The sequence below is a fragment of the Roseibium sp. MMSF_3247 genome, from assembly GCF_030733765.1.
GTDB lineage: Bacteria > Pseudomonadota > Alphaproteobacteria > Rhizobiales > Stappiaceae > Roseibium.
This window is the reverse complement of the sequence record NZ_JASHII010000003.1, coordinates 287,689-345,359: the sequence shown is the minus strand read 5'-3', so window position 1 is coordinate 345,359 and position 57,671 is coordinate 287,689. Positions and strand designations below refer to the sequence as shown.

At 55.8% G+C, this 57,671-nt stretch carries 50 protein-coding genes and 1 pseudogene (2 of these 51 only partly in view); 31 read left to right on the top strand and 20 right to left on the bottom strand.

Features of this window, described 5'->3' with window-relative positions; genetic code table 11:
- Positions 1-286: the final stretch of an iminosuccinate reductase BhcD gene (bhcD, locus tag RBB44_RS11940; protein WP_306147589.1), read on the top strand. 680 nt of this gene lie to the left of the window's left edge; 286 of the gene's 966 nt are visible here — the last part of the coding sequence; the start codon falls outside the window, past its left edge; it ends in the stop codon at positions 284-286.
- A 259-nt stretch (positions 287-545) separates the two neighbouring features.
- Here bhcD and RBB44_RS11935 read toward each other — a convergent pair whose 3' ends face one another.
- A complete protein-coding gene (locus RBB44_RS11935; protein ID WP_306147588.1) occupies positions 546-1,973 on the bottom strand; it encodes a uracil-xanthine permease family protein in 1,428 nt (475 codons plus the stop codon).
- Between RBB44_RS11935 and RBB44_RS11930 the strand changes: the two genes are divergently transcribed.
- Positions 1,972-2,295 carry a hypothetical protein gene (locus tag RBB44_RS11930; protein ID WP_306147587.1) on the top strand — a complete coding sequence of 108 codons (324 nt, stop codon included), beginning with the start codon at positions 1,972-1,974 and terminating at the stop codon, positions 2,293-2,295. The two genes, RBB44_RS11935 and RBB44_RS11930, sit on opposite strands and share 2 nt — an antisense overlap.
- Positions 2,296-2,474: 179 nt before the next feature.
- The gene (uraH, locus tag RBB44_RS11925) at positions 2,475-2,828 is read left to right on the top strand and encodes a hydroxyisourate hydrolase (RefSeq protein WP_306147586.1); all 354 of its coding nucleotides are present in this window, start codon (positions 2,475-2,477) and stop codon (positions 2,826-2,828) included.
- 59 nt (positions 2,829-2,887) lie between these two features.
- Here the strand turns inward: uraH and RBB44_RS11920 are convergent, their stop codons facing one another.
- Positions 2,888-3,805, bottom strand: a complete 918-nt coding sequence (locus RBB44_RS11920; RefSeq protein WP_306147585.1) for a LysR family transcriptional regulator — start codon at positions 3,803-3,805, stop codon at positions 2,888-2,890.
- Positions 3,806-4,006: 201 nt separating this feature from the next.
- On the opposite strand from RBB44_RS11920, the gene xdhA reads away from it, so the two are divergent.
- The 5 genes from xdhA to guaD all read left to right on the top strand — a co-directional run bounded on the left by xdhA (position 4,007) and on the right by guaD (position 11,752).
- Complete coding sequence (gene xdhA, locus RBB44_RS11915; RefSeq protein WP_306147584.1) at positions 4,007-5,470, top strand: xanthine dehydrogenase small subunit; 1,464 nt, start codon at positions 4,007-4,009, stop codon at positions 5,468-5,470.
- Between the two features lie 13 nt (positions 5,471-5,483).
- A complete protein-coding gene (gene xdhB, locus RBB44_RS11910) occupies positions 5,484-7,826 on the top strand; it encodes a xanthine dehydrogenase molybdopterin binding subunit (RefSeq protein WP_306147583.1) in 2,343 nt (780 codons plus the stop codon).
- A 4-nt stretch (positions 7,827-7,830) separates the two neighbouring features.
- Positions 7,831-8,685 (top strand): xanthine dehydrogenase accessory protein XdhC, encoded by an 855-nt coding sequence (xdhC, locus tag RBB44_RS11905; RefSeq protein ID WP_306147582.1) that lies wholly within the window; start codon positions 7,831-7,833, stop codon positions 8,683-8,685.
- A 65-nt stretch (positions 8,686-8,750) separates the two neighbouring features.
- Complete coding sequence (locus RBB44_RS11900) at positions 8,751-10,334, top strand: xanthine/uracil/vitamin C permease (RefSeq protein ID WP_306147581.1); 1,584 nt, start codon at positions 8,751-8,753, stop codon at positions 10,332-10,334.
- 68 nt (positions 10,335-10,402) lie between these two features.
- Entirely contained in the window at positions 10,403-11,752 is a 1,350-nt protein-coding gene (guaD, locus tag RBB44_RS11895) for a guanine deaminase (protein ID WP_306147580.1), read from the top strand.
- Between the two features lie 106 nt (positions 11,753-11,858).
- On the opposite strand, the gene RBB44_RS11890 is transcribed toward guaD, so the two are convergent.
- From RBB44_RS11890 to RBB44_RS11845, 10 genes are all read right to left on the bottom strand, one after another.
- On the bottom strand, positions 11,859-12,884 hold the full coding sequence (locus tag RBB44_RS11890) for a proline racemase family protein (protein ID WP_306147579.1): 1,026 nt from the start codon (positions 12,882-12,884) through the stop codon (positions 11,859-11,861).
- Between the two features lie 9 nt (positions 12,885-12,893).
- Positions 12,894-13,997, bottom strand: coding sequence for a cis-3-hydroxy-L-proline dehydratase (locus tag RBB44_RS11885; protein WP_306147578.1), 1,104 nt, complete (start codon positions 13,995-13,997; stop codon positions 12,894-12,896).
- Positions 13,998-14,019: 22 nt separating this feature from the next.
- Entirely contained in the window at positions 14,020-15,255 is a 1,236-nt protein-coding gene (locus tag RBB44_RS11880) for an FAD-binding oxidoreductase (protein ID WP_306147577.1), read from the bottom strand.
- Between the two features lie 66 nt (positions 15,256-15,321).
- Entirely contained in the window at positions 15,322-16,752 is a 1,431-nt protein-coding gene (locus RBB44_RS11875; RefSeq protein WP_306147576.1) for an aldehyde dehydrogenase family protein, read from the bottom strand.
- 14 nt (positions 16,753-16,766) lie between these two features.
- On the bottom strand, positions 16,767-17,699 hold the full coding sequence (locus RBB44_RS11870) for a proline racemase family protein (RefSeq protein WP_306147575.1): 933 nt from the start codon (positions 17,697-17,699) through the stop codon (positions 16,767-16,769).
- On the bottom strand, positions 17,690-18,649 hold the full coding sequence (locus RBB44_RS11865; protein ID WP_306147574.1) for a dihydrodipicolinate synthase family protein: 960 nt from the start codon (positions 18,647-18,649) through the stop codon (positions 17,690-17,692). The genes RBB44_RS11870 and RBB44_RS11865 overlap by 10 nt, the downstream gene beginning before the upstream one ends.
- An 83-nt stretch (positions 18,650-18,732) precedes the next feature.
- Positions 18,733-19,455 (bottom strand): amino acid ABC transporter ATP-binding protein, encoded by a 723-nt coding sequence (locus RBB44_RS11860; protein ID WP_209179638.1) that lies wholly within the window; start codon positions 19,453-19,455, stop codon positions 18,733-18,735.
- Complete coding sequence (locus RBB44_RS11855) at positions 19,452-20,114, bottom strand: amino acid ABC transporter permease (RefSeq protein WP_306147573.1); 663 nt, start codon at positions 20,112-20,114, stop codon at positions 19,452-19,454. The genes RBB44_RS11860 and RBB44_RS11855 overlap by 4 nt, the downstream gene beginning before the upstream one ends.
- A 10-nt stretch (positions 20,115-20,124) precedes the next feature.
- A complete protein-coding gene (locus RBB44_RS11850; RefSeq protein WP_306147572.1) occupies positions 20,125-20,787 on the bottom strand; it encodes an amino acid ABC transporter permease in 663 nt (220 codons plus the stop codon).
- A 152-nt stretch (positions 20,788-20,939) separates the two neighbouring features.
- On the bottom strand, positions 20,940-21,740 hold the full coding sequence (locus tag RBB44_RS11845; protein WP_209179635.1) for a transporter substrate-binding domain-containing protein: 801 nt from the start codon (positions 21,738-21,740) through the stop codon (positions 20,940-20,942).
- Positions 21,741-21,893: 153 nt separating this feature from the next.
- Here RBB44_RS11845 and RBB44_RS11840 point away from each other — a divergent pair, with 153 nt between their 5' ends.
- Both RBB44_RS11840 and RBB44_RS11835 read left to right on the top strand, forming a co-directional pair.
- Positions 21,894-22,553 carry a GntR family transcriptional regulator gene (locus tag RBB44_RS11840; RefSeq protein ID WP_055670674.1) on the top strand — a complete coding sequence of 220 codons (660 nt, stop codon included), beginning with the start codon at positions 21,894-21,896 and terminating at the stop codon, positions 22,551-22,553.
- Positions 22,554-22,668: 115 nt separating this feature from the next.
- Positions 22,669-23,319, top strand: coding sequence for a peroxiredoxin (locus tag RBB44_RS11835; protein WP_008189344.1), 651 nt, complete (start codon positions 22,669-22,671; stop codon positions 23,317-23,319).
- Between the two features lie 96 nt (positions 23,320-23,415).
- On the opposite strand, the gene RBB44_RS11830 is transcribed toward RBB44_RS11835, so the two are convergent.
- Positions 23,416-23,937 (bottom strand): CBS domain-containing protein, encoded by a 522-nt coding sequence (locus RBB44_RS11830; protein WP_306147571.1) that lies wholly within the window; start codon positions 23,935-23,937, stop codon positions 23,416-23,418.
- 84 nt (positions 23,938-24,021) lie between these two features.
- On the opposite strand from RBB44_RS11830, the gene RBB44_RS11825 reads away from it, so the two are divergent.
- The gene (locus RBB44_RS11825; RefSeq protein ID WP_306147570.1) at positions 24,022-24,198 is read left to right on the top strand and encodes a hypothetical protein; all 177 of its coding nucleotides are present in this window, start codon (positions 24,022-24,024) and stop codon (positions 24,196-24,198) included.
- Positions 24,199-24,225: 27 nt separating this feature from the next.
- On the opposite strand, the gene nqrM is transcribed toward RBB44_RS11825, so the two are convergent.
- Together nqrM and RBB44_RS11815 are read right to left on the bottom strand one after the other, a co-directional pair.
- Positions 24,226-24,456, bottom strand: a complete 231-nt coding sequence (gene nqrM / locus RBB44_RS11820; protein WP_008195323.1) for a (Na+)-NQR maturation NqrM — start codon at positions 24,454-24,456, stop codon at positions 24,226-24,228.
- 24 nt (positions 24,457-24,480) lie between these two features.
- Positions 24,481-25,521 carry an FAD:protein FMN transferase gene (locus RBB44_RS11815; RefSeq protein WP_306147871.1) on the bottom strand — a complete coding sequence of 347 codons (1,041 nt, stop codon included), beginning with the start codon at positions 25,519-25,521 and terminating at the stop codon, positions 24,481-24,483.
- Positions 25,522-25,684: 163 nt separating this feature from the next.
- Between RBB44_RS11815 and RBB44_RS11810 the strand changes: the two genes are divergently transcribed.
- The 12 genes from RBB44_RS11810 (at position 25,685) to RBB44_RS11755 (ending at position 41,911) form a co-directional block, all read left to right on the top strand.
- Positions 25,685-27,028, top strand: a complete 1,344-nt coding sequence (locus tag RBB44_RS11810; protein ID WP_306147569.1) for a Na(+)-translocating NADH-quinone reductase subunit A — start codon at positions 25,685-25,687, stop codon at positions 27,026-27,028.
- A 3-nt stretch (positions 27,029-27,031) separates the two neighbouring features.
- The gene (locus RBB44_RS11805) at positions 27,032-28,231 is read left to right on the top strand and encodes an NADH:ubiquinone reductase (Na(+)-transporting) subunit B (protein ID WP_306147568.1); all 1,200 of its coding nucleotides are present in this window, start codon (positions 27,032-27,034) and stop codon (positions 28,229-28,231) included.
- A complete protein-coding gene (locus tag RBB44_RS11800; protein WP_306147567.1) occupies positions 28,224-29,030 on the top strand; it encodes a Na(+)-translocating NADH-quinone reductase subunit C in 807 nt (268 codons plus the stop codon). Before RBB44_RS11805 ends, RBB44_RS11800 begins: the two co-directional genes overlap by 8 nt.
- Positions 29,030-29,683 carry an NADH:ubiquinone reductase (Na(+)-transporting) subunit D gene (locus RBB44_RS11795; RefSeq protein WP_055670668.1) on the top strand — a complete coding sequence of 218 codons (654 nt, stop codon included), beginning with the start codon at positions 29,030-29,032 and terminating at the stop codon, positions 29,681-29,683. Before RBB44_RS11800 ends, RBB44_RS11795 begins: the two co-directional genes overlap by 1 nt.
- Positions 29,683-30,291 (top strand): NADH:ubiquinone reductase (Na(+)-transporting) subunit E, encoded by a 609-nt coding sequence (gene nqrE, locus RBB44_RS11790; protein ID WP_008195880.1) that lies wholly within the window; start codon positions 29,683-29,685, stop codon positions 30,289-30,291. The genes RBB44_RS11795 and nqrE overlap by 1 nt, the downstream gene beginning before the upstream one ends.
- Positions 30,292-30,303: 12 nt before the next feature.
- A complete protein-coding gene (gene nqrF, locus RBB44_RS11785; protein ID WP_133951888.1) occupies positions 30,304-31,524 on the top strand; it encodes an NADH:ubiquinone reductase (Na(+)-transporting) subunit F in 1,221 nt (406 codons plus the stop codon).
- Between the two features lie 162 nt (positions 31,525-31,686).
- Positions 31,687-33,144, top strand: coding sequence for a PLP-dependent aminotransferase family protein (locus tag RBB44_RS11780; RefSeq protein WP_371932244.1), 1,458 nt, complete (start codon positions 31,687-31,689; stop codon positions 33,142-33,144).
- Between the two features lie 138 nt (positions 33,145-33,282).
- On the top strand, positions 33,283-35,052 hold the full coding sequence (gene xsc, locus RBB44_RS11775; protein ID WP_306147565.1) for a sulfoacetaldehyde acetyltransferase: 1,770 nt from the start codon (positions 33,283-33,285) through the stop codon (positions 35,050-35,052).
- A gap of 23 nt (positions 35,053-35,075) precedes the next feature.
- Complete coding sequence (locus tag RBB44_RS11770; RefSeq protein ID WP_306147564.1) at positions 35,076-36,224, top strand: acetate/propionate family kinase; 1,149 nt, start codon at positions 35,076-35,078, stop codon at positions 36,222-36,224.
- A 126-nt stretch (positions 36,225-36,350) separates the two neighbouring features.
- A complete protein-coding gene (locus tag RBB44_RS11765; RefSeq protein WP_133951896.1) occupies positions 36,351-36,899 on the top strand; it encodes a helix-turn-helix domain-containing protein in 549 nt (182 codons plus the stop codon).
- A gap of 69 nt (positions 36,900-36,968) precedes the next feature.
- Entirely contained in the window at positions 36,969-39,416 is a 2,448-nt protein-coding gene (locus RBB44_RS11760) for an FAD-dependent oxidoreductase (RefSeq protein WP_306147563.1), read from the top strand.
- Positions 39,417-39,469: 53 nt separating this feature from the next.
- Positions 39,470-41,911, top strand: coding sequence for an FAD-dependent oxidoreductase (locus RBB44_RS11755; RefSeq protein WP_306147562.1), 2,442 nt, complete (start codon positions 39,470-39,472; stop codon positions 41,909-41,911).
- A gap of 99 nt (positions 41,912-42,010) precedes the next feature.
- On the opposite strand, the gene RBB44_RS11750 is transcribed toward RBB44_RS11755, so the two are convergent.
- Positions 42,011-43,393 carry an aspartate aminotransferase family protein gene (locus tag RBB44_RS11750; RefSeq protein ID WP_306147561.1) on the bottom strand — a complete coding sequence of 461 codons (1,383 nt, stop codon included), beginning with the start codon at positions 43,391-43,393 and terminating at the stop codon, positions 42,011-42,013.
- Between the two features lie 350 nt (positions 43,394-43,743).
- Between RBB44_RS11750 and RBB44_RS11745 the strand changes: the two genes are divergently transcribed.
- From RBB44_RS11745 to RBB44_RS11735, 3 genes are all read left to right on the top strand, one after another.
- Positions 43,744-44,742, top strand: coding sequence for an ABC transporter substrate-binding protein (locus RBB44_RS11745; protein ID WP_209174582.1), 999 nt, complete (start codon positions 43,744-43,746; stop codon positions 44,740-44,742).
- A gap of 102 nt (positions 44,743-44,844) precedes the next feature.
- Positions 44,845-45,621, top strand: coding sequence for an ABC transporter ATP-binding protein (locus tag RBB44_RS11740; protein ID WP_209174917.1), 777 nt, complete (start codon positions 44,845-44,847; stop codon positions 45,619-45,621).
- A complete protein-coding gene (locus tag RBB44_RS11735) occupies positions 45,618-46,883 on the top strand; it encodes an ABC transporter permease (protein ID WP_306147560.1) in 1,266 nt (421 codons plus the stop codon). The genes RBB44_RS11740 and RBB44_RS11735 overlap by 4 nt, the downstream gene beginning before the upstream one ends.
- 21 nt (positions 46,884-46,904) lie before the next feature.
- Here RBB44_RS11735 and RBB44_RS11730 read toward each other — a convergent pair whose 3' ends face one another.
- From RBB44_RS11730 to RBB44_RS11715, 4 genes are all read right to left on the bottom strand, one after another.
- A complete protein-coding gene (locus tag RBB44_RS11730) occupies positions 46,905-48,020 on the bottom strand; it encodes a GNAT family N-acetyltransferase (protein ID WP_306147559.1) in 1,116 nt (371 codons plus the stop codon).
- Between the two features lie 11 nt (positions 48,021-48,031).
- A complete protein-coding gene (locus RBB44_RS11725) occupies positions 48,032-49,165 on the bottom strand; it encodes a glycoside hydrolase family 5 protein (RefSeq protein ID WP_306147558.1) in 1,134 nt (377 codons plus the stop codon).
- Between the two features lie 52 nt (positions 49,166-49,217).
- Positions 49,218-50,054, bottom strand: a complete 837-nt coding sequence (locus tag RBB44_RS11720) for a WecB/TagA/CpsF family glycosyltransferase (RefSeq protein ID WP_306147557.1) — start codon at positions 50,052-50,054, stop codon at positions 49,218-49,220.
- Positions 50,055-50,149: 95 nt separating this feature from the next.
- Entirely contained in the window at positions 50,150-52,297 is a 2,148-nt protein-coding gene (locus tag RBB44_RS11715) for a GumC family protein (RefSeq protein WP_306147556.1), read from the bottom strand.
- A 261-nt stretch (positions 52,298-52,558) separates the two neighbouring features.
- Between RBB44_RS11715 and RBB44_RS11710 the strand changes: the two genes are divergently transcribed.
- The 5 genes and pseudogenes from RBB44_RS11710 to RBB44_RS11695 all read left to right on the top strand — a co-directional run.
- Entirely contained in the window at positions 52,559-53,995 is a 1,437-nt protein-coding gene (locus RBB44_RS11710; protein ID WP_306147555.1) for a hypothetical protein, read from the top strand.
- Positions 53,996-53,997: 2 nt separating this feature from the next.
- A pseudogene (locus RBB44_RS25520) lies at positions 53,998-54,798 on the top strand (oligosaccharide flippase family protein); the annotation flags it as partial.
- A 195-nt stretch (positions 54,799-54,993) separates the two neighbouring features.
- Positions 54,994-55,344 carry a polysaccharide biosynthesis C-terminal domain-containing protein gene (locus RBB44_RS25515; RefSeq protein ID WP_371932251.1) on the top strand — a complete coding sequence of 117 codons (351 nt, stop codon included), beginning with the start codon at positions 54,994-54,996 and terminating at the stop codon, positions 55,342-55,344.
- 2 nt (positions 55,345-55,346) lie between these two features.
- The gene (locus tag RBB44_RS11700) at positions 55,347-56,483 is read left to right on the top strand and encodes a glycosyltransferase family 4 protein (protein WP_306147553.1); all 1,137 of its coding nucleotides are present in this window, start codon (positions 55,347-55,349) and stop codon (positions 56,481-56,483) included.
- Positions 56,480-57,671 carry the 5' portion of a hypothetical protein gene (locus RBB44_RS11695; RefSeq protein ID WP_306147552.1) on the top strand. Its footprint extends 311 nt past the window's final position, so 1,192 of the gene's 1,503 nt are visible here — the first part of the coding sequence; it begins with the start codon at positions 56,480-56,482; its stop codon lies beyond the right edge, outside the window. The genes RBB44_RS11700 and RBB44_RS11695 overlap by 4 nt, the downstream gene beginning before the upstream one ends.

Genomic DNA, 57,671 nt, shown 5'->3' with positions numbered 1-57,671 from the left:
GGAAGTCGAAGCTGAACTGGTGGCCACGGCCGCCGTTTTCACGGATGAAGTCGCCCAGTCCTCGACCATCGGCGAGTGCCAGCACGCTGTTGCAAACGGGCTGATATCGCAGAATGACATCAACGAAATCGGGGCAGTCATTAACGGTAAACATCCGGGACGGACGTCAGAGGATGAAATCACCCTGTTCGACGGTACCGGTGTTGGTCTGCAGGACTTGGCTGTTGCTTCAGCGGTTGTCGACCTAGCGATCGAAAAGGGTGTCGCGATCAACGTTGATTTCTAACGGGGTTCGGCCAATCAATTTTCCAAGAACCTTGCCTGGGGCCAGCGGAAACGCTGGCCCTCTTTTTTGTTGGTGCGGATGTCATTGGTGATGCTTTTCAGTCTGGCGCCGCCTCGGACTTGATCCGGGGCCAAAGTGAATGATCAAGACGAATAGGGCTGATCACAAGGGCAGCCGAATTTATTGAGATACTGAATGCCAAAAAGAAAAGGGCCGCAGAAGCGGCCCAATCGATTTCGTAGGTTCTTACGCACTCGGATTACTCCGCCGGTAGAGAACCTTTGCCATGGCCGGCCATGCCGCCGGAGACTTCTTCGGTCGCTTCTTCGGACAGTTCATCTGGAAGGATCAGATTAAGGACAATGGCGATCGCTGCTGCGGGCAGAAGCCCCGTTGTCAGCAAGATCCGAGCTGTATCCGGCATATGCTGCAGCGCGCCCGGTTCCAGCTTAAGGCCCAGTCCGATGGTCAGGGCAATCGCGAAGATCACCATGTTGCGGCGGTTCCAGTTTACATCCGAGAGCATTGAGACACCCGCTGCGACAACCATTCCGAACATGACGATGACGCCGCCGCCAAGAACCTCAATCGGGACGGTGCGGATCAAACCGCCGACCTTTGGAACCAGCCCGCAGATGATCAGGAAAATGGCGCCGCATGTCACCACATGCTTGCTCATGACACCGGTCATGGCGATCAGGCCGACGTTCTGGCTGAAGGATGTGTTCGGAAACCCGCCGAACAAGCCGGCGACGGTGCTGCCCAGACCATCGGCGTAGGTCGCACCGGAAATTTCCTTGTCTGTTGCGTCACGGCCTGCACCACCTTTTGTAATCCCGGTGACGTCGCCCACGGTTTCGATTGCCGAAACAAAGCCCATGAGACAGAAGCCGATGACCGCAGCTGCGGAGATTTCAAACCCGTACTTGAAAGGTTGCGGCAGGGCGAATGCGCTGGCATTTGACCAGGAAGACGCAATGGTGTCGAAAGTGAGCATCCCGGTCATAAGCGCATAAATGTAACCTGCAATCAGGCCCAGCAGCACTGCAGAAACCGACAACATACCTCTGGCATAGAACTTGAGCCCAAGGGTGACGAAGATGACCACCAGCGCCGCAGACCAGTTGAGCAAAGACCCGTATTCCGGAGTGCCGATGGCCGGTACACCGCCGGCGGCGTATTGGATCCCGACCTTGACCAGTGACAGACCGATCATCGTAACGACCAATCCTGTGACAAGCGGCGGCAGGGCAAAGCGGATTTTCCCGATAAACAGACCCAGTACCGCATGGAACATGCCGCCGATGATGACCCCGCCAAAGACGGCGGCGAGCCCGTCAACGCCTTTGCCGGCGACAAGCGGAATCATGATCGGCAGGAAGGCAAAGGATGTACCTTGTACAATTGGCAGACCCGCGCCGACCGGGCCGAGCGTGATGGTTTGAAGCAGTGTTGCCACACCGGCAAACAGCATCGACATCTGGATTAGGTAAAGAAGCTCGGGAAAATCAGGTGAATTCGAACCGAAGCCGAAACCGGCAGCTCCCGCCACGATGATCGCGGGGGTCACGTTTGAAACAAACATGGCCAGGACGTGCTGGATCCCGAGCGGGATTGCCTTTGCCAAAGGCGGGGTATAGTTGGGATCGCGCAGTTGCTCCGGCGATCCGATCGATGCGTTACTCATGGTTTCTCCTCTGAAGGTCGATCGGATGTCCCTGTCTCGTTTGATGGACCGGGATCATCCTTTTTGTGAATCTCAAACCAGTTCTGGCGTGATCCCCACGGATGTGACTGCCAGCCCTCCCGGCACGGCAGGTTTTGAAAAGGTGAGCAGCCTGTTTCGCGCGGAGCGTGAGAGAACCGTGCGCAGGTCTTTTCTGGTCGTTGTGGTGAAGGTCGATGGGGACAGCACACTGCAAGTCGTAGACATACTTGCGCCCGCAAGATCTGAGCCGGTTGCCGGATTATCGGCGACCGGTGCCTGTAGTTTCCGTCCGGAAGAATGATGCGGGGATCCAGGCATGTTCTCTGACCCGTCTAACAATTGCTGTCATTTTTCTTATAAAGCAAAATAATCTTCTGACTTTCTTGTAAAATCAGAAGGTGCTTTTGGATATCGGCTGGTGCAAAACAATGCCTGTGCTCAGCATGATTGGCGGCAACAATGATTATTCAGGAGAGCCTTATGGCCGGATATCTAACCACCCATGTTCTCGACACCGCCCAAGGCTGTCCCGGCAAGGGGATCAAGATCGACCTTTACCGGATCTCCGGTGACAGCCGTATTTTCGTTCGTAGCCTCGTGACGAATAGTGATGGCAGGACAGACAGCCACATACTTCCGGCCGATGAATTCGAAACCGGCACTTATGAACTCGAGTTTTATGTGGGCGCATATTTCGATGAAGCTGGAACATCCCTGCCGGACCCAAAGTTCTTGGACGTCGTCCCGTTGCGCTTCGGCCTGTCGGAGGAAGCGCATTATCACGTCCCGCTCCTCGTCTCGCCATTTAGCTATTCGACTTACCGCGGAAGCTGATTGACCGGATATTGTTTTCAGCTTTGAGGAAGCCAGGGGCAGGGGACCTGCCTCTGGTTTTATTCTGCTGCTGTGGCGCGATCGCTGAGATCGGCATGCTTGATGACAAAGTCGACAAAGTGCCGAATTTTGGGATCCTGTAAGCGGCGGTGCGGATAAAGGCAGCCAAAAATTGTCGGCGGGGGCGGCGTGTCGGTGAGGATCTCCACGAGATCTCCCTTCCGCAAGTGCTCAGCAACATCGAACCGGGGTTTGTTGACAATACCGTATCCGCTGAGGGCCCAATCCGTCAGGACGTCGCTGTGATCGGCGTCGAACTTCCCGGAGACTTGTAGTTTTCGCGGCCCTTCTTTGGTCTCCAAGACCCAAAAATATTCCGGAGAATGCGGATAACGCAGCAAAAGGCAGTTGTGTTCGCCGGTCAAAAGATCATCTGGTGATTGCGGTATTCCATGCTTTTCAAGATATCCCGGAGCAGCGCATAGAACCCGCGGACAATCGGCGATCTTCCGCAGTTTCAAGTTGGAATCTTCCGGCGTGCCAATGAAGAAAGCAACGTCCAAACCGTCCGACATGATGTCGACTTTGCGGTCGGATAAACGCATGTGAACTTCTGTTGCGGGGAACTGTTCAACGAACTTAGGCACAAGCGGCGAGATGATCCGGCGTCCTGCACCGAGCGGTGCGGTGATCCGTAAAACACCGCGCGGCATATCGGAGAAACTCGCAACCGCTGCCTCTGCGTCATTGATGGATTCTAGAGCTTTTACAGCATGTTCGTAGAAAACCTTGCCGACTTCTGTCGGCGTCAGGGACCGGGTCGTTCTGTTGAACAACCGGGCACCAAGATGCTTCTCCAACTCCTTGATCCGCTTGCTGGCAACAGCTGGCGTCATCCGTAAATCCCGGCCGCCCGCCGTTATGCTGCCGAGCTCAACCACCCGCGTGAAGACCCGCAGGCTTTCCAGATAGGCCATCAGCAGTCCTCCCTCGTTCAGCTGTGTCCGGTCGCGATCGTTCTTCCGAGCCGTACCATTGATCCAATGGTGTGGTTCTAGACCGATTATCGCACAGGCATTTTCAATGGATTGTTGAAAGAATTTCCGGTTTAGCCAGATTTTTTAGAGGCGAACGCGGCCGTACGGTCCATGGCGAAATGAGAGCTTGCCGAGGACGCAATGAACCACCGCAATGAAATCCGGTTTCTTCTGAACGGCCGTGACGTCGCTGTCAAAGATGTCGAAGCCGACGCGACCCTACTCGATTTTCTGCGGCTGGATCGCCGGCTGACGGGAACCAAGGAAGGTTGCGCGGAAGGCGATTGCGGCGCCTGCACGGTTCTGGTCGGCAGGCTGCAAGACGGGCAGTTGATCTACGAGACCGTCAATGCCTGCATTCGGTTCATGGCGTCGCTTGATGGCAGTCATGTGGTGACCATCGAGCATCTGCGCGGCGAAAACGGCCAATTGCATCCAATCCAGCAGGCCATGGTCGACTATCACGGCAGCCAGTGCGGCTTCTGCACCCCAGGGTTCATAATGTCCCTTTATGCGCTGTGGATGGGAAATCCGGAGCCCACGGAAGCAGAGGTTGAAACCGCGATCCAGGGGAACCTCTGTCGCTGTACGGGTTATCAGCCGATCATCGCCGCTGCAATGGCTGCCAATCGGTATGGCACACCGGCGAATGATTTTCTGACAAAAGAACGCCAAGTAATTGCGGACCGGCTCTTAGCCTTGCGGGATGGCCGCAGGGTGGTTTGCGGTCCAAAGGACAACCAATCGATTGTTCCTTCTAGTCTTGACGATTTCGCTGACGTTCTGGCCGAATTTCCGCAAGCGACCATTGTGGCTGGGTCAACCGATGTCGGGCTCTGGGTCACCAAGTTCATGCGCCCCATAGGTCCGGCTGTCTTCATTGCACACCTTGAAGAGCTTAAATCCATTGCACTGACCAAGGATGCTCTGCAGATCGGGACAGGTGTGACATACACCGAAGCGCAGGAGAGCTTCTGCAAGGAATTCCCGCATCTTGAAGCCTACTGGGACCGGATTGCCGGTCAGCAGGTCCGCAATATGGGAACGATTGGCGGCAACATTGCCAATGGGTCACCGATCGGGGATATGCCGCCAGTCCTGATTGCACTTGGGGCTGAGGTCAAGCTGCGCAAAGGTAGCTTTACACGCTGGTTGCCGTTGGAAGACTTCTTCATCGAATACGGCAAGCAGGATCGCGCACCAGGTGAGTTTGTCGAAAGCATCTCGATCCCGCGTGCATCTGAACTTCAGCGTCACGGCGCCTACAAGATCTCCAAGCGACGCGACGAGGATATTTCCTCTGTCGCGGCCGGGATCAGTGTGACGGTGGAAAGCGGTGTGATTACCGAATGCCGGCTGGCGTTTGGCGGCATGGCCGGTACTCCGAAACGCGCAGCTGCGGCGGAAGCCGCGCTGACCGGGCAGGCTTGGGGACGAGCCGCTTTCACAGCCGCAGGCAAGGCGCTTGAGGCCGATTTCCAGCCGCTGTCCGATTGGCGGGCGTCCGCCGAGTACCGGATCACCGTCGCGCGCAACCTGCTGCAACGCTTTTTCCTCGCCCATGACGATCAGTCCGCAGAAGCGGCCGATCTTCTGTCCGCTTGATGACGAGAGTTCCATGAAACACGATACAATCACCAAAGCGACCGAAGCTGTCAGCGGCACTGTTCACACCAACCGGCACCATGACAGCGCGGAAAAGCATGTCACGGGCCGCGCGGAATACTGTGATGATATCGGCGAGCCGCAGGGGACATTGCACGCCTATTTGGGTGTCTCTTCTGTTGCGCATGGCTTGATCAAATCCATGGACCTGTCTGCTGTGTTGGCGGCTCCCGGTGTAATCGGGGTCCTGACGGCAGACGACATTCCGGGCGTGAACGACATCAGCCCGACAGGCCTAAAAGACGAGCCGGTTTTCCCGACGGAAAAAACCGAATTCCACGGTCAGCCGCTGTTTGCTGTGGTTGCCGAAAGCCGGAACGCAGCGCGCAGAGCAGCAGAGTTGGCCAAGGTCGATTATGAAGTGCTGCCCCATGCTCTGGATCCGCTCGAAGCTCAAGAGGTGGGGCATCCGTTCGTAACTGCGCCGCTTAAATTGGTGCGCGGTGAGATCGAACAAGGTTTTTCTGACGCAGACCACCGGATCAAGGGTCAGATCAAGATCGGCGGCCAGGATCACATGTATATGGAGGGGCAGATCGCCTTCGCCATTCCGGGAGAAGATGACGATGTTGTCGTGCATTGCTCGACCCAGCACCCGAGCGAGGCCCAGCACATGGTCGCGCATGTTCTTGGCTTGCCCTCCAATGCGGTAACAGTGAACGTCCGGCGTATGGGCGGCGGGTTCGGTGGCAAGGAAAGCCAGATGAACCTCTTTGCCGCTGTTGCCGCGATCGCGGCCAAGAAATGGAATTGCCCGGTCAAGATCCGGCCCGACCGGGATCAGGATATGACGGCGACCGGCAAGCGCCACGACTTCGTTGTCGATTACGATGTCGCGTTCGATGACAGCGGCCGCATCCAGGCCGTCGATGGTGTTTTCGCCGCACGCTGCGGCTACTCGGCGGACCTCTCAGGCCCGGTCACCGATCGCGCGCTGTTTCATGCTGATAACGCCTATTTTTATCCGAACGTCCGCTTGCGCAGCCGGCCGATGAAAACCAACACGGTTTCGAACACGGCGTTTCGCGGCTTTGGAGGGCCGCAAGGCGTTGTCGCAGCAGAACGGATGATTGAGGAAATCGCCTACGCGCTTGGCAAGGATCCTTTGGAAGTCCGCAAGGCCAACTTTTATGGAGAAGCAGGGGATGGGCGGACACTCACGCCGTATCATCAGGAGGTTGAAGACAACATTCTGCCGCGGCTGATTTCCGAGCTTGAGGAAACGGCCAATTACCAGGCGCGCCGAGATGCGATCCTTGCGTTCAACAAGGCGTCGAAAGTTATTAAGAAGGGAATAGCCCTCACACCGGTGAAGTTCGGCATTTCCTTCACCGCCACCTGGTACAATCAGGCCGGCGCTCTGATCCACATCTACAATGACGGCTCCATCCACCTGAACCACGGTGGAACGGAAATGGGTCAAGGGCTCAACACCAAGGTCGCACAGGTCGTTGCAGATGCCCTGCAAGTCGATTTTGAGCGCATCAAGATCACAAAGACCACCACTGAAAAAGTTCCCAATACCTCTGCGACGGCTGCGTCTTCGGGAACCGATCTCAACGGGATGGCAGCCCTCGATGCGGCTGAGCAGCTCAAAGCGCGGTTGACGGCTTTTGCCGCTGAACATTGGTCCGTTGAGCCAGAAACGGTCATCTTCCGCAACAATATGGTGCAGGTTGGTCAGGACGTCGTATCCTTCAGCGACCTGGTTCGCAAAGCCTATATGGCCCGGGTGCATTTATCGGCTGCCGGGTTCTACAAGACACCGAAGATCCATTGGGACCGTGCCGCCGGCAAGGGACGCCCGTTCTATTACTATTCCTATGGCGCCTCGTGCTCGGAAGTCTCCATCGATACGCTGACCGGGGAATACCGGGTGGAGCGGTCCGACATCCTGCATGATGTCGGCCGGTCTCTAAACCCTGTCCTCGACAAGGGGCAAGTAGAAGGTGCGTTCATTCAGGGAATGGGCTGGCTGACGACCGAGGAGCTGTGGTGGGACAAAGCCGGGCGCCTGCGCACCCATGCGCCGTCCACCTACAAGATCCCGCTGGCATCCGATCGGCCGCGTGTTTTCAACGTCAATCTGGCCGACTGGTCCGAGAACCGGGAACTGACCATCAAACGGTCCAAGGCTGTTGGCGAGCCGCCGTTCATGCTCGGCGTGTCCGTGTTTGAAGCTCTATCGATGGCGGTCGCCAGTGTTGCCGATTACCGGGAATGCCCGCGCCTCGATGCGCCCGCGACCCCTGAACGGGTGCTGCTTGCCGTCGAACGGCTGAAAGCAGGAGGTTAATGTTGTGACCGCGCTTTCTGCCAATGCGGTCGCGTTTTTTGATGCAGAAACCGCGATCATTCGCGTGGAGGTGACTGAAGTCCGTGGATCATCTCCACGGGAAGCGGGAACGGAGATGTTTGTCGGGGCAAAATTGCTCCAGGGGACCATCGGCGGCGGGCGGCTAGAGCAGATTGTGATCGACCGTGGCAGAGAGATGTTGGAGACCCGGCAGCTCTGGGACATGTTGGATGTCCCGCTAGGGCCGGAAATCGGCCAATGCTGCGGCGGGCATGTTCGCCTTCGCTTGAGTTGGATGAGCCGGGCGGATCGCCAGGAAGCGCTCTACCGGATCCGCAAGGAGAAGGCCGAGCAGCCGCACGTTTACATCATGGGTGCGGGGCATGTTGGACGCGCGATCGCTGATCTTCTTCAGCATGCTCCGGTGACATGCGTTCTGGTCGACATGCGCCAGGAGGAGCTGCAGAAGTGTGAGGCCACGGTCGACAAACGGTTGCGTGCACTGCCTGAGGTGGATGTGTTCAACGCGCCGCCCAAAAGCGCCTTCATCGTGCTCACCCACGACCATGGCCTCGACTTTCTTTTGACATCGGCGGCGCTGGAATTGGGGCATGCCGCATATGTCGGAATGATCGGATCGGCCACCAAACGCGCGAAACTGCGCTCATGGTGCCGGACCCATTGCGACGGCCTGACGATCGACCAGCTGACCTGCCCGATTGGGGCAACGGCCAGCCGCGATAAACGGCCGGAAATCATCGCTGCATTTGTAGCTGCCGAAGCGCTGACCGCTTTAACGACGGTTCAGCATGTCTCGGACAGCGGGGAGGAGGCTGCGCCGCTCGAAGCTGCGCAGTGAACCAATGGGCTTGCCGCGCCTGAGGAGAGGCGAGGTGTGCCTTTTTGACTGAAAGGAGACCCGGTATGCGGGTTGGGAGTTACGATTACAAACTGTTCTCAAGGGGCGATTTCAGCGCCTTTTGGGCACTGTTCACCGACAACCTTGTCAATCTGATGGTGCTTGCGGGCATCTGTCAGTTCGTCTTTCAAATGCCGGCGGAGATTGTCTATGGCCGGATCATTCCAGGCGCCGCTGTGGCAGTTCTGGCCGGCGTGGCCGTCTATGTCTTGCTCGCAAGACGCGCGGCCGCACAACACGGTCGGGAAGTAACTGCACTTCCCTACGGCATCTCCACTCCGGTGATGTTCGTCTATCTCTTCGGGGTGATCGGGCCGATCTACTGGTCCACGAACGATCCGGTTCTGGCGTGGCAGGTCGGTATCGGCGCCGGCTTCCTTGGCGGCATCGTGGCAGCGCTGGGCGCCATCATCGGTCCGTGGCTTAAAAAGGTGACTCCGCGCGCAGGCATGCTCGGCACATTGTGCGGCATTGCGCTGGTGTTCATTGGTTCGGTCCCCCTTGCGACCATCTTTGAAAACCCGTTCATTGGCTTTGCGTCGATGATCATCATCGTCTGGGGACTGGTTGGCCGTTTCCGTTTGCCTTTCAACATCCCGGCAGGGTTGTTGGCTCTGATCATCGGAACGGTCGTTGCTCTCTTGATCGGTCAATCCTCGATCAGTTTTGAAGGTGTCGGCTTCTATCCGCCGCTGCCATACTTCGGCGACCTGATTGCAGGTATCCAGCATCTGTTTGCCAACCCGGAGTTGTTCCTGGTTCTGGTGCCGGTGCAGATCTACAATTTCATCGAAACGATGAACAACGTGGAAAGCGCGGAAGCGGCTGGGGACCATTATCCGGTTGCAGCCTGTCAGATCACCGACGGCGCTGGCACCATTGTGGGTGCGCTGTTCGGTTCGCCGTTCCCGACCACCGCCTATATTGGACACCCGGCCTACAAGCGGATGGGGGCTCATTCCGGTTACATCATCGGTGTCGGCATTGTCATTCCGCTGGCGGCCATGTTCGGGTTCCTCGCCTTCTTGAGCAATCTGATCCCAGTTGCCGCAGCTGCGCCGGTTCTGGTGTTCGTTGCCCTCAGCCTCATCACCAACACCGCGCATGCCGTCAAGGTTGAGCATATGGCGGCCGTCACAATCGCGATGATGCCGCATGTCTCCGCGTTTCTGGTGGTGAAATGGGGTTCCTTGATGGGCGCGCTGAACGCAACTGGAGCTCAGGACGTTCTGCCGCTGGGCTCGCCGGAGCTGACGGCTGCACTGATGCAACAAGGCGCGCATTACGCTGGTCATTTGGCCCTGAGCCAGGGTGCGATCCTGACTGGACTGATCTGGGGCGCAATCGTTGCAAGTGTCATTGATGGCAAATTCCGGATCGCTGCTGGCTTTGCCTTTGCGGCCTTTGTGATGGCGTCGCTGGGTGTGATCCATTCGGCAACCTTGCACCTGCCCGAGTTTGGCGCCGTCAGCCTCGGTTATCTGATCGCCGCTGCCTTCCTTGTCATCTATCCGATCTTCCACAAGGAAGAAGCGATTGTGCCGGAAGCAGAAGGACTGCCCCGCCCGCAAGCCGCACCGGGCGAGTAATCCAAGCTGAAATAAACGCCGGGGCAGGCACTCTGCCCCGGCATCCAAACCTTCAGAAAGATGTGACCATGCAATCTGATCGCCTGATGCTCCGGGGACGCCTTTTGACGTTTAATGCGGAGCCTTTCGGAGCCGAAGACACGTCCGCCTACGATTACATCGAAGACGGCGCATTGCTGGTTGAAAACGGAATGATCCGTGCGAGAGGCGATTTCAGCGATCTGATCGGCGATGCCACTGGGGCGGAGATCGTCGACCATCGCCCGCATCTGCTGATGGCCGGGTTCATCGACACCCATATCCATTTCCCGCAGGTTCAGGTAATCGCATCTTGGGGCGCACAGCTGCTTGACTGGCTGAACACATACACATTTCCGGAAGAGACGCGATTTTCCGATGATGACCACGCAGCGGCCATGGCCTGCCGGTTTTTCGACCTGCTGACGAACCACGGAACGACCACTGCCGTTGCCTATTGCTCCGTTCACAAGGGCTCTGCGGAAGCCTATTTCGAAGAGGCCGAACAGCGCAATATGCGGGTGATCGGTGGCAAGGTACTGATGGACCGGAACGCACCTGACGGGCTGCGTGACACACCGAAAAGCGGCTATGATGACACCAAGGAACTGATCGCCAAATGGCATGGCAAGGGGCGGGCGAGCTACGCGATTACGCCCCGGTTTGCGATCACATCCACGCCGGAGCAAATGGTCATGACGCGGGCCTTGGTGCATGAACATCCGGATTGTTTCGTGCAGACGCATCTGTCTGAGAATAAAAACGAGATTGCCTACACACTGGAGCTTTATCCGGAGGCGCGGGACTATCTCGATGTCTATCAAAGATATGACCTGCTGAGCGACAAGATGTTGCTCGGTCACTCGATCCATCTGGAGCCGCGCGAGGTTGCCGTGATGGCTGAAACCGGATCCCGCCCGGTGTTCTGTCCAACCTCAAATCTCTTCCTTGGCAGCGGATTGTTCGATGAAGCACGGATGCGGAAGAACGGGATCATAAGTGCCATTGCAACAGATATCGGCGCCGGAACCAGCTATTCGATGCTGCAGACGCTGAACGAGGGTTACAAGATCCTGCAGCTGCAAGACCAGAAGCTTCATCCACTTCGTGCCTTCCATTGGATGACCCGTGGCAACGCTGTGGCGCTTGGCATGGAAGACAAGATCGGAACCCTGGATGCGGGTACGGAAGCCGATGTGGTCGTGCTGAATTCCAAAGCTACAGATGCGATGGCTCTGCGTATGGAACGTGCATCAAACATCTCTGAAGAGCTGTTTATCTTGCAAATGCGCGGCGATGATCGCGCCGTTGAGGAGGTCTATGTTGCTGGCCAAGCTCAAAAATCCGGGCGCCGAGCAATGGCCATTCCGGCGCTTAAACGCGTTCTGGAGCTTGCCTGATCATTCAGGAGGAAAGCTGCTTCGGCGAACTCACTAGTGTTCGCCGGGGCTGCCTTGGTCTCCAAGGAAGGCGATGACCGCTCTCCGCGAATGATTTCTCTGGCGCTTAAGCCCCCCAGGTGTCGCTGAGGCGGTAACCGGTGGGCCAGGGATCATCCGGATCCAGCATGTGCTGGTGAATCCCGCTGATCCATCCGCGGCCGCTGATCTCGGGGAAAATGGCAGGCTTTTCGCCAACCGACGTTTCTCCACAAATTTTTCCCGTGAACGTCGAGCCGATGATGGATGTCGCTTCCAAAGTCTGGCCGGCTTTCATTTGACCGCGGGAATGGAGCAGGGCCATCCGCGCGGATACGGCTGTTCCGGTTGGGGAACGGTCGACTTTGCCCGGTTGTATGGCAACGGCGGACCGAGCCGCGAGGCCAGTCGGGGTTTCCGACAGGGTTCCTGCAAACGCGCAAAAGGAAATGTGGGACCAGTCCGGCATCTTGAGATGCTTGAACCCCAGTTGTTCATTGGCGGCATTGGTGATGCGGACGCCGAGATGGGCGATGTCTTTCGCCTCGCTCTCTGTAATTTCAAATCCGAGTGACGCTGCATCGACAACCACGAAACTGTCGCCGCCAAAGGCCGTATCGACCGTCAACGTGCCAAGTCCCTCGACTTCCAGTGGGACGGACAGCTTGTCGGCAAAGCTGGCAACGTTCCGGACATGGATACGCTCAGCTTTGCCATTTCGGCAGTCGGCCCGCACGCGCACCAGCCCGCCCGGTGCTTCCAGAGTGAGCTCGGTGACCGGCTCTTTCATTTCGATGATGCCGCTGTCCAAAAGGACCGTCGAGACGCAGATCGAATTGGAGCCGGACATGGGGGGCGTGTCTTCCGGCTCCATGATGATGAAAGCTGCATTCGCCTCTGGATGTTTTGGGGGCACCAGGAGATTGACATGCCGGAAGACACCGCCCCGCGGCTCGTTCAAGACGAAGTTTCGAAGGGTCTGATCCTGCGCGATGAAGCTGCGCTGATCCCAGATGGTTTCTCCTGGAGGTGGGGCGACACCTCCGACGATGACATCGCCGACTTCACCCTCGGCATGGCAGGAAATCACGTGCACGGTTTTCAAGCTACGCATATGGGTACCTCATGCATAGGAGGCGACTGGCTCGCCAAGGGCGTCGAAAATCGGTGTGATGCCAAGGCCTGGCCGGTTTGAAGCGGTCATTCGGCCGTTCTCGCGTTTTGGCGCACCCTCAGCGATATCGACTGTGCCATAGCTGTTGAAGTCTGTGGCGGAGAAGGTGAACTCGGACGGTGTCGACCGGGCCAGATGGGCGATCGTCGCCGTGGTGATGTCGCCGCCCCACGTGTCTTCAATGGTCATCGGGATGCCGTGCACAACACACAAATCCCGCATCAGCTTGGCCTTCGTCAGGCCGCCGACCTTCGAAATCTTCAAATTGATGCAATCCATGGCATCTTCGGCGAGGCCGCGGACCAGCATGTTCGGCCCGTCGATGACTTCATCCAGAATGAACGGCAGGGCCGTGCGGCGCCTGATAGACACGCTCTCTTCGTATGTCAGGCAGGGTTGCTCGATATAGACATCCAGCGCAGAGACCGCGCCAACAACACGTGCCGCCTCATGCCGGGTCCAGCCTGTGTTTGCGTCTGCGACCAAAATGTCGGAGGGTTTCAAGACCGCTCGTGTGGCTCGAATGCGCTCGATATCGTCATTGGCGTCGCCGCCGACTTTCAGCTGGAACTTGGTGTAGCCTTCTGCCGCATAGCCTTCGATTTTAGCGGCCATGGTTTCGGGTGCTTCCTGGCTGATCGCCCGGTAGAGCACAACATCGTCCTGCGCTGCGCCACCCAGCAGCGTATAGACCGGTTGGCCGGTTACCTTGCCCAGGAGATCCCAGCAGGCAATGTCGATTGGCGCTTTTGCGTAAGGATGACCGCGCAAGGCGGCGTCCATAACGCGGTTGACTTCGCCGATATTGAGCGGATCCAGGCCGATCAGATACGGTGCCAGCTCCTTGATACCTGAGCGCACGCCAAGGGCATAACTTGGCAGATAGGCCGATCCGAGCGGACAACATTCCGCATAGCCTTTGAGGCCATCATCGGTCAAAAGCTCAACAACGGTGCTGTCGAAGACATCAATGTAGTTGCCATTCGACCAGCTGTACCGGCCCTCCTTTAGGGGAAGGTCCACCTGGTAAACATTGATTGCGGTGATTTTCATGGTGCTCCTCCGATGAAGGGGTTCAAAAGCGGTTTGGCGAATACACCGCAGGGTCGATGGGGAACTCTGTGCCCGCGACGAATGCGCGGACCAATTCAGCAGTGCCAGCGGATTGGGTCAGTCCGAGGTGGCCGTGTCCAAAGGCGTAGATAACTCGTTTGTCTTTGGATGAGTGCCCGATCACCGGAAGGCTGTCCGGCAAAGAGGGGCGGAACCCCATCCATTGTTTTCCGGTTTTGCTATCAAGCCCGGGCAAAAAGGATCTGGCCTTCTCAAGAAGGATCTCGGCCCGCTTGTAGTTGGCGGGAAGATTCAAGCCGCCCAATTCAACAGCCCCACCAACCCGGATGCCGTCGTTGATGCGGGTGACGACAAAACCGTGGCCCGGGAAGGTCAGGTGCGTCTTCAAATCGAAGTCAGTTGCCGGAAGTGTTGTGTTGTAACCGCGCTCGGTTTCCAGCGGGATTGTGTGGCCGAGCGTCTTGGCCAAGTGGTGCGACCAGGCACCGGCAGCAACAATCACGTGCGATGCGCAGTGGGTTCCGTTTGCCGTACGGATCTCAACCCCGTTGCCCGTTGACCGGAGCTGCGTTGCGTTGGCTTTGATTATGTCTCCGTCGCGCGCCCGGAAGACGTTCGTCAAATGCGAAAGCCAGGCCGCTGGATCACAGGTGTTGATCCAATCCGGCGTGAAGCCGGCGAAAGAAAAGCGACTATCGATGCCGGGCTGAATGTCCGCGATCTCTTCCGCGGACTTTAGAAGCGTGAAATTGACCCCATGTTTCCGGCGCAACTCCCAATCGGGCAAACTGGCCTGAAACTCCTGTTCACTCTCGTAAAGCTGCAACTGGCCGTCTCTGCGGATCAGCTCGTCAGCTGAAGTGTCTCTGATCATTGTTTCCAGAGCCTCCTGAGACAACGTCATCAAGCTGGCCTGTGCCGCGAGGCTTTTCCGGTATCTGTCGGGCAGGCTGGAACGCCAGAAGCGGACCAGCCAGGGAAGGATCTTGAACGCATAAGCAGGGGGAACGGACAAAGGTCCCAAGGGATCCAGTAGCCACTTGGGCGCCTTGCGCATGATGCCAGGCGCGGCAAGCGGCATGATGTCTGCAAAGGCAAAAGCACCGGCGTTCATGTCCGAGGCTCTTGGACTGCTGTCTTGCCGGTCGAGGACGGTCACCTTGCAGCCGTCCGCCTGAAGGGCGAGGGCTGCGGAGATGCCGATAACGCCGGCTCCGATGACAATCACGTCTTGCACGTTGGGATCCACTTGAAACTTGAGTGGCTGTCCCGCCGGGCGGTCATTGGCGGGACAGGAACAGGCTTATGGGAGGGTGTACGCAGTCTTAACCGTCGTATAGAATTCCGCGGCGTAGCGTCCCTGCTCGCGGGAGCCAAAGCTGGAGCCTTTCGTTCCGCCAAACGGAACGTGGTAGTCGACGCCAGCGGTTGGAAGATTGACCATCACCATTCCGGCTTGGGCATTCCTTTTGAAATGTTGCGCGTGTTTCAGCGAGGTGGTGCAGATGCCTGCGCTGAGACCGAATTCCGTATCATTGGCTGTGGCAAGGGCTTCGTCATAGTCCTTGACCCTGATGACGGACGCGACCGGCCCAAACACTTCCTCACGGTTGATCCGCATGGCGTTGGTGGTTTCCGTGATCAAGGCCGGAGCCATAAAGAAACCACTTGTGGCGAGCTTCAGTTGTTGGCCGCCCAGAACCTTGCCACCTTCGTTGCCCGCGATGTCGACATAGGAAAGGTTCTGCTCGAGCTGACGTTGATCGACCACGGGGCCCATCTGTATGCCGGATTCTAAGGCATGACCGACCTTGAGCGCCATCATCCGATCGTAGAGCGTTGCCACAAACTGATCGTGGATCTTCTCCGTTACGATCAACCGGGAGCCAGCGGTGCAGCGCTGACCAGTGGAGAAGAAAGCACCATTCAAGCAGGCATCGACGGCAAGTTCCAAATCTGCGTCGTCTAGAACCACCATCGGGTTCTTGCCGCCCATTTCCAGCTGAACCTTTTTTAGGTTTGCTCCGCAGGCCGCAGCGATCCCGCGGCCCGTCGGCACCGAGCCGGTGAAGGAAATCGCGTTGACCTTGTCGCTGTCGATCATGCGCGGGCCGAGTTCCGAGCCCCGGCCCATGACCAAGTTTACGACACCAACTGGCAAGCCGGATCGGGAAATGATCTCGACCAGCGCATGGGCGCATCCAGGCACCAGTTCCGCCGGTTTCAAGATGACGGTGTTGCCGTAGCAAAGCGCCGGTGCGAGCTTCCAGGCTGGAATGGCGATCGGAAAATTCCATGGTGTGATCAATCCGATGACGCCGACCGGTGCGCGGGTGATATCGATCTCCACGCCAGGCCGGACAGAATCGAGCCGGTCACCCGTTTGGCGAAGCGCTTCGCCGGCAAAGAACTTGAAGATCTGGCCCGCACGCGCGGCTTCACCAATACCCTCTGGCAGTGTCTTGCCTTCCTCCCTGGAAAGCAACGTGCCGAGCTCTTCCTTGCGCGCCAGAATTTCCGTTCCGATGAAATCGAGCACGTCGAAACGTTGCTGTGGCGTGGACGCGGCCCACTCTGGAGCTGCTGCATGCGCTGCGCCGATGGCCTTGTCGAGATCCGCCACAGTCCCCTTCGCTGCATGGCCAAGAATGTCGGTCGTGTCCGACGGGTTCACGTTGGGAGTGCTCTCGGCTGTCGCTAGCCATGCTCCACCGATAAAGTTATTATAATCCATGAGGTTGTCCAATTTTAGGGCCGGATCCCGAAGCGGTAGGGATCGGCAGGATTGAAAATCAGGTGCGCGTCGGAGGTGACAAAGGCCTGTCCGGTGATCGTTGGAATGACGCCTTTGCTGGTGCCCGGTTGGTAGCTGATCCGGTAAGTGCTGCCGATGACACTTTCCTGAAGCCAGTCTTCTCCAGGTGCAAGCACACCGTCTTCTGCAAGACAGGCAAGTTTGGCAGAACATCCCGTGCCGCAGGGGGAGCGGTCATAAGCACCGCCGGGGCACAGCACGAAATTTCTGCTCTGTGCGGTTGGACCTTTCGGTGGTCCGAAGAGTTCGATGTGATCAATCCAGGCACCACCCGTACCTGTTACGCCCGCATTTTCGAGCGCTTGCCGGATGCTCTTTGTGTAGGCCGTCAGGGCCGAAACGTTGTCCAGTGTGAGCTCAATCGGGCTGTCCTTGACGAGAAAGAACCAGTTCCCGCCCCAGGCAACATCTCCGGTAACTTTGCCCTGGCCCGGAACGTCAACCGAAATGCCCTTGTGAAGGCGATAGCTTTCAACGTTCACCACGGACACGGTGTTGGCGTCCTGGAGATCCACGTCCACGATGCCAACCGGTGTCTCAAACTTGTGCCGGCCGGGTGCAATCCGGCCCATGTGCGCCAGTGTTGCCGCAAGGCCAATGGTCGCGTGTCCGCACATGCCAAGGTTTTGCAGGTTGTTGAAATAGATCACGGCCGCGGTGCAATCCGGCTGGCTCGGCGGCAGTAGCAAGGCGCCAATGATCGCATCATGGCCGCGCGGCTCGAGCACGATGGAAGCGCAGAAATCCATATGCTCGGCTTCCAGCCGGGCAGCCTTTTCGGTCAGGGAACCGGACCCAAGATCCGGACCTCCATCCACCACCAGCCGGGTTGGTTCGCCTGCGGTATGGCTGTCGATTACGCGCATTCCGCTAGCACTCCGCCTTGTCCACACCAGTCGGCATACCAGGCTTTGAAAAGCTGATATTGTGCTTCGATGTAACCGCGTTGTGCATCCGTCAGGGCGTCTGTTTCATTGAAATGCAGCCGGTATTCATCTTCGCCGTTCAGCACCATCAGGTGCTTGTAATAGAGAACAAGATCCGGCCCTTCATCGAAGCTGGAAAGGACACCTAGCGCTTCTTCCAGTTCTTTCGCGCGGGTCCGTGCTTCGGCGTTTCCTTGCGCTGCTTTTTTGCAGAGAGCCACAAGATGCAGAACGGCGTCTGGCAGGGCGTTGCCAATGCCGGTGATGGCACCGGTTGCGCCGCAATTGACGAAGCCGTGGTAGACAGCAGTGTCGACCCCCACCATCAAAGTTACATCAGCGTCCTGGGACGTGATGTTTTCCGCCGCATAGCGCAGGTCATCGTGACCGCCGAATTCCTTGAAGCCGATCAGGCTCGGGAACTCCTTGCGCAAGTCAAAGAATAGATCGGCGCGGGTCGCAAAACCATAATAGGGGCTATTGTAGATGACGGCCGGAAGGTTCGGCGCAGCAAACAAGATAGCGCTGAAATGGTTGCGCTGGGCAATCGGAGAAATGCCGCGGGACAGGACCCGTGGGATCACCATCAAGCCATGGGCCCCGACCTTTGCCGCGTGGGCCGCATGGGCCACGGCTGACTTTGTGTTGACCGCGCCTGTGCCGACAATTGTCGGCACTCCGGCCTTGACGAGGCGCTCAACGCCTTCCATCCGTTCTGCATCAGTCAAAAGCGGCCAGTCGCCCATGGAGCCGCAGTAAACGACTGCTGACATGCCCTTTGAAATGAGTTCTTGTCCCTTCTTGACCAAGGCATCGAAGTCCGGTGTCCGGTCTGCGTTGCAAGGGGTCATCAGTGCGGGAATGGTGCCTGAAAAGATGTTTGAGGACATTGCCTTCTCCTTTGGAGTCGAGCCGGACGGCCGCCGGAAATACTGAGCGTAAACCGTTGGGGCCGAATTTTGAAACAGTGCTGTTAGCGGACGTTGGACAGGAACTTGCGCGTGTGCTCGGACTGCGGATCGCCAAAGACCTGACCTGGAGGTCCGATCTCTTCCATGACGCCGTGATGAAAGTAGGCGACCCGATCGGAGACATCGCGCGCGAAGCCCATTTCGTGGGTCACGCAGATCATCGTCATGCCTTCTTCGGCAAGCAGGCGCATGGTATCGAGAACTTCGCCAACCAGTTCCGGATCGAGTGCGGATGTGGCCTCGTCGAACAACATGTAGGTTGGTTCCATCGCAAGGGCGCGTGCGATGGCTAACCGCTGCTGCTGCCCGCCCGACAATGCATTCGGATAGACATTGAGCTTGTCTGCCAATCCAACATGTTTGAGCTGCTGTTCGGCAATTTCTTGGGCATCCGCCCGTGACTTGCCTTTTACAATCCGTGGCGACAGAGCGACATTTTCCAGCGCTGTTAGATGAGGGAAGCTGTTCCATTGCTGAAACACCATGCCGAGTTTCTGGCGCAGTTTGTTGATGTCGGTCGCTTTGTCATGGACGTCTGTTCCGTCGACAACAACAGATCCTTTTTGGATTGGTTCCAGGCCATTGATGCAGTAGAGCAGCGTCGATTTGCCGGAGCCTGATGCTCCAATGACAGACAGAACTTCGCCCTTTGCAACGTCAAGGTCGATGCCTTTGAGGACCTGAAGCGCGCCGAAGTATTTCTCAAGACCGCGAATCTCGATCATTGGGCCCACCTTTTTTCCAGTTGTGCGGCATAGCGCGCGATCGGATAGGACAGCGCGAAGTAGAACGCGCCAGCGATAGCGAGGATCAGGAAGGGTTCCTGTGTCCTTGTGATGAGGATCTGGCTGGCTTTCAGGAGTTCGACATAGCCGAGGACCGAGACCAACGCGCTGTCCTTCATCACGCCGAGGGCAACGCCAACCCATGAGGGGAAGACGGCACGGCCACCGATCGGGAGAACCACATGGCGCATGTCCTGCCAGTAGCTCATGCCGAGTGAGCGGGCCGCCCGGCGCATCGGTTTTCCGACGGCCTCGATGCCGCCGCGGGCAACGTTCGCAACCAGCGACGCCGTGTAGATCGTCAACACGACAACGCCGGAGCCGAACGGACCAAAATCCAGTCCGATGATCGGAGCGAAATTGTAGAAGAGAACCAGCTGGATGATCAGTGGAACGGAGCGGAAAATATCCAGGACAGGGGCCAGGGTGACAGCGCCGAGGAATTTCGCCTCATAGAGGATCCAGCCGAAGAGAATTCCAAGAACCGTGCCGGCGGATATCGAGACTGCGGAAATCCAGAGGGTCCGGAGGGCTGCTTCGCCCAAGAACCACAGGTCGTTGATACCAAATCCGCTGAAGAAACTTATGGATTGTTGCATATCAGCCTCCTCAGTACCGGAACAAACGCCAGGCAAGCAGCCGGGATGCCCCGAGGATGACCTTTACGATCACGTAGTAGATGATCGCGGTCACGGCGAAATATTCGAAGATGCGGAAGGTCCGGCTGGCGAAGAATTGGGTTTCGCCGCTTAGCTCACGAAACCCGACAAGCATGCCGAGCGAAGACATCAAGACAGCCCAGACCAGCTGGTTGGTGAGCGGGTGGTACACGATGCGGAACACTTGCGGGATGATGATCCGGGTGTAGGCCTGCCAAGCGGACATGCCGAGACTGCGCGCCGCGCGCAGTTGCGTGTCGGGGACCGACTGAAACCCGCCACGAAAATTCTCAGCAAGGTATCCGGCGCAATTGAAGCTGAGACCGGCCAGAACGATGGTAAACGGCGACAGGTGCAAACCGAACGCGCCAAGCCCGAACCCAAAAAAGAACAGTTGGAACAGGGCAGGGGTGTTGCGGGCCAACTCGATCCACGCCGATGCGAGCCAATGCAGCGGTCCTCGCAAGTGCAGGCGACTGAGCGCCAAAGCGAGACCGATGATGATGCCGATGATCATCGAAAGCGTCGCGACTTGCAGCGTGAGCAGGCCCGCTTCCAGAAGATCGGGCAGGCTTTTCATCACCGGCCGCCAATGGAAATTGTAGTCAAACATTCTCAGGATGCTCCGGCAGATCCAGCACAATGCGGGTTGGATGGCTGCGGATTGAGGTTTTGCGAAGCCATCGGGTCAATGGCCGCGAATGTTTTCGGGAACAAGGTTGCAGGGCATGCCGCGGTGGGAGAGGCGGTATGCCCTGCAGGACGTCAGTACATGACGCCCGGGATGCGCAGTTCAGGCGCTTCACCACCGACATATTTGCCCCAGAGCTCCGCATAACGGCCGGAACGGACTTGGTGTGTGACGAAGAGGTTGAGGAAGTTCAGCCAGGTCACGTCTTCGCGCTTGCCGACAACCGATGTGTAGTCTGTGGTCCAGGGCATGCGCGGCCCCGCAAGAACGGTGTCATATTGTTCGGTGATTGGCTTTACGGCTGTATTTGTCGTGATGCCAATGTCAGCCTTGCCCTGTGCGACGGCGAGAAAGACTTCGTTTTCGGACTGATAGCCTTGGTAGAGATGCTCTTCACCCCATTCCTCGGCGATTTTCAGCCACTCTTGTTCCGGGACAGTGCCAATCGCTCCCGCAACACGCTTGCCGCGGATGTCTTCAAAAGATTCGATACCGCTGTCAGCGTTGACAACACCTTGCGCGTAGTAGATCGCGTAAGGAATTGTGAAGCCGACGGTGCGTGCGCGCGCCAGACTGTCGGATGTTGCGCCAAAGACAACATCGGCCCTGCCCGTTACGATGACCGGCAGGCGCTCGGCCCAGGTGACCGGATAAATGGTTGCCTCGACCTCAAGCGCGGCAGCGAGGTCCTTGCAGTAGTCGACGTCAAAACCCGCCGGTTCGTTGTTGGCGTCCCGATATCCGATTGGCGGAAAGTCGAGCACAACGCCGCAGCGCAGCTCCCCGCGATCGACGACATCATCGAGCGTATCTGCCTGGGTTGGAAGCGCAGCTGCGAGTGAGAACAGCGCGGCGGCCGTGAAATTCCTGAACATGATTTTCCCCTCTTCTTTTCGAAGATTTTTGGTCAGCGCCAAATTGATAATCTAAATTGGATCCAATATTCAATATAAAATATTCAAAAAAGTTCCTGCTGTACCGGACCGGGGCGTTCGATTAAAAAAGACGGGGAATGGAGAGGCGTTGGTATGAAACTGAAATCAATGGATATTTCCGCCACAGCATCGGCCTCGTCGATTGTCTTTGATGCTTTGCGGAACGCCATTATCGAAGGGCAGCTGGAGGAGGGTGAACCCCTTCGTCAGGATGAAATAGCGCGCCTTTTCAACACGAGCCGGATTCCTGTTCGCGAAGCGATTTCACGGCTTGAGGAACAGGGCCTGGTGAAAACGCAGCGGTACAAAGGCGCGGTGGTCGCCGGTCTGTCGCCGGAGGAGGTTGAAGAAATCTTCAACCTTCGAGCACTTGTGGAACCTGAGATCATCAAGAACGCTGTGCCGAGGATGTCCAAAGAAGTGCTGGACCAAGCGCGCGCGAAGTGTTCCGCATTTTCAGAGTCCAAAGACCCGATGGAATGGGGCAATCTGAACAGAGATTTTCATGAGACGCTCTATAGCGCGAGCAATCTCAGTTACTTCCTGGAAATTGCCGGAAATGCGATCGATCGGGTTGAGCGGCAGATCCGGGCTCAACTTGTTATGAGCAATGGGATGGAGCGAGCCGGCCGGGAGCATTTCGCCATTCTTGATGCTTGTGAGAGCGGTGAGGCTGACACGGCGGCCGAGTTGACCAAGGCTCATATCGAGGGTGCGAAAAAGTCGTTGCTTCAGTTTTTGCCGAAAGCTTGAAGCCATCTCATTGTTCTGTTTGTCTTCCCGCTTACATAGGCGTAACACAGAGCGGCCTCAGCCCCGTCTCGCTGATGGCTATGTTTTAGTTTTCTGCTGAAAGGACACCTTTGTCATGTCACTTCGTATCAATGATGTTGTTCCGAATTTCACCGCTGAAACGGATCAGGGGCAAATCACATTTCACGACTGGATTGGCGACAGCTGGGCTATCCTTTTCAGCCACCCGAAAGACTTCACACCGGTCTGCACCACGGAATTTGGCGCTGTAGCGCAGCTGGCGGCTGAGTGGGAAAAGCGCGGTACGAAGGTCATCGGCGTTTCTGTGGACAGCGCGGAAGATCATAAGAAATGGAAGACCGACATTGAGAAAGTGGGTGGCGCGGCAGCCGGTTTCCCAATCATCGCAGATGAAGGTTTGGCTGTTTCAAAGGCATTCGACATGCTGCCGGCTGAAGCTTATCTCCCGGATGGCCGGACACCGGCTGACAGCGCGACTGTACGCTCCGTGTTCATCATTGGTCCGGACAAGCAGTTGAAGCTATCAATGACGTACCCGATGACTGTTGGCCGGAACTTTGCCGAAGTTCTGCGCGCGCTCGACGCGCTGCAAACCTCTGCGAAAGGTGTCGCAACGCCCGCCAACTGGGAGGTTGGTCAGGATGTTATCATTCCGCCAAGCGTGAGTGATGAAGATGCGAAGGCAAAGTTCGGCACATTTGACGCGGTTCTGCCTTACCTGCGTAAAACCAAAATGCCGGCTTAAGACAATACGGCTTCTCTCTGGGATCTGAGAGCTTGGACATTTGGCAAGCAAGCCTCGCGGGACTTTCGGTCTCTGCGAGGCTTCTTCTGAAGAGCGTTAGCCGACGATCAGCTGTTTGAGCTGAAGCGATTCGTACTCGAGCTCCTGTAGCCGGTAATTGACGACATCGCCGATCGTCACGATCCCGACCACAATATCGCCGTTGACCACCGGCATGTGCCGGAATTTGCCTTTGGTCATGGTTTGAAGAACTGAAATCAATCGGTCTTCCGGGGAGCAGGTTTTTACGTCCCGGGTCATGATGTCTTCCACTTTCTGCGAAAGTGTTTGACCGGGTGTCTCTGCAAGACGCCGCACAATGTCTCGTTCAGACAAGATGCCTTGGAGCTTTCCGGCAGCATCTTTGACGATCAAGGCACCAATCCGCTTTTCTTTCAGCTGTACAACAGCTTCATGAAGCGTGTTTTGGGGCCTCAAGGAAAATACGTCCTTGCCCTTGGACTCCAAAATCTTGCCGACGGTCGCGGTTTCTACCGACGCATTCGTTACAGGGGTCTGGCTGTGTGTCTTTTCTTGAATCTTGTCTTTTCGGCTTGGGGCCTGATAAGAGCTCGGCATGAATATCGCTCCCTGTTGCTATGTCCAAGTATGACATGGACGAACAGCTTACCCGAAACTCAGCGGTTTAAGGAACTCTAGAAATTGGCTGACTTCACGCTTACGCCGCTGGCCGCGACGATCATCTTCGTCATCGCGTGCTTTTCCGGGTACCAATATCGGCGGGTTTGGGTGAAGGAAGGACCGAGCTGGCAGTTGTGGGCCTACGGTCTTGCTGCCGGTGGATGTTTGGCGTTGGTCGCCTTTATTCCGGTACAATAGATCGAAGGCACCGGCCGAATCTGGGGGTTAGCCTTCCATTTCAGCAAGTTGCTTGCGTGCGCGTGGGCACTGCAGGCGGTCGCGGAGCGGGCTATCCGGGTCGATTTCCTTTTTGCAAACCATGCAATGGTCTGCGCCGGAAATTGCGTTCAATCCACCGCAGCTTCCCTTGATTGTTCTGCCAGAAAAAATCACGCCGATCGCCATACCAAGGATGACGGTCAAGAGCAGCGCGAAAGCCAGAACAAACGTTTCCACGATGGATACCCTTTGATTCGGTTATCAGGCCTGAAGTTGCTTGAACTTGTCGCTGGCGACTGAAGCGAAGCCGTTTTCTGCATCGGTGCTGCGATCAATAAACAGAACAGCAATATCACGTTGATTCGCGATTTCCAAACCACGCTCGGTTCCGAGCACCAACATAGCGGTCGACCAGGCGTCCGCAAGCATGGTGTTTTCAGCAAGCACCGTTGCGGATGCCGTCTTGTGGGTGATCGGCGCTCCAGTGTGTGCATCGATGATGTGGGAGAACCGTTTGCCGTCGCGTTCAAAATAGTTTCTGTAGTCGCCGGATGTCGCCATACCCATGTTGGAGACACTGGCTACCTGGTATGCGGAACGGGTGTAAGCGGTCGGCGTTTCGATGCCGATTTGCCAATCCATGCTGTCAGCGTTGCGCCCGGAAACATAGAGGTCGCCGCCGATCTCGACCATGAAATCGCTGATGCCAAAGGAGGCAACAACTTTGGCCATCTGGTCGACGCCATACCCCTTGCCGATGGATGGCAGGTAGAGTTCGGCTTCCGGATGGCTTTTGCTGATTTGCGTACCGTCGACTTTGAGGCCATCTGTTTGGCCGGAAACCTTGCGCGCGGCTGCCAAAGCGGTTGCTTCAGCTGTTGCGGGGCGGCCTCCGCCTTTGGAACCAAAGCCCCAGGCTTCGATTACCGGGCCAAGTGTGATGTCGAACTGGCCGGCACTGGCAGCGTTGATCTCACGAGAAGCGCGGACAACTTCCGCAAATCCTTCAGAGACTGTGACCGGCGCGGTGGAGCGCAGCGCATTGAAGCGTGAAACTTCCGAGGATGCGTCCCAGTTGGACATTTGAGCATTGACCTGAGCCAAGCTTGCCTCCAACGCTTTCTTAAGCGCTGCCTGGTCAACATTCCGATTATGATCAACCCCGGTTACTGTGTAGCTGGTTCCCATCGTGGAGCCGGAAAGCTCAACGATATCCGATCCACCTTTACAGGCCGCCAAGGTCAGCGACATCAGGATGAAGCTGCGCCGGGAAAATACGATATTGTTTGGCACGGTATGCATCTCCGATTGATCATGTGCGAAAAGTGTCGCGCGTTCTGCGGCGCTTTTCATTGGTTTTCAGGACCGATTCAACAAAAAAATGGACGACTAGGGCAAAAAAATGCTTTTTCAACTCGTGAAAACATAGCATATGGCGCCCTAACGAATTCTGGAGGCCGGATGCGTGCAAAGTTTTAAGCTGAAAAAAGGTCTTGATCTACCCATCACGGGAGCGCCGGTTCAAGAAATTGACGCAAAGGACAAGATCCAGAACGCTGCAGTCATTGCGGCAGACTATATCGGATTGAAGCCTCGTCTGCTCGTTCAAGAAGGTGACGCGGTCGGGGCGGGTGCGCCTGTTTTCTTCCACAAGGACACGCCCAACGTCATGGTCACGGCTCCGGTTTCTGGCCGGGTGAAGGCAGTTAACCGCGGTGCGCGTCGTGTTCTCATCAGCGTCGAAATCGAAGTTGATGCGTCAGCTGCTGATCCGGTTGACTTCTCAGACGTTGGTGATGCCGCAACGCCGGAAGGTCTGACAGAACGTCTGTGTGCGTCCGGGCTTTGGACATCATTCCGCACGCGTCCCTATTCGAAAGTTCCTGACCCGGAATCGCGTCCTGCTGCCATTTTCGTGACAGCCATGGACACGGAACCGTTGACCGCCGATCCGACGATCGTGATCGCGGACCAGGCTGAAGCGTTTGAAAAAGGCCTTGCCGCGGTTGCAACGTTAAGTTCGGGCAAGACCTATTTGTGCTGTGAAACCGGAGCCAATATTCCCGGCCTCACGATGCCGGGGATCGAAGTCGCTGGGTTTTCCGGCCCGCATCCGGCTGGACTTGCAGGAACGCATATCCACTTCTTGGACACGCCAAGCGCTGAAAAGACGGTCTGGACCATTGGATACCAGGACGTCATCGCGATCGGACGTCTTCTGGAAACCGGTAAGCTGGACTCCACTAGAATCATTGCCTTGTCGGGACCGTTGTGCACCAAGCCACGTTTGATCCGCACTATCTCCGGTGCTTCAATGATCGAATTGAGTAACGGTGAAATATCTGGCGATGTTCCGGTTCGAATGATCTCCGGGTCAGTGTTGAGCGGCCGATTGGGAGAGGGCGTAAGCGCCTATCTTGGACGCTATGCACGGCAGATGACCCTGATTGAGGAAGATCACAAACAGATCCCGATGGGCTGGATTCGGCCAATGCCGTCCAAGTTTGCACTCCAACCTGTCTTGGGCTCGGCTTTCTCAAAGAAACTCTACGCATTGACGTCCAATTTGAACGGTGGACGGCGCGCCATGGTGCCGATTGGCACCTTTGAGGAATTGATGCCGCAGGATTTTCTACCCACCCAGCTTTTGCGTTCCCTGCTGGTTATGGATACAGATCAGGCACAGGCCCTTGGGGCGCTGGAACTGGATGAAGAAGATTTGGGTCTGGTGGGCTTTGCTTGTCCAGCCAAGTATGAATATGGCATGGCGCTTCGCGATTGCCTCACCAAAATCGAAAAGGAGGGCTAGGCCTTGGGTCTGCGCAACTTCTTCGACCGCATCGAGCCAAATTTCGTCAAGGGCGGCAAGTACGAGAAATTCTTCCCCATTTATGAAATGGTGGAGAGCTTTCTCTACACCCCAAAGACCGTAACGACAGCCGCGCCGCACGCGCGCTCTTACATCGATATGAAGCGGATCATGACCTACGTGGTCATCGCGACAATCCCTTGTATTCTCGTAGGTCTTTACAACGTCGGGTTCCAGGTCAATTCGGCAATTGCCACATATGGGGTATCTGGCTGGCGTGCATGGATCATTGAGGCGCTGGGGATCGGGTTCAACCCGGCCAACCCGCTCGCCAATATCCTGCATGGGGCACTCTATTTCCTCCCGATTTACATTACGACGCTGGTCGTCGGCGGCATCTGCGAAGTGATCTTTGCAACGGTCCGCGGTCACGAAGTGAACGAGGGGTTCCTCGTGACTTCCATGCTTTATGCGCTGATCTTGCCGCCGTCTGCACCGCTGTGGCAGGTCGCACTGGGCATTGCATTTGGTGTTGTGATCGGCAAAGAGGTTTTCGGTGGAACAGGCAAGAACTTCCTCAACCCGGCGCTGACAGGCCGCGCATTCCTGTACTTTGCATACCCGGCGCAAATGTCCGGCGATACCATCTGGACACCGGTTGATGGGTTCTCGGGTGCGACCGCTTTGTCGGTCGGTGCATCGGACGGTTACCAGCAGTTGGCAGCTCACGGGGTGAGCTGGATGGATGCGTTTATTGGTACGATACAGGGCAGCATCGGTGAGGTCTCTGCACTGGCATGCTTCATCGGACTTGCCTTCCTTTTGATCACAAAGATCGCCAACTGGCGGTTGGTGGTCGGCTGCCTGGTTGGTATGATCGCATTCTCGACGCTGCTCAATCTGATTGGTTCCGACAGCAACCCAATGTTTGCAATGCCTTGGTATTGGCATCTGGTGATTGGCGGCTACGCGTTTGGTTTGGCCTTCATGGTCACGGAGCCGGTATCAGCGTCGCACACCAATCTTGGCCGTTATATCTATGGTGCCTTGATCGGTGTGATGGTTGTGATGATCCGCGTTATCAATCCAGCCTTCCCGGAAGGAATGATGCTGGCGATTTTGTTCGGTAACGTTTTTGCACCGCTGATCGATTATTTCGTAGTGCAGGCAAACATCAAGCGCAGGGCGAAGCGACATGCCTGAAGATAAAGAAAACAAAGGCTTCATCCGCCGGTTCCTTGATCTGCCGGTGGATTCTGTCCCGAAGACCATCTTCGTGGCCGTGTCGATCTGTCTGGTGGCGTCCATGGTGGTGTCTGCGGCGGCTGTCTCTCTGCGCCCTCTGCAGGAAGTCAACAAACTGAAGGATAAGCAGATCAACATCCTTCAGGTTGCTGGCCTTTACGAACCCGGCTCGAATGTCGCTGAGGCATTTGAGGTGTTTGAGCCGCAAGTTCTTGAGATTGCGACCGGAAGATTCACCGACAAGTTCGATCCGGCAACCTTCGATGATCGCGCTGCAGCAGATGATCCGGAGACCTCGATCGCTTTGACGGACGACCCGGCTTCCATTGGACGGCAATCAAAATACGTCACTGTTTATCTGCTGCGGAATGACGATGGCAGTCTCGACAAGGTCATTCTGCCGATCCACGGCTACGGACTTTGGTCTACGCTGTACGGGTTCATTGCCCTGGAAGAAAACGGTAACGACATCTTTGGTCTTCAGTTCTACAGCCACGGCGAGACCCCGGGCCTCGGAGCCGAGGTTGATAACCCGCGCTGGAAATCACAGTGGAATGGCAAGAAACTTTCCGATGACAGTGGAGATCTGCTGATCACTGTCGCCAAGACCGTTCCGCCACAAGGCGAAGAGTATCATGTCGATGCGCTGGCAGGCGCAACTCTGACGACGGTTGGTGTCGACAACCTGGTACGGTTCTGGATGGGCGAGGCCGGATTTGCACCCTTCCTGGAAAATCTGAAAGCAGGAGAGATCTGATGGCGCAAACCAAGAGAAGCATGCTTATCGATCCGCTGGTCGATAACAACCCGATTACCCTTCAGGTTCTCGGGATCTGCTCAGCCCTTGCTGTGACATCTTCGTTGCAGGTGGCGTTTGTGATGTCCCTTGCGGTGATTTTCGTTACGGCATTCTCCTCAATGTTCATCTCGATGCTGCGCAATCACATTCCAGGAGCCATCCGGATCATTGTGCAGATGGTCATCATTGCATCTCTCGTGATTCTCGTTGATCAGGTGCTGAAGGCGTATCTCTACGAGATTTCGAAAACTCTCTCGGTCTTCGTGGGCCTGATCATCACCAACTGTATTGTGATGGGCCGTGCAGAGGCGTTTGCCATGAAGAACCCGCCGATTGCCTCCTTTATTGACGGTGCAGGCAATGGTCTTGGATATGGCCTGATCCTGATGCTGGTTGGTGTTATTCGCGAATTGTTTGGTGCCGGCAGCCTGTTTGGGATCACGATTTTCGAGACCGTTAACAACGGTGGTTGGTATGTCCCGAACGGCATGCTGCTTCTGCCGCCATCCGCTTTCTTCATTATCGGCCTGATCATCTGGGCGTTCCGGTCCTGGAAACCGGAGCAGGTTGAAGAGCGCGAGTACAAGATCCAAACGGTGGATGCGCACTGATGGAACATATGCTTTCACTCGCCGTAAAGGCCATCTTTGTTGAGAACCTGGCGCTGTCCTTCTTCCTGGGCATGTGTACCTTCATCGCGGTTTCGAAGAAGATCTCAACTGCAATCGGCCTCGGCATATCGGTCATGATCGTTCAGGCGATCACAGTGCCGGCAAACAACCTGATCCTGACTTATCTTCTGGCCCCCGGCGCCTTGGCTTGGGCCGGTTTCAGCAATGTAGATCTGACCTTCCTTGGGCTCATTTCGTACATCGGCGTAATTGCAGCTCTGGTTCAGATCCTGGAGATGGTGCTCGATAAGTACTTTCCGCCGCTCTACAACGCGCTTGGCGTCTTCCTGCCGTTGATCACGGTGAACTGTGCGATCCTAGGCGGATCCCTGTTCATGGTGGAGCGGGACTACAATTTCGGCGAATCCGTGACCTACGGTTTGTCTTCCGGTTTTGGCTGGGCTTTGGCGATTACGGCCATGGCTGGTGTGCGGGAGAAGCTGAAATACTCCGATATCCCGGACGGCCTGCAGGGCCTGGGCATCACATTTATCACCGCTGGCTTGATGGCGCTTGCCTTCATGTCCTTCAGCGGCGTCAAACTGTAACGGGAGCGCCCTGTGGCCACATTTGGACTAGGCATACTTCTCTTTACCCTGATCGTTCTGGCGCTGGTCACGATCATTCTCGCCGCCCGCTCAAGGCTGGTGTCGATGGGCAATGTCAACATTTCCATCAACGGCGAGAAGACGATTTCGGTGCCAGCTGGTGGCAAGTTGCTGCAAACACTTGCCGAACAAAAACTCTTTGTTCCGTCTGCGTGCGGCGGCGGTGGTACCTGTGCCCAGTGCCGGGTGAAGATCTTTTCCGGCGGCGGGTCAATCCTCCCAACGGAAGAAGGTCACATCACCAAGCGGGAAGCTGCTTGCGGTGACCGCCTGTCCTGTCAGGTTGCCGTCAAGCAGGACATGGAAATCGAGGTTCCTGAAGAGGTCTTCGGCGTCAAGAAATGGCGCTGCAAGGTGCGCTCGAACGACAACGTGGCGACCTTTATCAAGGAACTTGTCCTGGAACTGCCAGAAGGCGAGGACGTTAACTTCCGCGCCGGTGGTTATATCCAAATCGAATGCCCGCCTTATGAGCTTTCCTACAAGGAGTTCGATGTCGGCGAAGAGTACCATGAGGATTGGGACCGCTTCAAAATCTGGGACGTAAGCTCGAAAGTTGCCGAGCCGGTTGAGCGGGCCTACTCCATGGCCAACTATCCGGAAGAAAAGGGCATCGTGATGCTCAACGTCCGGATTGCATCGCCACCTCCCGGGTCCCAGGGAATTCCAGCCGGCAAGATGTCTTCGTACATCTTCAACTTGAAGCCGGGCGACGAAGTCACGATCTCAGGCCCGTTTGGTGAGTTCTTTGCGCGCGACACCAAGAAGGAAATGGTCTTCGTGGGCGGTGGTGCCGGCATGGCGCCGATGCGCTCGCATATTTTCGATCAGCTGCGCCGGATCAAAACTGATCGAAAGGTCACTTTCTGGTACGGCGCGCGCTCCAAGCGTGAAATGTTTTATGTCGAAGACTTCGACATGCTGGAGCGTGAGAACGAGAACTTTGAGTGGCATGTGGCACTGTCTGACGCGTTGCCGGAAGACGACTGGAAAGGCTACACTGGGTTCATTCACAATGTGCTCTACGATGAGTACCTGAAAGACCACCCGGCGCCTGAGGACTGTGAGTTCTACATGTGTGGTCCTCCCATCATGAACCAGTCCGTCATCAACATGCTGCTCGATCTTGGTGTTGATCGCGAAGACATCATGTTGGATGATTTCGGCGGTTAACCCGTCAGAAAACCAAGATTTACTTCGGGCCCTGTTTCGGTGTGCGGCATGGATCGCACTCACTGAAGCAGGGCCCGATGCTTTTTTGCTCAGAAGGTGTTGGATAATTGCCGCTTTGATGACAGTCTGTCGGTCCAGTTGATATCTACAATGGATCCAGACGTGGCGATCAAATCCGAACAGTTTCATTTGGACCCCAAGTTTGAAGGCACCCTCCAGCAACAGATCCAACATCTAGTCAGCCAAGGCGTGTTGTCGGGCCGGTTCCTGCCCGGTGAACGGATGCCGTCCAGCCGGAAACTGGCTGAGTGGCTCGGGGTCAGCCGAATTACGGTCACCCTGGCCTATGCAGAATTGGTCGCCAATGACTACCTGACATCGAGGGGGCGATCGGGTTACTTCGTTTCTGAGAGCGCGCCACCACCACCGATGCTCAATCAGTCGGAGGGAGACCGGCAGGACGCGGTGGCCTGGGACGAAATGGTCAGCTCCCGGTATTCCTACCGCTCCAGCCTGGTGCGCCCGTCGGATTGGCGTGACTACCCGTACCCCTTCATTTATGGCCAGCCGGATGCGCGCCTGTTCGATCATGACAACTGGCGCCGGTGTGCATTGGAGGCGTTGGGCCGGAAGAACTTTGAGAGCATGACCGCCGATCCTTATGAACAGGACGACCCCAAGCTGATCGAATACATCGTGAGAAACATTTTGCCGCGCCGCGGGATTTCCGCGCAGCAAGATGAGATCCTGGTGACGATGGGCGCGCAGAATGCGCTGTGGCTTTGTGCGCAAGTCTTGTTGAACAAGGATCGCGTCGCGGCCATCGAAAACCCCTGTTATCCGGGACTGCGCGACATTCTCGATCAGACCGGTTGCCAGATTACGGAGGTGCGGGTCGATAACGATGGTCTCCCTCCGGATGACATTCCTGGTAATTGCCAAGTGGTTTTCACCACGGCCAGTCACCAATGTCCAACCAATACAACCATGCCGATCGACCGCCGTCGCGCCTTGCTGAACCGCTCCGTAGAAGAAGGGTTTGTTATCGTAGAGGATGACTACGAATTCGAAATGGCATTCCAAAAAGCGCCTACGCCTGCGCTCAAGTCCCTCGACCGGGCGGGGAGCGTTATCTACGTCGGCTCGTTTTCAAAGTCTTTGTTCCCGGGATTGCGCCTTGGATATATCGTCGCCGCCAAACCTTTGATCCAGGAAGCACGGTCGCTGCGTGCGTTGGTGCTCAGGCATCCTCCTGGCCACATCCAGCGGACCACGGCCTACTTTCTGTCTCTTGGATATCATGATGCCATGGTGAACCGGATGGGGCAGGCTTACCGGCGCAGACGCTCCGTCATGGATAAAGCAATTCGGGACCACGGCCTGCAAATTGCCAGCGGTGGCAGTCATGGTGGATCAAGCTTCTGGATGCGCGCGCCCGAGGGCGTCAACACCAGCGAGTTGGCACTCAAACTTCGCAAGAGTGGTGTCGTGATTGATCAGGGCAGAGCGTTTTTCGGACGCGAAGACGACAATCATCAGTTTTATCGTCTTGCTTATTCATCCATTCCCTCCGCGCGCATTCCGGAGGGGATTCAACGGATCGCGGATGTAATCCGGTAGGGCGATGTCATCGCCTTAGTATCTGGATATACCGAGTGAATTAATCTGGCCCTAAGACCTCTCATCGCAGCGCGGCATGAAATCAATTCCAGTTAATCGTGTACCTGTATTGCGAGCGGGTGAGGGAGTGCGTTTCAAATGAAAATGACGACAGAGGAAGCCTTCGTAAAAGTCCTGCAACGGCATGGGATTGAGCATGCTTTCGGGATTATCGGCTCTGCTTTCATGCCAATCTCCGACCTGTTTCCAAAGGCTGGGATTACGTTCTGGGATTGCGCGCACGAAGGCTCGGGTGGGATGATGGCCGATGGCTATACCCGGGCGACAGGCAAACTCAGCATGATGATTGCCCAGAACGGACCGGGTATCACAAACTTCGTCACGGCGGTGAAAACTGCCTACTGGAACCACACGCCCTTGCTTCTTGTTACGCCGCAGGCCGCCAATAAGACCTTGGGGCAGGGCGGTTTTCAGGAAGTTGAGCAGATGGCCCTGTTCAAGGACATGGTTGCCTATCAAGAAGAGGTCCGCGACGCATCCCGCGTTGCCGAAGTTCTGAACCGTGTCATCCTTCAGGCAAAACGTGCCAGCGCGCCGGCCCAGATCAACATGCCGCGCGATTTCTGGACGCAGGTGATAGATATTGATCTTCCGCCGATTGTGGATTTTGAACGCCCATCCGGTGGTGATACAGCCATTCAGGAAGCTGCGGACTTGCTCAGCAGTGCCAAGCACCCGGTCATCCTCAACGGTGCCGGCGTTGTCCTGGCCGATGCAATCGGCGACACGATTGCGCTTGCAGAACGCCTAGATGCGCCCGTTTGCTGCGGCTATCAGCACAATGATGCGTTCCCCGGCTCACACCGCCTTTTTGCCGGACCACTCGGGTACAACGGTTCAAAGGCCGGCATGGAACTGATCGCCAAGGCCGACGTTGTTCTAGCCCTTGGCACGCGCCTCAATCCGTTCTCGACCTTGCCGGGTTATGGCATCGACTACTGGCCGAAAAATGCCAAGATCATTCAGGTGGATATCAATCCCGATCGGATTGGTCTGACCAAGCCGGTGAGTGTTGGTATTGTCGGGGATGCAAAGAAAGTCTCCCAGTCCCTCCTATCAAAGCTGGCTCCCAATGCAGGTGATGCCGGGCGGGAAGAGCGCAAGCACGAGATTGCGCAGACGAAATCCCGCTGGGCGCAGCAGCTGTCCTCTATGGACCATGAGGACGACGATCCGGGTACAAGCTGGAACGAGCGCGCTCGTGCGGCCAAACCGGACTGGCTCAGCCCGCGCAAGGCGTGGCGGGCAATTCAGTCCGCCCTGCCGCGTGAAGCGATCATCAGCTCTGATATTGGCAATAACTGCGCCATCGGTAATGCGTACCCAAGTTTTGAAGAGGGCCGGAAATACCTTGCGCCCGGGCTGTTCGGTCCCTGCGGTTACGGCCTTCCGGCGATCGTTGGTGCAAAAATTGGCTGTCCGGATACCCCGGTCGTTGGGTTTGCGGGCGACGGGGCCTTCGGCATTGCTGTTACAGAATTGACCGCCATTGGCCGCAGCGAATGGCCCGCAATCACCATGGTTGTCTTCCGCAATTACCAGTGGGGGGCGGAGAAGCGGAACTCCACGCTTTGGTACGACGACAATTTCGTCGGCACCGAACTCGATGACAATGTTAGCTATGCAGCCATTGCAAAGGCTTGCGGCCTTAAAGGTGAAGTTGCCCGCACCATGGACGAGCTGACCGAAAAGCTCGATGCGGCGGTCAAAGACCAGATGGAAAACGGCAAGACCACGCTGGTTGAAGTGCTGATCAATCAGGAACTTGGCGAGCCATTCCGGCGCGATGCCATGAAGAAACCGGTTGTTGTTGCCGGAATCGATCCGGCAGATATGCGGCCGCAGTAAGGTTGTGGAAAGGAAAGTGATTGATGGGCGATATCCTTGTTCTGAACTCTGGATCCTCGTCCATCAAGTTCGCTCTCTTCAATGAAAGCCTGGATGAAACGCTCTCGGGAAGCGCCACTGAAATCGGTGGCGTTTCGCGTCTGAAAGTCTCATCCAAGACTTTGAAATCTGAAGAGACAACAACAGTCCTGCCGGATCACAATGCCGCGCTCAGCGCGATCTTGGATGTCATCCGGTCCGCTGGCGTTGAGATTGCGGACCTGAATGGCGCTGGTCACCGTGTGGTCCATGGCGGTCCGGTGCTTCAATCGGCGATCCATGTAGATGGGCAAGTCATCGCCGAGATCGAGCGTTGCAATGATCTGGCCCCCTTACACAATCCGCACAATCTGGCTGCCATCCTAGCACTCCGGGATTTGGCGCCGGACCTGATGCAAGTGGCCTGTTTCGATACGGCATTTCATGCGTCAAACCCGGATGTCGCCCGCCGATATGCCTTGCCCGACCGGCCGGAGTTGGAAATGTTGCGGCGGTATGGGTTTCACGGCATTTCCTATCAGGGGCTTGTCAGGACACTGGAGGAAGACGTGAAGGCCGATACGCCAGATCGCCTGCTGGCTCTTCACCTTGGCAACGGGGCAAGCCTGTGTGCGATCAAGTCCGGACAATCCGTGGCAACGACGATGGGATATTCGCCTCTGGAAGGTCTCACCATGGGTACCCGGACCGGGAGTATTGATGGCAATCTGGTCTTGCGGCTGGCCGAAGAAAACGGAATTAAAGACACTAAAGAGCTCTTGAACAAAAAGAGCGGTCTCTTGGGCCTTGGGGGATTGTCCGACATGCGCGCCCTGCATGCGGCAGAGACAGACGCGTCTCGTTTTGCTGTTGAGCATTTCTGCTATTGGGCTGTTCGCCATGCCGGATCGATGATTGCGGCAATGGGCGGATTGGATGGAATTGCGTTCACCGGTGGCATTGGTGAAAACGATGCTGTAGTGCGCCAGGAGATCATTTCTGGATTGGGATTTCTTGGTGCGACCTGCGATCCGCAGTCCAATCAGAGCAACAGGTCCCGCATTGATGTGTTTGGCTCAGCCGTTCCGATCTGGATCGTAAAGGCCGAAGAAGAGAAAACGATCGCAGCCGAGACGCAAAAACTCATCGTATAGTGAATGTTTATCCTCTCAAACTCATCGGCATGTCGCAATTCGACAACAGATGTCGTGAAAAAAACTTTTCTTTTTTCATTTTCTGTGTGAAATTTTCAGAAATAATTTCACGCTGGCGAGGCGGTCATGGCCAATTTGGGTGCGGATTTACGCGCACTTCGCAAGACAAAAGGGTTGACGTTAGCAGAACTTGCCGAACGGCTCGGAAAGTCGGTCGGCTGGCTCAGTCAGATCGAGCGCGGCATTTCGAAACTGTCGAGCGAAGATATTGATCGCATGGCCGGCGTGTTTGACGTGCCGCCGTCGCTTTTGGGCGCAAGGCAGGGACCAAACCCCAAGGAAGATGGCAAAATCGTTCGCGCATCCGATCGACGGATGATCGGTGAGCGGGTTCCCGGACTTGTTGAGCAATTGCTGTCCCCGGATCTGACCGACAGTTTTGAAGTCATCCATTCCACATTTCTTCCAGGGTCTGAACGCAACGACGAAATCATGCGGCCAACTCAGGAACTCGCGTTTCTGGTGTCTGGCAAGCTGAAAATCTGGCTCGAGGGCGAGCCGTTTCTCATTCGAAAGGGCGATTCCTTCCGCATTCGCGGCAACAAGTACCGCTGGGCAAACCCTTATTCTGAACCGGCGATCGCTGTCTGGATCATCTCACCGCCCGTTTATTGACCCTTGAACATAACTCTTTGAAGCCAGGCCCTAATCGAGCCTCTACCTCAAATCAAACCGGAGCCAGTCATGTCGGACCTTCCCACTACAGCTCGTGTCGTGATCATCGGTGGAGGTGCGGTCGGCGCCTCGGTTCTCTATCATCTCGGGTTGGCCGGTTGGACCGATTGTGTCCTTCTGGAGAAGAATGAGCTCACCGCTGGCAGCACTTGGCACGCTGCGGGAAACATCCCGACTTTTTCGTCCTCCTGGGCGGTCATGAACATGCAGCGCTATTCCACCGAGCTTTACCGGCGTTTGGGTGATGAGGTGGATTATCCGATTAATTATCATGTGACCGGATCTGTCCGGCTGGCGCATTCCAAGAACCGCATGATGGAGTTTGAACGGGCGAACTCCATGGCCCGCCGGCAAGGCATCGAAACTAACATGATGTCGGTCGCGGATCTGAAGGACGCCTATCCCTTCATGGAAACGCACGATCTTGAGGGTGGCTTCTGGGACCCGACAGATGGCGACATGGATCCTGCACAGCTCACGCAGGCGTTCGCAAAGGGCGCGCGGGCCATGGGTCAGAAGGTGGTGCGTTTTACACCTGCGACCGGTGTCCGGCGTGAAAATGACGAGTGGATCGTCGAAACGGAAAAGGGTGAGATCCGCTGCGAATATGTTGTCAACGCAGCGGGGTACTATGCCCAGCGTGTTGGCGAGTGGTTCAAACCCTATGGCGGGCGCACCGTGCCGATGATGGTGATGAGCCACCAGTATCTTTTGACCGAACAAATGGACGAGCTTGCAACATGGACCAAGGAGCATGGCCGAAAACTGCCGCTGCTCCGGGATGTGGATTCGTCCTATTACCTTCGGCAGGAAAACACCGGACTGAACCTTGGTCCCTATGAACGGAACTGCAAGGCACACTGGGTCACGCCGGATGATCCGATGCCGGACGATTTCAGCTTCCAGCTTTATCCCGACGATCTTGACCGGCTGGAATGGTATATCGAAGACGCCATGGCCCGTGTGCCGCTGCTTGGCATGTCGGGAATCTCAAAGGTTATCAACGGCCCTATCCCTTATGCCCCTGATGGCATCCCGCTGATTGGCCCGATGCCGGGTGTGAAAAATGCCTTTGAAGCCTGTGTCTTCACGTTCGGAATTGCTCAAGCCGGCGGGGCTGGCAAGATCCTCACCGAATGGATTACTGAAGGCGAAACCGAATGGGATTGCTGGGGCCTCGATCCACGCCGCTTCACGGACTATACCGACCACGATTATTGCGTTGCCAAGGGGATGGAGGTCTACGGCCATGAATACGCAATGCATTACCCTCATTATGAGTGGCCGGAAGGGAGAGACAAGAAGCTGTCCCCAGTGCATGAAAAACTGAAAGCCTCCGGTGCCCAATTTGGCGTTTACAACGGTTGGGAGCGTGCCAACTGGTTTGCAAAAGACGGCGACGATACATCGATTGAAGCGACAGAAAGCTGGATGCGCAAAGGCCCTTGGTTCGAGCGTGTGCGCGAAGAAGCCTTGGCCGTTCGCGATGGTGTTGGCGTTTTGGATCTTCCGGGATTTTCGAGGTTCAAACTGTCAGGCGCGGGTGCTGCCGATTGGTTGCGGGGCCGTATCTCTGGCGGCCTGCCGAAAGTTGGTAGGATGACGCTTGCCTATTTTCCAACCTCCAACGGCCGGGTACACACAGAGATGTCAATCATCCGGAAGGGCGAGGACGACTTTGTACTGATCACCGCAGCATCCGCGCAGTGGCACGATTTTGAAATTCTGACTGCACATTTGCCAGACAGTCTTGAGCTGTCCGACATCACTTCGGAGCTTTCGACGCTAATCGTAACTGGGCCGAAATCCCGGGACCTTTTCGAGAAACTCGGAACAACAGCCGATCTGGACTTGCCATGGCTCAGCATTCAAACGGCTGAGGTGGCGGGGACACGCTGCGAGCTTTACCGGGTGAGTTTTGCAGGGGAGCTGGGCTGGGAATTGCACGCGCCAATGGCCAGTATTCCAGCGCTTTACGATGCGGTTGTCGGCGCAGGTGCAAAGCCCTTTGGGATGTATGCCCTCAACAGCTTGCGGATTGAAAAAGGTTACCGAGCCTGGAAAGGCGATTTGAGCACGGATTATACCTTGCTGGAATCCGGCCTCGATCGGTTCGTGAAGCTGGACAAGGCGGAAGACTTTCCGGGCAAAGTCGCGCTCTTGAATGAAAAGCAGCAAGGTCCAAAACAGCGCTTTGTCACTTTCCTTGTCGATAGCGAGGAAATCGACCCGCCCTACATGTCGAACATCTGGATGAACGGCAGCATCGTCGGCGAAACCACGTCCTCGGCTTTCGGGTTCCGCGTAGATGCCTGCGTCGCGTTGGGCATGGTCCGGGCGGATCTGGCCGAAGCGGGCACGGCTCTTGAAGTCGAAGTCTACGGACAAAGATTTCCCGTCACGGTGCAGCCGGATGGACCACTCTGGGATCCGCAGAATCTCAGGCTAAAAGCGTGATTTTCACTCTTTCAAAGCGTCAGTTTTTTCAATCCAGATCTGGACGATAAGTCATGGCCATTCCTTCAAAAGCCCGCGTTGTCATTATTGGTGGCGGGGTCATCGGGTGTTCAGTTGCCTACCACCTGGCCAAGCAAGGCTGGAGCGATATCCTGCTTCTGGAACGCAAGCAGCTCACCAGCGGAACGACCTGGCACGCAGCCGGCCTGATTGCGCAGCTTCGGGCAACCCAGAATATGACCCGTCTCGCCAAATACAGCCAGGAGCTCTACGGCTCTCTCGAAGACGAGACGGGTCTGTCGACCGGCTTCAAAAGGTGTGGATCGATTACAATGGCACTGACCGCGGAACGCCGGGAAGAAATTCTGCGTCAGGCCTCCATGGCACGGGCGTTCGGGGTAGAGGTTGAAGAGATTTCACTGGGCGAAGTCCAAAACCGCTATCCGCACGTCAACACAAGTGGTGCAACCGCAGCTGTTTACCTGCCGCTCGATGGTCAGGGCGACCCGGCAAACATCGCATTGGCTTTGGCGAAGGGGGCGCGCCAGAAAGGCGGAAAGATCCTGGAGCGGGTCAAGGTTACCGCGATAGAGGTCAAAGACCGCAGAGCCACCGGCGTCAGTTGGGAGCAAGACGGTGAAACCGGATTTGTCGAAGCCGAGATGGTGGTCAACTGCGGCGGCATGTGGGGGCATGAGATTGGCCGGATGGCAGGGGTCAACGTTCCACTTCATGCGTGCGAGCACTTCTACATTGTGACCGAACAGATCGAAGGGTTGGGGCAACTGCCGGTTCTGCGTGTCCCGGATGAGTGTGCCTACTACAAGGAAGATGCCGGCAAGATGCTGCTTGGCGCGTTTGAGCCGAATGCTAAGCCTTGGGGGATGACCGGCATTCCCGACCAATTCGAGTTCGACCAGTTGCCGGAAGACTTTGATCATTTCGAACCGATCCTTGCAGCTGCGGTTGAACGCATGCCTATGCTGGCGGAGGCGGGGATCCATACCTTCTTCAATGGGCCTGAGAGTTTTACGCCGGACGACGCCTACCATCTGGGTCTCGCTCCGGAACTTGAGAATTTCTGGGTCGCGGCAGGCTTTAATTCCATCGGCATCCAGTCCGCAGGTGGTGCGGGTATGGCGTTGGCCGCCTGGATGGAAAGCGGCGAGAAGCCATTTGATCTCGGGGATGTTGATATCTCCCGGATGCAACCGTTTCAGGGCAACAAGACCTATCTGTTTGAACGATCCAAGGAAACACTCGGGCTGTTGTACGCGGATCATTTCCCTTACCGGCAAAAGAGGACTGCACGGGGAATCCGGCGCACTCCGCTCCATGGGCATCTGTTGGAGCAAGGTGCGGTGATGGGAGAACTGGCCGGATGGGAACGGGCGAATTGGTTCGCAGATCCAGGACAGGATCGCGCCTATCAGTATTCCTGGAAACGCCAGAACTGGTTTGAGAACAGCGCCCGCGAACACATGGCGATCCGGGAAAGCGCCGGACTATATGACATGAGTTCCTTCGGAAAGATCCGCGTTGAAGGGCCGGATGCCGAACGTTTCCTCAATCATGTTTGCGGCGCCGACATGAGCGTGCCGGCGGGCCGGATCGTGTACACACAGATGCTCAATACCGCTGGCGGTATCGAGGCCGATGTGACAGTCACGCGGTTGAGCGAAACCGCATATCTGATGGTCACTCCAGCTGCCACCCGATTGGCGGACCAGACGTGGCTCCGGCGTCATATGGGTGATCACCAGGTCGTGCTGACCGATGTGACATCCGGTGAAGCGGTTTTGGCTTTGATGGGACCGAAGTCACGGGAGCTGCTTGGCCGTATTTCTCCAAACGACTTTACTAACGAAACCAATCCGTTCGGGACAGCCCAAGACATTGAAATTGGTATGGCACTCGCCCGGGCCCACCGGGTGAGCTATGTGGGCGAACTTGGTTGGGAGATCTATGTGCCAACCGAATTTGCTGCGCATGTCTTCGAAACGCTTTGGGAGGCTGGCCGGGATGAGGGGCTGAAACTGTGCGGCCTTCATGCCATGGACAGCTGCCGGATGGAAAAGGCCTTCCGGCACTTTGGCCATGACATAACTTGCGAAGACCATGTCATCGACGCAGGTCTCGGCTTTGCTGCCAAAACCTCCAAGCCTGGTTTCATTGGACGGGACGCTGTTTTAGAGCGCAAGGAAACTGGTCCTAAAAGCCGATTGGTACAGTTCCAGCTGCACGATCCGGAGCCGATGCTCTACCACGCCGAACCGATCCTTCGTGAGGGCGAGGTCTGCGGGTACCTTTCATCCGGTGCCTATGGACACGCACTCGGCGCCGCGATTGGTCTTGGCTACGTGCCGTGCGAGGGGGAAAACGCTGCCGATGTTCTGGGTTCGGCATATGAGATCGAGATTGCAGGCACTCGTGTGCCAGCGATCCCAAGTCTCAAGCCGCTCTATGATCCGACCAGCAGCCGCATGAAGGTCTAAACGAAGATCCATTCACCCACGAAAAACCCCGGGCAGAAGCCGGGGTTTTTGCTCTTTTCCGGTAAGGATACCCGCGCGCTGCTGGCCGGGTTCAGATCCTTAACTGAACACTGCTGTGAGTGCCTCATCAATCGAGCTGGTGAGGTTATCGATGTCATCGGCAGTCGCGATTAATGCCGGTGCGAGACACAAGGTGTTGTTGAAGCCAGGAAGCGCCCGATTGGTCATGCCGATGATGACGCCCTGGGCCATACAGTGCCCTGCAACCGCCTGAACCTTGGCTTCATTGGCCGGTTCCTTCGTCTCACGATCGGACACAAGTTCGACGCCTGCAAACAATCCTCGGCCACGCACGTCGCCAACGACGGCGTGTTTCTCCTTCAGGCCTTCCAGGTTTTTCATCAGGTGTGCGCCCATCAACAGCGTGTTTTCCAAAAGACCTTCGTCTTCGATGATGCGCATGTTTTCAAGCGCTGCAGCGGGACCTGCGGCACAGCCAGCGTAAGTAGAAATGTCCCGGAAATAACTTAGAGGATCGCCGGACGCATCCTTGAACATGTCAAAGACTTCTTCGGTGGTCACGGTGCAGGAGATTGCGGCATATCCGGAAGCCACGCCCTTTGCCATTGTAACGAAATCAGGTTTGATGCCGAACTGCTGGTATCCGAACCAGGTTCCAAGGCGCCCGACACCGCAGACGACTTCATCGAGATGTATCAGGATTTGATGCCGCTTGCAGATCTCCTGAACGCGCTCCCAATAGCCCTCCGGCGGTACGATAACACCGCCGCCGGCTGTCATGGTTTCAAGGCAGATCGCACCGATCGTATCCGGTCCTTCGCGGAGGATGACTTCTTCGATGGCGTCAGCAGCGCGCTCACCATATGCTTCCGCGCTGTCATATTGGTTCCGGTATTCAAGGCAGTGTGGAACTGCGACAAATCCAGGCGTGAACGGCCCGTAGTGAGCCGAACGCTCGCCCTGACCACCAGCGGACAGGGCCGTAATTGTGGTGCCATGGTAGTCGCGGTCACGATAGAGGATTTTCGATTTTTTGCCGCCATGGTGCTGCTTGGAAATCTGGCGGACCATCTTGAAGACTTTCTCGTTCGCCTCCGAGCCCGAGTTTGAATAAAACACCCGGCTCATGCCCGGCATCTTGGAGATTAGCCTTTCAGCAAAAAGGGCTCCTGGAACAGATCCAAGCGTATTTGCGAAGAAGTTCATCTTCACAAGCTGGTCGCGGACGGCGTCAGCAATCGTCTCCCGACCGAAACCGACGTTTACGGTCCAGACACCGCCGGAGACCCCGTCTAAGTGCTCTTTACCAGCGGCATCCCAAACGCGCAGTCCCTTGCCTTCAACGATGATGCGCGGGTCTACGGTCTCGAACGTCATGTGCTGAATGAGATGATGCCAAACGTGCGCCTTGTCGGCGGCAATGACGTCGGAATTGTCGTTTTTCGCAAGAACAGCATCCATGGCCACATCCCCAGAGTTGATTGGAAAACCTGCCGGTATCCGGCTGAAAACGTGCGCTTGTGGTTCGCCGCCAAATCAGTGAGGGCAACCCATTGCAATGCACAATCATGCGCCACTGTGCACAGCCACCAATCACGCAATAGGGCCAGTGATTTGCCAGCTATAGGTCCAGACTGATTCCGTTGCTTGTCAGCTGAAATCGCAGCTCATACGCTTTTTCCGGAAACAAAAGGCAGCGGCAGAACTGCCTGAAACCCAGTGGAATGAGACGGTCACCAAATGCCAGCGCGCTTGTGAGCAATACCTGTTTTTAGCGCTTGGCAGACCCACAAACATAACGGAGTGGAACCATGGCGTTGAAATCGAAACTTGGTGGTGCAGTTGGGCTTCTGGCCCTGATGGGGGCGTTCCAGCCTGCAGCAGCAGAGGAATTGACAGTTGCTTATTTTCTAGAATGGCCGATGCCGTTCCAGTACGCCAAGGCAAAGGGGCTCTATGACGAAGCGCTGGGCATGAAGGTGAACTGGGTTTCTTTCGACACAGGCACCGCGATGTCGGCAGCGATGGCTTCCGGAGATGTTCAGATCGCAGTCAGCCAGGGTGTTCCACCTTTCGTCGTCGCGACATCCGCCGGTCAGGACCTGCAAATCGTCGATGTGGCTGTGAGCTATTCAGAGAACGACAACTGCGTCGTTGCTGAAAAGCTTGAAATCGATAAGGACAGCGCCAGCGAGCTTGCGGGCAAAAAGGTCGGTGTTCCGATCGGTACGGCAGCTCACTATGGGTTCTTGAAGCAGATGGAGCATTTCGGTGTCGATATCGGCACAATGGATATTGTCGACATGGCGCCGCCTGATGGCGCTGCGGCTTTCGCCCAGGGTAGCCTCGACATGGTCTGTGGATGGGGCGGTGCACTCCGCCGCATGAAAGAGCATGGCAATGTTCTGCTTACAGGTGCGGAGAAGGAAGAGCTCGGCATTCTGGTGTTTGATGTGACATCTGCGCCTGCAGACTTTATCGCAGAGGAAAGTGACACCCTGGCCAAGTTCCTTAAAGTGACGGCCGATGCCAATGCAATGTGGAACTCGGGCGACAACACCGCTGAAATGCTTCCTGTGATCGCAAAAGACGCAGGTATGTCCGAAGATGACACCTCGAGCACCATGGCAACCTTCGTGTTTCCGAGCGTAGAAGATCAGCTTAGCGCCAAGTGGCTCGGCGGCGGATCGCAGGAATTCATGAAGGGCGTTGCGGAAGTGTTCGTGAATGCCGGCAGCATCCCGTCTGCTCGGGATTCCTATGACGGCGCGGTCGACACGTCTGCGCTCGGTGCTGCCGCCAACATGTAAACTGCGGTTTCGCGAAAACGGTGCAGCGGGCGGGAAGCCCGCTGCCCATCCAGGCTGGGCAACCGGGAGAGTGAAGTGCCGCTTTTATTAGACAATATTTCCATGCGCTTTGACCTGCCAAATGGCAGTTCGATCCAGGCGCTTAAAGATGTTTCCCTCACTCTGAACGACGGTGAATTGCTCTCCGTGCTTGGTCCTTCCGGGTGCGGTAAGACAACGCTTTTGAATATCATCGCTGGTTTTCTGGCACCAACAGACGGTCAGGTTGTTCTGAATGGCGAGACGGTAACAGGGCCGGCGCCTGAACGCGGCATGGTCTTTCAAAAAGGCGCTTTGTTTGAATGGATGAACGTGCGCCATAATGTCGATTTCGGCCCCCGAATGAAGGGAATGGCGAAGAAGGAAAGAGATGAGATTACTGATCATCTCCTTGAAATCGTCGGTCTGCAGGATTTCAAGGAAAAAGCGGTTTATGAACTCTCTGGGGGGATGCAGCAGCGCGTTGCGCTCGCAAGGTGTCTGGCCAACGAACCCGATGTCATTTTGATGGATGAGCCACTCGGAGCGCTGGACGCGTTGACTCGCGAGAAGATGCAGGGGCTCGTTCTGAAGCTTTGGAAGGAAACCGGCAAAACCGTGATCCTGATTACTCACTCTGTTGAGGAGGCCCTTTTGCTGGGTGAACGCCTGCTGGTGATGGCGCCAAGGCCCGGACGGATACACAAGGAGTATCAGCTCCCCTTCGCAGACAGTGCTGTGAATGCGGATCTTCGTGAGGTGAAGCGGGAAAAGGGCTTTTCAGAAACACGCGATGAAATCCTCAACATGATTTGGGAAATGGAAGAGGAAATCATGGGCCGCGCGGAGGCTGCCCAATGACCATTCTCATTGCCTATATCGCGATTTTTGCGGCCGCCTTTTTCATCGTTCATTTTGTCACGCTCAGGATTGTTCACCGGAATGATTTCACAAGCTTGAAGACCGTGACTTTCGGGGATGAGAGTGCCGTTAAGGCAAACCGCATCGCCTCCGTAATTTCGGTCCTTGCTGTCTTCTTTATTTGGGGTGCCTTCACCGGCTCCAAACTGACTCCTATCCATGTGCCTGGACCGTATATGGGCACCACCGAGTTTACCTACACCGCGGAAAATGCGGCGGGAGAGACAGACAGTGCGACTGTGACCGTCGTGGTGCACAAGCTTGGGGAAGATGTAGAGCTGCCTGAACCAGCCCCAAGTAGTGGGTTTGCGCAGAACGATGTCGACAGTGTTGCCGCTTGGCGGAGTGGCCTGATCAGGGTCAACCGCAACGATGAGGGACGTGAGGACGAGGGCTTCAAGATCACCGCAATCGATGGTCAGCCAATTGCTGTCGGTTCGCCGGTTTCTGTTGCAAATGGTTCGGTCGCGCTGACTGCAAAGGGGTCACTGAACTTCACCCCGGACAAGGGCATGCAGATGGAGCCCATATGGCTTCCATCACCAGAGGCTGTCTGGCACCGGTATATTGAGATCTTCGGGGATGGCTATCAAGGCATTACCTTGCTTGACCATCTGGGTTGGTCGCTGCTGCGAGTATGCGCTGGGTTTCTTCTTGGCAGCCTGATCGGCATCCCGCTTGGGTATGCTATGGGACTGTCCGGCTGGTTCCGGGGGTGGTTTGATCCGATCGTCGAGTTTATGCGGCCCGTGCCGCCCTTGGCCTTGATCCCGCTGGTGATCATTTGGTTCGGGATCGGCGAGTCCGGCAAGATTATCCTCCTGTTCCTTGCTGCTCTTTGGATTATGACGATTGCCGCGCGTGCTGGAGTCTCAGGCGTCAATATATCCAAGGTTCATGCCGCTTATTCCCTCGGAGCGTCCAAATCGCAGATCCTGTGGCACGTGATCGTGCCCAATTCATTGCCCGAGATTTTCACCGGTGCCCGGGTTGCGATGGGCGTTTGTTGGGGGACGGTGGTTGCTGCTGAACTGGTGGCTGCTGAAAAGGGCGCCGGCAAGATGATCGTCGCAGCCAGTAAGTTTCAGCTGACTGACATTGTGATTATGGGAATCATATTGATCGGTGTGATTGGGTTTGCCATTGATGTCTTAATGCGCCGCGCTGAAAACTGGCTCGTTCCGTGGAAAGGCCGCAGCTGATGCTGCGATCAAACCAGGACATCAGCTGAATTTTGGCATCAGTTTCTTCAAAGTCCTGCGGAACGGTCCGCGGGACTGATAGGCGGTGAGTGCCAATTGGCCAATCGGGCCTACTGTGACTGTGACATTTGTAAGGGGGATTTGCTCTGCCCCAAAGGAGAGCTTGTAGGGCTCGTCACCGATTGTGAAATCGAAAATCGTGGTCCCCAAATCGGCTTCATGCCGGATCTTTTCATTAAGGCCGAGCAGACCGAGCGAGTAACGCTTCATGTCCTCATCATCGACAAAAGCTGCCAGCAAAAACAGGAAACGGCCCTTGTGACGGACGCCGAAATCGATCGACATGATCCGATTTTCGAGTTTGCCGACAAAGGTTGAAGTCATGTCGGTTTGAGCGCCCTTGACCGCAAGGTTCCGGTAGAAAGCGAAATACTCCGGTCTTGAAAACAAGTCTGTTTCGTAGCGGCCAGCGCGAAGACCCCGCATGATCTCGAACGCGTTCTCGATGTCAGCCTGATTGGAGAGTTCGCTGTATTCAAGCGGGCCGTGGTCTTTCTGGAACCCACTCAGCTTTCGCCTCAATCCTTTGCGCATGTTTTTCGAGACATGCGTCTTCAGCCAATGATCGTGCGTCTGTTCGATTTCGACTTCATAGGAGCTGCTGATGTTCGGGTTTTTTCTTGCTTTTGAAAACAACTTCGACGCGTCAAAGGTGGACGGTGGCTGCTTACGGAAGAGCAGAATATGATACGGCTTCATTGCCGTGAGGATTTTGCTCGCGAGGCCAGGAACAGCACAGACGTCTTCCAGGCTTTTTGGCGATCCGATTACCGCATTGTAATCGGCCACTCCAAGATCCGCCGGTTGAATGATCTGAATTCCAAAATACGTTTCTCGCACTAGCGGCAGAATTACCTCTGGTTGCTCCTGACCCTCGCGATAGATTTTCATGATTATCGGTTCTGCGCCGGAACCTGGGACAAGGGTTTTGTAGAATTCATGAAGCCAAAGCGGACTTTGAAAGGCCGTTGCCGCCGCGCTATCGAATAGAGCTGAATACTCATTGGATAAAAAATCGTATTCCTTACAGACTTCGATCCGGTAGCCGGAATGAACACTGATGTTCTGATGATCCATGACAGCGTTTCCTAGTCGGCTCTTCGAGAAGCCGGACGGTGGAGCAGGGCATTTATCGCGTCCTCGTCCAATGTTTGCGTACGCGGGTCGACAATGCCGAACCCATCCGAATAATCCCAGTGCGTCCAGCCGATACAACGGGCTTCGGCTTCCGTTGTAACCGCCTGCAGCCAATAGAGACGATCGTTTCGCGGGGCATCGTAAGAAAGTACGCCAAACTCATTTATGACAACAGGAAGCCCATACTTCTGCGACCAGTTATCAATTGTCGAAAAAGCGTTCTGGACGTCTTTTTTCGTCCATGGTTCTTCGAAAACCTGGCGAATTTCCTCAGCGGCTTGGTCATGCCCTTCCGCCTGGAGCCGGGAGACCAGCGATCTGATCCGGGCATCGTTTTCTTTCGTTGGAAAAGGGACGCCAATGGCAAGGCGTGCCGTATCGTCCGGCGGGTGCCATTCGGCACCCTGATGGGTAAAAATGAATGGATCGTAGAAATGAATTGCGTAAACGGTGTTACCATCTGTCAGAGGTGGAAGGTTCGCCAAACTTTCATGGCGCATGGGGCCATGTGGGCCAACGACGAACGTATGATTTGGAAGCCAGTCGCGTAGTTGTCTGGAGAGCCGTCGGGTGTGGTCCTCCCAGATTTCTGGCGACGTATCCGGTTCATTCAGAAACTCAACGGCGACCTTTGCTGGATTGGTGCCTTCCAGCACTGATGAAAGATAGCGCCAGCTGTCTTCGAGCCGTCGGTATCCTTCGTCCGGTGCCGTTCGATAGACGTGGTTGAACGTCCCGTCCGGGTGAAAATCGACCGTTACCGTAAACCCGATGGCGAGCAGGTTTTGCACCATAGCTTGGAGTTCGTCGGAGTACTTGGAAAGATCCTCGGATCCCCAGTCGCCCGTATTGAACGCGTTATGAAAAACGGGGAGGCGGATGTGCGTAAAGCCGTTTGTATAAAGCAGCCTGAGAGTGCTCAAATCAGGACGGTAAGCAATGTCATTAGCATCCCAGTTGGGTAGGTTCACACCGCGCGCCATCGTTTCGAGAAGCGCAGGATTTTCAAATGCCGGAAAGGTCTGAGCGGAAAAACAATGATCGGCATTTTGCGGACTGGCGTGTGCACCTCCAAAGGCAGTCATTGCCAGGCATGCGGGCAGCACAAGCCTTGCCAGAGTACGCACCCACATACGGTCAGTCTCTCAGCATGATAAAAAATGCTTTGTGATTGGTTTGAAGATAGCGCGGCCCGAGACGGCGTGGCTCCTGCATCGTCCTGTAGAGCCACTCCAGACCAAGATTTTGCATCCATTCCGGCGCGCGGGGATTCTTGAGTGACAGAAAATCAAAGAGCCCGCCTGAGGTCTTTATGACACCGACATTGGTCAGTTTCTTGAGGTTCCGAGATACGAACTGCTGCTCTCGGGGGACCCCCATGCCGATCCATAGAATATCGGGTGCGAGGTTGTTGATCTCCGAGACAATTGCATCTTCTTCGTTCGCGCCAAAATAGCCGTTTCTCCGGCCAACGACGTGAAGATCGGGATAGAATTTCTGGGTGTTGCTGACTGCCGCCGCGTTGGATTTTTCATCGGCGCCGAGCAAATAGAACGATGCGCCGACATCTTGAGCCACGAGCGCAACGTCGTGATAAAGGTCGGTCGTAGCGACACGTTCGATGTTCTGCAAACCATGTTTTATCCGCGCTATCCAAACCATCGGCATCCCATCGGCAAGGATCTGATCTGCTTGGAGGAATTCCTGGCGCACGGCATCGTCCTCGTCGCACATGACGATGACTTGTCCATTTGCAGACGTGGAATAATAGGGCTCTTCGGCTGAACCCCGCTTGGCGAGCGCTCGCGCAATCAGTGTCTCGGCCGCGGTCTTCCGATCTGTCCATGTGATTGGAAGCCCACCGAGAACCTCAACGACATGATAGGATTGGGCAAGCTGTGCGAGCTGCCGGGCGTCCCACTGACCATGTTTTTTTTGGTCTCTCTGAGTATGTCTTGGACGCTGCGGACTCATTATCTATTCGCCAGGCTCCGGAATTTTCGCAGTGTGCAAGATAACGTCAGGGAATTAACGTTCAGCAAACAGAAATGCTGGTTGGTAGAAATAGATTAGAGCGTTACCCAACGTAGCTTTTCTTCCACTTCTGACGATATTCCAGAGAGAGGGTCTTCGTTGATTGAGTGTGGTTCGAATTCTTCCTCTACAACGACGAACAGATCTGCAAACTCTGACAGGCGCTGGACTTGCCCGTGATTGCGCACCGGCGGAGCGTCAATGATCATGCAGGCATCACGAGCTGTGTTGCTGACTGAAAAGCCCTCAACGACCTCCAGGATAGAACGCCGGTTCCGGAAGTGGTTCGTTGCGATCTCCCCAGGATCAACAATTGAAAGTGCGCGAGCTGCAGGCAGGCCCAAGGAGTCGGGCGCTGTCCGGTGAGCGTCGATCAGGTTCTGGTTCTCAGTCAGCAGCAACACTGGAAGCCCGCGCTGTCCTGCAAGCGCTGCAATCCCAAGAACGACGTCACTCTGATCCAGCTTTGGCTCAAGCGAGCTTACAACCACGACTGCCCCTCTGCTTTGGAGGGTCTTCACGTCACGCCGAAGCGGACCGCGCTTCAGATACTGCGCAGTTTCCTTCGGATCGAACCTTTCATAGGTTTGGGTCTGGGCCCGGTGATGGTCGTGATCCTTCGCGCGGGCATGCCTTTGTGCGCGGATTGGGCGATCGGGAACCTCCTGAAAACCCATCTTCTGAATGGTCTCATTCAATCTGCCAACAGGCGCCGAAAAGCGCTTGCGGCCTTCTTTGAATTTGCGTCCGGTCTGTTTCCGTCTCCCAAAACCAAACAGCGATTGAGACATCGTCTTTGACGCGCGTTTTTTCTCTACAGGAGCACCTGTCATCTCACGTGCAAACGCATAAAGAACCGCGCAGCCCCCCGAAAAGACCAGAAAAACGAGCCCAGCAAGAACCCGACTTGGCCGGTTTGGTTTCAGCGGAGGCAAGGCCGGCGATGCGATCCGAGCCTGCCCGAGTTCCAGACCGCTCTGCTTTTCGGTTGCCTTGAACCGAGCCAGAAACTCTTCATACAGCTGTCGGTTTGCGGTTGCTTCACGCTCCAGGCTTGCAAGCTGAACCATGGCGCGTTCGGTTCGAAGGGCCGTTTGTTTCCTCTGATTGAGCTCGTTGGTCAAAGCTTGAAGAGTGGAATTTGCACTTTCAAGCCGCTCTTTTTGGATCGCAAGAAGTCTGCTTTGTTCCAGAGAGATTTGCCGTTCGATTCCAGCCAGCTTGCTGCGCTCTGAGGTCACGCGGGGATGACGGTCGCCGTAAACCCGGCTGAACTCGGAGAGGTTCTGGAGTATTTGGCCTCTTTCACGGCGCAGCTCTGCAAGCTGTGCCGCGTCCGATTGTTCGGTCGTGGACGGAAGACCCGCGCCTGTGCTGATCTTTTCAACCCTTGAACGGATGGCCTCTGTTTCAGCCTTCGCGGCAACAATCTGCTCGTTCAGTGTGATGAGTTCACGCTGTAACAATGTGCTGTCTTGAGTAACACCGATGATGCCATTCTCTGCCTTAAAGCTCGCAACGGCTTTTTCAGAAGTTTCAAGGTTTGACCTCAAGTCGTTCAGGCGTTCTTCCAGGGACGAAGCTGCAGTGGCGTTCGCGGTCACCAACGCATCGGTCTGGCTGTCTACGAAGGCTTGCGCGACTGCATTGGCGTAAAGAGCGGATTTATCTGGGTCGTTGGATGAGAACGATATTTCAACAATGAAGGTCGCGCCCACCCGATTGACTTGCAAACGCCGCTTGAAGGCTGCGAGCAATTCACGGTCGTCAGGACCTACAGAACGCGCAAAAATCGGATCGGTCTTGGCATCCAGATCTTCCAGCACTGGGCGCAGAAACCCATCGGAATGAACGATTTGTACGATACTTTCCAGGAAAGCGGCATCTGATCCAATGCCCGGCAAAACGTTTTCGGTAAGCGTCACTCTGCGCTCGCGCGGGTCAACCAGAACAAGTGCAGTCGCTTTGTACGGAAACGGATAAAGCGAGAACAGGATAAGCGCGATCGCTGTCAAAACAGCCGTGATTATCGTGATCCGCACAAGGTTCCGGCGGAAGAAGCCGATGATTTGCGAGAACTCAATCAGACCCTGGTTGAATGCGCCGTATCGCTGTTTTCCGTCTTGTGAAAACGGACCTTCCGGAGTCTCTTGGTTCCAAGCTCCACCTGGAATGGCGGTCATGTCAAGGCGCTCCAGTCGTATCGAAAAGCACTCTAATCAAAACTAGGTTTGGCGCAGTGGTTCGTATGCGGGTTCGTCGGCTGGCAAAAACTTAGCAATCAATCAATAACTATCCGTTAAACATAATCGCCTTCGGTATGACGAAATGCATAGCACGACAGCCCCGAAGAGCTTGGTATTTGCGTGAGAACTGTCGATAAAAATCAACCCTATGGCCTGGTTTCTGAGGGGCCTGACTGGAGCCGGGAGCCGATGGGCTCGGTGGCTGCAGTAATAGGTGGTTTTTTGCTCATCGGACTGCCGGTTGCGGGGCACATTTTAAGCCCGCTGATCGCGGTTCCGATGGCTCTGGTCCTCAGTGTTCTCCTCGCGAACTACGCGCCGCGCACTGCATTGATCAGCGTCATCATTGCCCTGTTGTTTCAGAATTTCTTTGTTTCAATGGTTTCGTCTAACCTGAGCGGCCCGGATGAATTCAAAATCATTCGAGGATACAACTTTGTCATACTCGTATCGATTTGGTCCGCTTTCTTCGCCAGTTACTGGACCCGGTTTCGCGGACAAAACAGGTCCATCGATCTCATCATGAACCTGACCTTTGGCGCAGTTGGGCTCGTCTTTTTTTATTTTCTGATCGGTTTTGTTCAAAACCCGACCCCCGCCGTCATTTACCTCCGGAACATTCTGACGCCGATCCTCATCTTCCAAATTGCCTTGATCACCTTTTGGCGGTTTGAATTTGGCCTTACCGTACCGCTCTTCATCGTCGGTACGATCTTCCTTCTAATGGGATATATCGAACTGATTTTCCGGGAGGATTGGCTCTACTTCACCGGAGGCGAAAGCTACTGGGAGCTGGATATGCGATCGGCGCGTTTGTCACTTGAATGGGACCAGGAAGCGCGGGAAACCGGTTACGTCATGCTGGGCTTTCTCGATGCCTTTCGTGTCGATTTGTTCAACACACCCTTGCTCGACGGCTTGGACCTGAGGGTTACACGTCTCATGGGGCCAAACATGCACGCGATCAGTTATTCGTACGCGGTGGCTTTTCTGCTTGTGTTCGCGCTGTTTCGTGGTTCGGTTATCATGGCGTTGTTGCTTTTCCCTTTGCTCGTCTTTGCCAATGCGAAAGGCGCCTTGATTCTGTTCATTCTGGTGCTCGGAGCATGGTTTGCATTCAAACTCTTCGGCGCGCGGCTGAGCCTTTGGGTCACAGGATTTGTACTGGCACTCTATGCCGTCGCGGGAATTGTGGTCGGGCTTCAGATCGGCGACTTTCATGTGCTTGGTTTCATGGGCGGGCTTTACAATTTTCTTGGTTTCCCCTTCGGACATGGCATCGGTGTGGGAGGCAACCTTGGTACCGACTTTTCTCAGCTGGACTGGCCGGCTTATCAGGCCGCTGGGCGCACGCCGGTCGCAATCGAGAGTGCGGTTGGAGTTTTGCTCTATCAAATGGGGCCAGCTGCGTTCTTTCTACTTGGAGTATACATCTGGCTCGGGTGGCAAACACTTAGGGTGGCTTCCTTTACAGGTGCATCTCTTCACATTGCCGCGAGTTTTGCTTTGTTAACCGTTCTTGTGAACGGAATTTTTCAGGAAGAGGCTTTATTCTCGCCACTCGCCCTCGGGCTATTGATTTCTCTAAATGGCATGGTTCTTGGCCAAGCCATCCGAAAGGGCTTCGTTCCATAGGCATGAAAAACCTGTTCGCCTCTCTGGCATCGTTCGCCCTTAGGTCGGAAACTCGAGGCGTGATCATCTCGATGATGGTCAAAGCTGCCTCTATCCTGTCGGCCTTCACCCTCTTCACCTTGAGCGCACGCGTGTTGGGTGAGGAGCAGTTCGGCCAGTTTGCGCTGTTTTTCAGTGCGGCTTCCATGGCAGCTGTTGCCGCAGCTTTCGGCCAGGAAATGCTGATCATCCGGATCTGGAACGAGAATGTTGCCGCCGGGCGAATTTCGGTTGCCAAAGGCGGGATCGTGTTTGGGTTTTTGATCTCGGCGCTGGGCGCAACTCTGGGCGCGATAGTGATGGCGGGGATTGTCTATTTCTACAGCAATTGGGCGGCAGCCTTGAGCGCTGGATTGTTTGTTGCTGCTGCTGTCTTCCTTCTGTTTTTCTCCAGTCTTGCCCGATCAATTGTCAGCATACTTGTCGGTGATGGGCAAAGAGAGTTGACCGCATTGCTGTTTGCAAACGTTGTGCTGATTTTCTGTCTCGTTTTTGACTGGAGCTCTTCCGTCACATTTGTTGTCAATTTGATTGTCCTCGGAAAAGTCGTTGCAATTGCCCTGCAGGTTTTTTTCCTAACCCGGGTGCTGCGCCGAATGTATCCGGAGATATTTGCAGCCAAGCCGGAGTTCGCCGTTGATCGCTGGCTGCCATCTTCTACGCGGCTCTGGTTCGCCAGTATTCTGGAATCTTCCAATCAGTATCTCGACGTCATTCTGGTCGGCTATCTGCTCGATCCGATTGCTGCAGGCGCCTATTTCGTCACGACGCGCCTTGCCAACGGATTTGCGTCCGTTGCGGATGCGTTCAACATGTTCGCCATGCGGCAATTTCCGGAGCTTTACTACAAAGCGGATGAGGGCGGTCTGCTGCGGTTGCTACAGACCCTTGCCATCCTGACAGCGCTTGCGGTTGTCGGCGGACTGTTCGTAGTTGGCGTTGCCGGTCATTGGCTTCTGATGATCTTTGGCGCAGAGTACATGGCTTACTATCATGTTCTGGTGATCCTTTGTCTCGGAAGCGCCGCAATGGCAGCAACAGGCCCGGCGGCGCCCGTTTTGATGTTGACCGGGCATGAAGGGGCTTATCTGCGGATCGTTGCGCTCAGCGTTTTCATTCGAGTGGCTGGCTTCTTTTTGATTGTTCCAATGTTTGGGATTGTTGGTGCAGCTGTGACCACGACTGTTTCACTCGTTGCAATGGCTGTTCTGGTCAGCGTCCGGTCTCGCACTGCGACTGGTTACAATGTCACGGCAACGCGTATATTGGGCGGATTGGCGCCGGATCGTATGAACGCGAAGGAATCGTGAGAATGAGTGGGCAGCGCATTCTCTTCATCCAGACGCAGGCGGAAAATGCCGGTGCTCAGGAAGTTTCCCGTCTGCTCGGGGAACACCTGACAAACCGTGGTCACACAGTCCAGCACCTTTTCTTCTACAAGAAGTCGGAAGATTTTTCGGCGCCACCGGACACTGTTATCGTACGCCAAACCCGGCCGTCCAACTGGCGTTTCTTTTCTTTCTTGGGCGCGCTGTACAAGGCCATCCGGGACTTCAAACCAGACTGCGTCTTTTGCTTTCAACATTTTGGAAATGTGATCGGGGCACCGGTCGCCAGGCTTGCGGGCTGTCCGGTCATCGTTGCCAATCAGGTAACGGCACCCAGCTTGATCAATCCAGTAGTTGCCTTTCTCGACAAGGGTCTCGGGGTAGTCGGGATTTATGATCGGGTCACCGTGAACTCCAACTTCCTGCTGGATACTTACGGCCGCTACCCAAACCGCTATGTGTCGCGATTGGATTTGATACCGCAAGGATTTGAAAACAAAGACTGGGCGATGGACAAAGCCTCGGCACGTGGGGAACTTGGCTTGCCTATCGATGTGCCGCTTCTTGGCGTGTCCGCACGGCTGAACCCGGCCAAGCAAATCGATAAGGTTCTAGCCATCCTCGCTAAGCGACCGGAATGGCATTTCGCGATCGCAGGTCAGGGGCCGGATTTTGAGCGTTTGCAAAACGAAGCCGTCAAACTCGGGATCACGAACCGTGTTCATTTCCTGGGCGAATTTGCCCCCAGCCAGATCGGCAAATTTCTCGTTTGTCTGGACGTATTCACATTCCCGTCTGCTGCGGAGAGTTTCGGGCTTGCAGCCATTGAAGCCGCACAGGCGGGCATTCCCGTTGTTGCCAACGATTTGCCGGTCTTGCGGGAAGTGCTTCAAGCCAATGGCAAACCATGTGCTCTGTTTGTTGACGTCATGGACGCGGAAGCATTTTCGAATGCCATCGCCACGATGCTGAATGACCCGAAAGTGGCGCAGACATTTCGTGATAGAAGCGGCGATTTGAAAGAGCGGTATTCGCTGAATGCTATGGTGGATGCCTACGAAACCCTTGCGACTGGCAAAGATCTAGCCGCTGACAAGCATCAGGTCATGGCGGTCTCATGAAGGTCGGGATCCTTGTTGAAAAGGACAGGTGCCGACGATGGCTGCTGCATCTCGCCGAGCTCTTGAAGACGTCTCAGTCAGAGGAAGTGGCGTATCATTTGATAAAGCCATCAGCGGCAGTATCCAGGGAACTGAAAACGGCCCTGCAGCTTGAGGAACGCGTTCTCGGCGCAGATCCGTTCTCCGGTATGAGCAAACTGGACCCTTCGGAGCTGCCTCACACCACCGGAAAAAATACTGATCTAGTTTTCGATCTCACTATGGGTGGGAGTGAGTACGGAAGCTCCAAGATTTTTGAGGTCCGATACAACGGAGCTTGCGGTGAGGAAGCCTTATTCTCTGCATTGATGAGCAAAGGGACACCACTCATAGAAGTTATCGATCGGCAAGCTGGCACCGTTGCGGCGTGCGGAACCGCCTCGCTCGAGGCCGCACGAGGACTTGGCGGTGCAATGGACGCCGTCTATTCGAGAGTGGCAGTTCTGATCAAGAAGGTCGTTGAAGGGTCTCATGCGCACGGCACACCAATGAAGGCAGAGGCACTTCAAGTGGTCACGCAGAAACAGGTCCTGATCCGGTTGTTGCGGGAAACGGCGGTCACGCTGGTCCGATCTGTCTACAGAGCGTTTTTCTACACGTCCCATTGGCGGGTGGGCTGGAGATTTGTTGACGGTGAAGGCGTTGCGGGCACCCGTGACCTGAGCGGAGAGCCTTGGCACGTTCTCAAAAGCCCGCATGACACGTTCTTCGCCGATCCTTTTCCAATCGAAACGGATGGCCGATATTATCTGTTTTTCGAAGCCCTACCGCACGACACCCAAAAGGGTGTCATCTCAATGGTGCAGATGACACAAGACGGTCCAGTCGGCGAAGCATCAACGGTTCTGGAAGAACCGTGGCATCTTTCTTATCCCTTTGTTTTTGAACGGGATGGAGAATTCTGGATGATCCCGGAAAGTTCTACGAACAAAGAAGTCGTGCTTTACCGGGCAGCAAGATTTCCCGGCCAATGGGAGCGGCACACTGTGCTGTTAACTGGCGTAGAAGCGGCAGATGCAACCATCATTGAGTATGAGGGGCGGTTCTGGATGTTTGCCGTCACCCGAAACGGTGTCGGCGGGTATTCCGACTGTCTGAGCGTCTATTATGCAGATGATTTGTTGGGCCCTTGGCATGCCCACGGGCAAA

What these genes read in the sequence shown, in the direction of transcription:
- RBB44_RS11735 (WP_306147560.1), top strand. Translation starts at nt 45,618, where the DNA reads ATGACCATTCTCATTGCCTATATCGCGATTTTTGCGGCCGCCTTTTTC.
- RBB44_RS11840 (WP_055670674.1), top strand. Translation starts at nt 21,894, where the DNA reads ATGAAACTGAAATCAATGGATATTTCCGCCACAGCATCGGCCTCGTCG.
- RBB44_RS11900 (WP_306147581.1), top strand. Translation starts at nt 8,751, where the DNA reads ATGCGGGTTGGGAGTTACGATTACAAACTGTTCTCAAGGGGCGATTTC.
- RBB44_RS11845 (WP_209179635.1), bottom strand. Translation starts at nt 21,740, where the DNA reads ATGTTCAGGAATTTCACGGCCGCCGCGCTGTTCTCACTCGCAGCTGCG.
- RBB44_RS11870 (WP_306147575.1), bottom strand. Translation starts at nt 17,699, where the DNA reads ATGCGCGTAATCGACAGCCATACCGCAGGCGAACCAACCCGGCTGGTG.
- RBB44_RS11740 (WP_209174917.1), top strand. Translation starts at nt 44,845, where the DNA reads ATGCGCTTTGACCTGCCAAATGGCAGTTCGATCCAGGCGCTTAAAGAT.
- RBB44_RS11765 (WP_133951896.1), top strand. Translation starts at nt 36,351, where the DNA reads ATGGCCAATTTGGGTGCGGATTTACGCGCACTTCGCAAGACAAAAGGG.
- uraH (WP_306147586.1), top strand. Translation starts at nt 2,475, where the DNA reads ATGGCCGGATATCTAACCACCCATGTTCTCGACACCGCCCAAGGCTGT.
- RBB44_RS11935 (WP_306147588.1), bottom strand. Translation starts at nt 1,973, where the DNA reads ATGAGTAACGCATCGATCGGATCGCCGGAGCAACTGCGCGATCCCAAC.
- RBB44_RS11715 (WP_306147556.1), bottom strand. Translation starts at nt 52,297, where the DNA reads ATGACCGCCATTCCAGGTGGAGCTTGGAACCAAGAGACTCCGGAAGGT.
- nqrE (WP_008195880.1), top strand. Translation starts at nt 29,683, where the DNA reads ATGGAACATATGCTTTCACTCGCCGTAAAGGCCATCTTTGTTGAGAAC.
- RBB44_RS11815 (WP_306147871.1), bottom strand. Translation starts at nt 25,521, where the DNA reads ATGCATACCGTGCCAAACAATATCGTATTTTCCCGGCGCAGCTTCATC.
- RBB44_RS11865 (WP_306147574.1), bottom strand. Translation starts at nt 18,649, where the DNA reads ATGTCCTCAAACATCTTTTCAGGCACCATTCCCGCACTGATGACCCCT.
- RBB44_RS11835 (WP_008189344.1), top strand. Translation starts at nt 22,669, where the DNA reads ATGTCACTTCGTATCAATGATGTTGTTCCGAATTTCACCGCTGAAACG.
- RBB44_RS11760 (WP_306147563.1), top strand. Translation starts at nt 36,969, where the DNA reads ATGTCGGACCTTCCCACTACAGCTCGTGTCGTGATCATCGGTGGAGGT.
- RBB44_RS11830 (WP_306147571.1), bottom strand. Translation starts at nt 23,937, where the DNA reads ATGCCGAGCTCTTATCAGGCCCCAAGCCGAAAAGACAAGATTCAAGAA.
- RBB44_RS11855 (WP_306147573.1), bottom strand. Translation starts at nt 20,114, where the DNA reads ATGCAACAATCCATAAGTTTCTTCAGCGGATTTGGTATCAACGACCTG.
- RBB44_RS11750 (WP_306147561.1), bottom strand. Translation starts at nt 43,393, where the DNA reads ATGGATGCTGTTCTTGCGAAAAACGACAATTCCGACGTCATTGCCGCC.
- xsc (WP_306147565.1), top strand. Translation starts at nt 33,283, where the DNA reads ATGAAAATGACGACAGAGGAAGCCTTCGTAAAAGTCCTGCAACGGCAT.
- guaD (WP_306147580.1), top strand. Translation starts at nt 10,403, where the DNA reads ATGCAATCTGATCGCCTGATGCTCCGGGGACGCCTTTTGACGTTTAAT.
- RBB44_RS11875 (WP_306147576.1), bottom strand. Translation starts at nt 16,752, where the DNA reads ATGGATTATAATAACTTTATCGGTGGAGCATGGCTAGCGACAGCCGAG.
- RBB44_RS11920 (WP_306147585.1), bottom strand. Translation starts at nt 3,805, where the DNA reads ATGGCCTATCTGGAAAGCCTGCGGGTCTTCACGCGGGTGGTTGAGCTC.
- RBB44_RS11720 (WP_306147557.1), bottom strand. Translation starts at nt 50,054, where the DNA reads ATGAGTCCGCAGCGTCCAAGACATACTCAGAGAGACCAAAAAAAACAT.
- RBB44_RS11745 (WP_209174582.1), top strand. Translation starts at nt 43,744, where the DNA reads ATGGCGTTGAAATCGAAACTTGGTGGTGCAGTTGGGCTTCTGGCCCTG.
- RBB44_RS11730 (WP_306147559.1), bottom strand. Translation starts at nt 48,020, where the DNA reads ATGGATCATCAGAACATCAGTGTTCATTCCGGCTACCGGATCGAAGTC.
- RBB44_RS11930 (WP_306147587.1), top strand. Translation starts at nt 1,972, where the DNA reads ATGGTTTCTCCTCTGAAGGTCGATCGGATGTCCCTGTCTCGTTTGATG.
- RBB44_RS11725 (WP_306147558.1), bottom strand. Translation starts at nt 49,165, where the DNA reads ATGACTGCCTTTGGAGGTGCACACGCCAGTCCGCAAAATGCCGATCAT.
- RBB44_RS11890 (WP_306147579.1), bottom strand. Translation starts at nt 12,884, where the DNA reads ATGCGTAGCTTGAAAACCGTGCACGTGATTTCCTGCCATGCCGAGGGT.
- RBB44_RS11795 (WP_055670668.1), top strand. Translation starts at nt 29,030, where the DNA reads ATGGCGCAAACCAAGAGAAGCATGCTTATCGATCCGCTGGTCGATAAC.
- RBB44_RS11850 (WP_306147572.1), bottom strand. Translation starts at nt 20,787, where the DNA reads ATGTTTGACTACAATTTCCATTGGCGGCCGGTGATGAAAAGCCTGCCC.
- RBB44_RS25515 (WP_371932251.1), top strand. Translation starts at nt 54,994, where the DNA reads ATGATCTTTGGCGCAGAGTACATGGCTTACTATCATGTTCTGGTGATC.
- RBB44_RS11885 (WP_306147578.1), bottom strand. Translation starts at nt 13,997, where the DNA reads ATGAAAATCACCGCAATCAATGTTTACCAGGTGGACCTTCCCCTAAAG.
- RBB44_RS11860 (WP_209179638.1), bottom strand. Translation starts at nt 19,455, where the DNA reads ATGATCGAGATTCGCGGTCTTGAGAAATACTTCGGCGCGCTTCAGGTC.
- xdhA (WP_306147584.1), top strand. Translation starts at nt 4,007, where the DNA reads ATGAACCACCGCAATGAAATCCGGTTTCTTCTGAACGGCCGTGACGTC.
- RBB44_RS11700 (WP_306147553.1), top strand. Translation starts at nt 55,347, where the DNA reads ATGAGTGGGCAGCGCATTCTCTTCATCCAGACGCAGGCGGAAAATGCC.
- RBB44_RS11755 (WP_306147562.1), top strand. Translation starts at nt 39,470, where the DNA reads ATGGCCATTCCTTCAAAAGCCCGCGTTGTCATTATTGGTGGCGGGGTC.
- xdhB (WP_306147583.1), top strand. Translation starts at nt 5,484, where the DNA reads ATGAAACACGATACAATCACCAAAGCGACCGAAGCTGTCAGCGGCACT.
- RBB44_RS11770 (WP_306147564.1), top strand. Translation starts at nt 35,076, where the DNA reads ATGGGCGATATCCTTGTTCTGAACTCTGGATCCTCGTCCATCAAGTTC.
- RBB44_RS11800 (WP_306147567.1), top strand. Translation starts at nt 28,224, where the DNA reads ATGCCTGAAGATAAAGAAAACAAAGGCTTCATCCGCCGGTTCCTTGAT.